The following is a 44,105-nucleotide window of genomic DNA, read 5'->3' on the forward strand; positions in this document are numbered from 1 at the left end:
TCACTGCGTAGCATTCGCCGTATCCGGCGCGGCACCCGGCGCCACCTGCCCTTGGCTAGCCGCCAAAAACGCCATCATTTGCACCAAGAACAAGCCCGGATCAGCACGCTTAGCATCGTGCTTTTTAGCCACAGTGGCGGCTGCCGTCTTGGCCTCGGGCAGTTTTACCCGCGACAGTTGCAGCGATTGGTCGCTGGCCAACGCCACAGGGCTAGCGAGAGCGAGTGAAAGAACACCAGCAAGAAAGGTACGCATTAGAAGACTCCGCAAACAAAAGTGACTGCGCGGCATCCATGGTGCGCGTGGGTCTGCTTTTGGATACAAGAGCCGCGCCAAAGTTCCGTGCACGCCTCTAAACTAGGCAACCTGCGCTTTGACAGTTTGGCAATGCGGCGCTGTTTAGCCACCTGCGGTAACAACAGTGCGCAAAAACTGCACAGCGCGGCAAGCGGATGCCAGCGCACTGTGCAGCCTTTTGAGTGCTGCCGGGTATCAAGCCTCCGGCGCTTGTAGGGCGAGAATCAGCGCTTTAAGAAAACGCGCTGCCTCGCCGCCGGTGACAGCGCGATGGTCGAAGGTTAGCGACAGCGGCAAAATCGGGTGCACCTCGACCTTGCCATTGACCGCCACGGGCTCTTGGCGAATGCCGCCGGCGCCGATGATGCACACCTGCGGCGGCACCACCACGGGGTTGGCGTAGCGCCCGAACAAGGTGCCGAAGTTCGACAAGGTAATCGTGGCGCCGAGCAGCTCATGCGGTGGAATCGAGCGCGCTTTCACCGCCGCGCGCAAGTTGCCTAAGCCTTCGCGTAGCTCATCCCCACTGCGTGCAGTGATGTTGCGCAGCACCGGTACAAACAAGCCGTCAGGCGTGTCCACGGCAATGCCTAGGTCGACATGCGCGTGCTCTTTGAGCGACGGCCCTTTACCGTCGAACCAGCTGTTTAGCAGCGGCTCGGCTTGGCAGGCTACGCCAATGGCTTGCGCAAGGCGAATCATCGGGTCGCGGGCTTCGCCCCACTGATGCAAGTCGGCGTCTTCAACAATCACCACTGGCACCACTTCGGCATGCGCGCGGGCCATGTTTTTGGCCATAGTGCGGCGCACGCCACGTAAGCGTTCGCCGCCAAATTTGGCCAAGCTTTGCTCGGCAGCAGCCTCGACATCTTGGCGGGTAATCAGCCCTTCCGGGCCGCTACCGCTGAGCTGCGCCAAGTCCACATCCAGTCGTCTTGCCAGCTGACGCACCGCCGGTGAGGCTTTCGGCGCTTGGTGCTCCAAGCTCGACGGCGCCGCGCCAACAAAGAAAGTGTCGCTGCTGCCGGCTGCGCCGCCGGCATCCAGCCGGCCCACCACAGTGCCGGCGTCGTCTTCGCCGCCTTCGAAGGTGACTAAGGTTTCCCCCACATGCAGGATGTCGCCTTCGCCACCGTGGCATTTGCCGATCACCCCATCGCATGGCGAGGGAATTTCGACGATGGCTTTGGCGGTTTCCACCGAGACAATCAGCTGGTCCGCTTTCACGGTTTCGCCAGCGCTAACGTGCCATTCAACGATCTCGGCTTCTTGTAACCCTTCGCCCAAGTCGGGCAATTTAAATGTTTTCATCGCGGCCCCCCTTAGGCGTAATTAAGTGCGTCGTCACAGGCTTGCAGAATGTCCGCCACTTGCGGCAGGTAGTGCTGCTCCATGCGGAACAACGGCGGCGGAATATCCGGCGCGGTGACGCGCTGGATCGGCGCCTGCAAGTCGAGCCACAGGCGCTCGTACAAGCTAGTGGCGATTTCCGCACCGACCGCGCACGAACGCGGTGCCTCGTGGACGATCACGCAGCGCCCGGTTTTGCGCACCGAGGCTTCGAGGGTGTCCATGTCGATGGGGCTGACACAGGCGACGTCGATCACCTCGACGCTGACGCCGTGTTCCTCCAGCTGCGCGGCGGCTTGCAGGCTTTCGTGTACCGAGGCGCCCCAGCTGATCAGGGTTAAATCGCTGCCTTCACGTAGGGTGAAGCAGGTATCCAGCGGTAGGCGCTGGCCGTGGTCCTCTAGGGGTTGTGGGTTCATCCGATAGAGCCGCGTGGGCTCGAGGAAAATCACCGGATCGGGGTCATCAATCGCCGCCAGCAGCAAGCCATAAGCCCGCGCTGGTGAGGAAGGAATCACCACGCGCACACCGGGGATATGCGCAAACATGGCCTCCACCGCCTCGCCATGGTGCTCCGGCGCGCGGATGCCGGCACCCATCGGCGAGCGGATCACCATAGGGCAGCTCAGGCGGCCACGGGTGCGGTTACGCAAGCGCGCGGCGTGGCTGACCAGGTGTTCCATGGCGGCGTAGATAAAGCCTAAGAACTGAATCTCCGCCACCGGCTTTAAGCCTTGTGCGGCCATGCCGACGCTGAGGCCGCCGATCATGGTTTCCGCCAGCGGGGTATCGAGCACGCGCTTAAAGCCGAACTCTTCACGCAGGCCCAAGGTGGCGCGGAACACGCCGCCGTTGGCGCCGACGTCTTCACCGAGCACGATGACGTTGTCGTCTTCGCGCATAGCGCGTTTCATCGCCAAGTTAACCGCTTCCAAGAGGGTGACTTTGCTGTATTTCTCGCCCATGACTCAGCCCTCCCCGTTGCCGCGACTAACGCGCTCTAGCCACATCGCCCGCTGGTCTGCCTTGGCGGCGGGCCACTGGGCATAGACGTAATCCAAGGCATCGCCGGGTTGTTGCGGCACGCTGGTTTCGTATGCTTCGACGGCGGCCTGCACGCGCTTTTGCGCCTCGGCCAGCCAGTCTTGCTCGCGCTGTTCGTCCCACAGGCGGTGCTCAACGAGGAAGTTCTGCAAACGCTTGAGCGGCTCTTCGGCCCAGGCTTGTTTCACTTCGTCTTCACCGCGATAGCGGCTGGCATCGTCGGCGGTGGTGTGGTCGCTCAGGCGATAGCTCATGCACTCCAGCAGGGTCGGACCTTTGCCACGCCGAGCACGTTCTAGCGCCTCTTGCAGGCGGTCGTAGACGGCAAACACATCGTTGCCATCCACTTGCTCACCAGCGATGCCCGCGCCTGCGGCCTTCTGCGCCAGCGTGGGTGCGGCGCATTGCAGTTTGCGCGGCACCGAGATGGCCCACTGGTTGTTGTTGACCACAAACACCACCGGCAGCTGCCAAGCGCCAGCCACATTCAGCGCCTCTAAAAAGTCGCCCTTGCTGGTGGCGCCATCGCCACAGGTAGTCACCGCCACGCGATGCTCGCCGCGAATTTTGAAGGCGCTGGCCACGCCACAGGCATGCAGCGCTTGGGTAGCAATCGGCACGCAGGGCGGGAAGTCTTGCGCCACGGCGGGGTCAACAAAGGCGCAACCGCGCTCGTCGCCGCCCCAATATAAGAGGATTTCTTCCATCTTCACCCCACGACGCAGCTGCGCGGCGGTGTCGCGGTAATACGGCACCAGCACATCGTCGCCGTGCATCAGCTCGCCAATCACCACGCCGATGGCCTCTTGGCCGAGGGTCGAGGCGTAGGTGCCGATGCGGCCGGTGCGCTGCAGGGCAATGGCCTTCTGGTCAAACAAGCGCGTGAGGCGCATTTGCTTGTACAGCCGGCAGAGTAAATCGGGGTCGTCGGCCCAGGCCGGCAGGCTGCTTTGCAGCTGACCGTCGGGGGCTAAATAACGGGTATACGGGACCTTTATTGTTAACGGCATGGTGGCTCCTCCAGCGCCAGGGTGGCGCGGTGACTGTTCCCTCGCTTGTGGCGAAGGCGTTAACGCAACGAGCACGGGATACGTGCCGGTTACGCGAGCCGCGCCAAGGGTGATGGCGCGGGTACAGCATGCAGACGCGTCTGGGTAAGACTAGTCGGCAAAAACCAAGCGTTCCGCCAAGCTGTCGGCCACGCGCGCGGGTGAGCGTTTATGGGCTTGAGCTTCGGCGTAAATTTCTGTCAGGCGCTGGCTGATATGGCTCAGCTGCGCGGTGATCTCACCACTATTACGGCCTTGATGAGTGAGCGCCACATAGATCAGACCACCGGCATTGATGACGTAATCCGGCGCATAAAGAATGCCGCGCGCATCCAGCTCATCGCCCATTTCAGGGTTAGCCAACTGGTTATTCGCAGCACCGGCAATGGCGCCGCAGCGCAACTTAGCGACGGTGCTGCGATCCAGCACACCGCCCAAGCCGCACGGCGCGAGGATGTCGCACGGGGTGCTTAACAAGGCTTCCGAGGCCACCGCGCGGGCGCCCAGTTGCTCAACCGCTAACTGCACTTTGCCGGCGTCGATATCGCTGACGAACAACTCAGCGCCGGCGGCTTGCAGATGCTCGGCCAAGGCGTAACCGACATGCCCAAGGCCTTGAATGGCCACGCGCAGGCCGTCTAAGTCATCGCTACCAAAGCGCGCGGCGGCGGTGGCACGCAAACCGGCAAACACGCCCAGCGCGGTGTGCGGCGAAGGGTCGCCGGCGCGGGTGGTGGAGGTCACGTGTTGGGTGTATTGGGCAATGCAGTCCATGTCTTCGGAGCTAGTGCCGCTGTCCATGGCGGTGATGTAGCGGCCATCGAGGCTATCGATAAAACGGCCAAAGGCTTCAAACAAGGCCGCGCGGTCGTCGACATGCGCGGGGCGCAAAATCACCGACTTGCCGCCACCCAGCTCAAGCCCGGCCAGTGCGGCTTTGTAGCTCATGCCTTGCGCTAGACGAATGGCATCCTGCAGGGCCGCCTGCTCGTTGGGATAACTGAGAAAACGGCAACCGCCGAGGGCCGGGCCACGGCGGGTGCTGTGAATGGCAATAATGCCGCGCAGGCCGGTTTTTTCATCCTGCGCGATATGCAGGCTTTCTAGCCGTGCGGCTTCCATCTGCTTGAACATGGCGCCCCCTTGCTACTGATAAGGTCGAATAACTAACCCATCGGCTCGACGTTATCAGCAGTATAGGCAAGCCGGTGCAGCACACGCGGCGTTTGCAGTCAGGAAGGCGTCACGCTTATTTAGCCAACAGGCCAACAATGCGCTCGTTATAACGATTGACCAGCAGCGGCACGGCTTTTTCGCGGTAGTTCATCAGTGGTTTTTCGATAAAGCGCCAGGTCACTTCCACGCTGTCTAGGCGTTGGCTGACTTCGGCCGAGTCACTGAATTGGTTATCCAGCTTGATCAGGTCTTGCGAGAAGGCCGAGGCCAGCTGATCGACAGCCTTTTCTAAGTCTTGTGCCGAGTCATAGATGGACGAGCCGCCATCCACTGCCGCCGACGAGCGCACATATTCTGCGGTGATGCGCTGCATCAGCACGGCTTGCTCAAGCAAGGGGTCAACGTGGCTATCGGGCTGGCCGGCTTGAGTCACCTGCTGCGCCTCGAGGTGGGCAATCAGTTCATGGCCGCTGATGGCTAAGTCATTGATGGTGTGAAAATCGAGGTAGCCATCTTCGGCAATCCGATTGGCTTCAGCCAACTGCTGAAAGCGCGGCGCCAGTTGTTGCAGCTGCGCGGACCAATCGTTTTGCCCTTGCGCATTGGCCAGGGCGACGAGGCTTTTGGTGTTCTCGGTAAACTCGGCCGAGGCTTTCTGCATCGCGGCTTTAGAGCTGGGCGAGCCTTCTTCCAAGGTCATGCGATGGAACTGCGTCATCAAGCGGTAAGCGGTTAGGCGCTCACGCTGCAGCGACTCCAGTAACGCTTGATCGGCAAAGGCGCTGGGTAGCGCTAAGCTCAAAGCACAGCCAAGCAGTACAGGGCGGAAACGGCGCATGGCAGGACTCCTTTCTTGTTGTTTTGTGCACCATGACAGGCTGGCCGGCGCATGGCAACCATCCCTAGGTTCTGTGAACTACGCCACAAAGCTACGCCTTATCGGTGAACCGTCCATGACGCCCAAAGCCTGCGGCAAAGCGCTGCGCGCCGGCTTGGCTTTCGCCGCTGTCAATGACCGCCACACCACCAGCAAATTCTTGGGCTAACGCGTCTTCTAACGGTAAATCCCACTGCGCATACACACTGGCTCGATCGGCGAGCAGGCAGCGCTGCGGAAAAGCGGCCAGCTGCTCAGCCAATACCAATGCATGAGCCAGCGCCTCGCCCGGCGCACAGGTGCGATTAACCAAGCCCATCTGCAGCGCCTCGTCGGCAGCCACGGCGCGCCCGGTGAGGATTAAATCCAGCGCGCGGCTTTGACCAATTAAGCGCGGTAAGCGCACGCTGCCGCCATCAATCAAGGGCACGCCAAAACGCCGGCAAAACACCCCGAGCGTGGCATCGCTGGCCATCACGCGCAGGTCGGCCAGCAAGGCAAGCTCCAAACCACCGGCCACCGCGTGGCCTTCAATGGCGGCAATTAACGGCTTACTGAGCTGCAAGCGGCTGGGCCCGAGCGGCGCTTCGCCGGGCCAAGCGAGACGATTGCGCCGCTCGCCACCCTCGGCCACCGCCGCAAGGTCTGCCCCGGCGCAGAAGGTATTGCCGGCACCATGCAGCACCGCCACGCGCAGACTGTCGTCCGCGGCAAAATCCTCCAACACGGCTAACAAAGCCTGTGCGGTAGGACGATCTACCGCGTTGCGCACTTCTGGTCGATTAAGGGTAATTTGCAGCACCGCTGCGTGCTGCGTGACATCCACCAAGGCCATGGTAACCCCCATGAAAAAGGTAACTCCCATTAAAAAAGCCACCGTGAAGGCTCACGGTGGCTTGATTGGCAGATGTCAGCAAGCGTTATGGCGCAGACAGCCGCGCCTGTGGCGACTCAGGCCTGCTTTTGCAGGTGGGCGACCAGTTTGCCGATGGCTTCCATGTTGTCTTTCGGGTGAGTGGCGCCGCTGAAGTCATTAATCGCGCCCCACTGCGCGGCCAGTTCTTCCACGCTAAAACCTTGCGGGTTGAAGCAAGCGCCTTGGCTCTGCTCCCAACGGGTGCGCCCTACCCAGCCGCCACCGACTTCATACAGGCCAGAAGAGTCTTCACAGGCAGGACTACCGAGGTACACCACCAGTGGGCTAACCAGCTCAGGCTTGAGGGCTTCAAACAGTTGCGGCGGGATCAGCCCTTCGGTCATCCGCGTGCCGCCGGTCGGGGCGATGGCGTTGACCTTGATATTGAACTTGGCGCCTTCGATGGCCAAGGTGCGGGTCAGGCCGTACAGGCCAAGCTTGGCCATGCCGTAGTTGCTCTGGCCAAAGTTGCCATAGATGCCGGACGTTGACGCGGTGAAAATCACCCGGCCAAAACCTTGTTCGCGCATCAGCGGCCAAGCGGCGCGGGTCACCTTGTAAGCGCCTTCCACGTGCACCTTGTAAACCAAATCCCAGTCGGCATCGGTCATCTTGTGGAAGGTGGTGTCGCGCAAAATGCCGGCGTTATTCACCACCACATCGACGCGGCCAAAAGCGTCAACGGCGGTCTTGACGATGGCATCGCCGTCAGTCACCGAGTTGTAGTTGGCCACCGCGGTGCCGCCAGCGGCTTGAATCTCAGCCACTACTTTATCGGCGGCGGCGCTGCTGGCACCCTCGCCCTGTGTGGTGCCACCCAAGTCATTCACCACCACCTTAGCGCCATGCTGGGCAAACAGCAGCGCATGCGCACGGCCTAGGCCGCCACCAGCCCCGGTAACGATTACAACACGGTCTTTGAGGTCGATCATGAGAGGGTCTCCGACACAGGGTTAAAAAACCCAGTGTTGGCTGCCTGTAGTGGCATGACAAGCATCGACCACCGGCTGAATGCGCCCCGATAACTACAGCCAATTCAAAGCAGAGAAAAATATTGATCTAACCAATAGCAAAAAGCGCAGCCTAAGCTGCGCCTTTGCAAAACATCGTCAATACAGGCGGCGTTTAGTACTGCGCGCCCGGAAGCGGAGCTAGCTTGATCTCGACACGGCGGTTTTGCGCCCGACCGGCATCGCTGTTGTTATCCGCAATCGGCTGACTAGGGCCAACGCCACGGGCGGTCAAACGGTTATACGCCACGCCCTGGCTGGCCAGATAATTGACCACGCTTTGTGCACGACGCTGGGACAAATCCATGTTGTATTGGTAGCTACCAACGCTATCGGTATGCCCCGTCACTTCGATAATGCTTTTGTCGTACTGGCGCAGCGAATTAGCCACGTTATTCAGCGTGGTGTAAAAACCGCCGCTGATATCGGCCGAGTTAGTAGCAAAGGTGATATTACCCGGCATCACCAAGCTCAACTGATCGCCTTGACGCTGTACATCAACGCCAGTGCCTTGCATCGACTGGCGCAGTTGCGCTTCTTGCTTATCCACGTAGTAGCCGTAGCCAGCACCGGCCGCGCCGCCGATTGCAGCGCCAATCAAGGCACCTTTACCGCGATCGTCTTTATTCGCCAGCGCACCAACAGCAGCCCCCGCCAATGCGCCTAGGCCGCCATAGGTTGCGGTCTTGCCGGCTTCACGTTCACCGGTTTGCGGGTTGGTAGCACAACCGGCCACTAACAGCGCGGCGCAGCTCAGGGCAATCAGGTTACGAGTCTGGTACATAACATTTCCTTAACACTGTGGCGGAACATCCGCCGCTGTTAGAAAGCCTAGTCGCGCAGGAGTTCCTTGCACAGCTGCTGGCTGAGCACGCGATCACAGGCTGACAAACGGGTTCTCACGCATCTCATCGCCCAGATTGGTGTCTGGGCCATGGCCGGTGACCACAGTGGCGTCCTCATCCAAGGTGTAGAGGCGGGTTTTGATCGACTTCTCGATCGTCGGGAAATCACCACCCCACAAGTCGGTACGACCAATACTGCGGCGGAATAACGTATCGCCAGCGATTAACAGCTTGGCCTCTGGAAACCAGAAGCTCATCGAGCCAGGCGTATGTCCGGGCGTGTGCAGCGCCACACCGCAACCGCAGTCTAAGGCCTGATCATCGCTCAACCACTGATCCGGTGCTGGCACCGGGGTATATGGCACACCAAACATGCGGCACTGCACTTCCAGCGCATCCCAAAGGAACTGGTCTTCTTTATGCAAATGCAAGGTGGCGCCGGTCTTCTCTTTCATCTGCCCAGAGGCAAGAAAGTGATCGAGATGCGCGTGAGTATGAATGATGCTGACCACCTTGAGCCCTAGCGCATCCAAACGCGCCAAGATCAATTCGTGATCGCCACCGGGATCAATCACGATGGCTTTCTTGGTGACCGGATCACCAATGATGGTGCAGTTGCACTGCAACGGCCCGACAGGGAAGGTTTCGCGAATTAACGCAGGCTTGGCATCGGCCATAACATCCTCGACAGCAAATCAGTGCCCCAAGGTTACGCCAAGCCAGCAAAAAGCTGAACGCAGAAACGCCAAACCCCGGCACAAGACCGGGGTTTGGTGAACATCAAGTCGAGACTTAATGCTTATTCGGCAGCAGCTTCTACCGAGCCAGCGACCGGACGGTCAACCAGCTCTACGTAAGCCATCGGTGCTTTGTCGCCAGGACGGAAACCGCACTTCAGGATACGCACGTAGCCACCCGGGCGGCCAGCGTAACGCTTGCCCAGATCGTTGAACAGCTTACCAACCGCTTCCTTAGAGCGGGTACGGTCGAAAGCCAGACGACGGTTAGCTACAGAGTCAACCTTGGCCAGAGTGATCAGCGGCTCGGCAACGCGGCGCAGTTCTTTGGCTTTCGGCAGGGTGGTTTTGATCAGCTCATGCTCGAACAGCGACACGGCCATGTTCTGGAACATAGCTTTGCGGTGCGCGCTGGTACGGCTCAGATGACGACCACTTTTACGATGACGCATGGTTCATTTCCTCACCGAACATCTCGTTCGGTTATAAAGGACGATCAGGCCGTGGCCTTATCGTCTTTCTTCAGACTAGACGGCGGCCAGTTGTCCAGGCGCATGCCGAGCGACAGACCACGCGAGGCCAGAACGTCTTTGATCTCAGTCAGAGACTTCTTGCCTAGGTTCGGGGTCTTCAACAGCTCGACTTCGGTGCGCTGAATCAGGTCGCCAATGTAGTAGATGTTTTCAGCCTTCAAGCAGTTAGCCGAACGAACGGTCAGCTCAAGGTCATCAACCGGACGTAGCAGGATCGGGTCGATCTCGTCTTCGGCTTCCTCTTCTACCGGAGCAATGTCACCCTTCAGATCAACGAAGGCTGCCAGCTGCTGCTGCAGAATGGTCGCGGCGCGACGGATGGCCTCTTCCGGGTCCAGAGTACCGTTGGTCTCCAGATCCAGAACCAGCTTGTCCAGGTTAGTACGCTGCTCAACACGCGCACTCTCAACCACGTACGCAACACGGCGCACAGGGCTGAAGGAGGCGTCTAATTGCAGACGACCAATGCTGCGGCTTTCGTCTTCGTCAGTTTGACGAGCGTCAGCCGGCTCGTAGCCACGGCCACGAGCAACAGTCAATTTCATGTTCAGCGAGCCATTGGCAGCCAAGTTGGCAATGACGTGATCGGGGTTAACGATCTCAACATCGTGATCCAACTGGATGTCTGCTGCGGTCACAGCGCCCGCGCCCTTTTTAGTCAGGGACAGGGTCACTTCATCGCGACCGTGCAGCTTAATGGCCAGCCCTTTGAGGTTCAGCAGGATCTCGATGACATCCTCCTGTACGCCCTCAAGGGTGCTGTATTCGTGCAGCACGCCGTCGATTTCTGCCTCAACCACGGCACAGCCGGGCATAGAAGACAGAAGAATGCGGCGCAGTGCGTTACCCAGGGTGTGTCCAAAACCACGCTCGAGAGGCTCGAGGGTGATCTTGGCGCGGGTTGCACTGACCTCTTGTACGTCAATATGACGGGGGGTCAGGAACTCGTTTACCGAACTCTGCATGAAGGCACCTTTGGTTAGCTCTTACTTAGAGTAGAGCTCGACGATCAGGTTTTCGTTGATGTCAGCGGACAGGTCGCTGCGAACCGGAACACTTTTGAAAGTGCCGGACTTCTTATCAGCATCGACTTCAACCCACTCGACGCGACCACGCTGAGCACACAGCTCCAGCGCTTGCACGATGCGCAGTTGGTTCTTGGACTTCTCGCGAACAGCAACCACGTCACCAGCTTTCACTTGGTAAGACGGGATGTTCACGGTCTGGCCATTCACCTGGATAGCCTTGTGGGAAACCAGCTGACGTGCTTCAGAGCGAGTAGCGCCGAAACCCATGCGGTAAACCACGTTATCCAGACGGCACTCCAGCAGCTGCAGCAGGTTTTCGCCAGTGGCGCCCTTACGGCGAGCAGCTTCTTTGTAGTAGTTACCGAACTGACGCTCCAGCACACCGTAGATACGACGCACTTTCTGCTTTTCACGCAGCTGGGTGCCGTATTCAGACTGGCGGCCGCGACGCTGACCATGCTGGCCAGGAGCGGTTTCAATGTTGCACTTTGACTCCAGCGCGCGGGCACCACTCTTCAGGAAGAGATCAGTACCTTCACGACGGGACAGTTTGCACTTAGGACCAATATAACGAGCCATCTAACTGTCTCCTGTTTACACGCGGCGCTTCTTCGAAGGACGGCACCCGTTGTGCGGGATCGGCGTCACATCGGTGATGCTGGCAATCTTATAACCACAGGCGTTCAGTGCACGCACAGCGGACTCACGACCCGGACCCGGGCCTTTGACGTTTACGTCCAGGTTCTTCAGACCGTATTCCAAAGCGGCCTGACCGGCGCGCTCTGCGGCAACCTGAGCAGCAAACGGCGTGCTCTTACGCGAACCACGGAAACCGGAGCCACCTGAGGTAGCCCAAGACAGGGCGTTACCCTGACGGTCAGTGATGGTTACGATGGTGTTGTTGAATGAGGCGTGGATATGGGCGATGCCATCCACTACCGTCTTTTTAATTTTCTTACGAGGACGAGCTGCGGGCTTTGCCATCTCAGTATTCCTGTTTCAGCAAATGCAATTACTTGCGGATCGGCTTACGCGGGCCCTTACGGGTGCGAGCATTGGTCTTAGTACGCTGACCACGCACCGGAAGGCCGCGACGATGACGCAGACCACGGTAGCAGCCCAGATCCATCAGACGCTTGATATTCATGTTGGTCTCACGACGCAGATCACCTTCAGTGATCAGCTTGCCGACTTCGCCACGCAGAACATCAATCTGTTCTTCTGTGAGATCTTTGATCTTAGCAACCGGGTCAATACCAGCAGCAGCACAGATGTTGTAGGCAGTCGGACGACCAACGCCGAAAATGTAGGTCAACGAGATAACAGTATGTTTGTTATCTGGAATGTTGACGCCAGCAATACGGGCCATTCAGTTAACTCCAAGTGACAGCAATCCCAGACCCAAAAGCCAAGGAAAAGGGCGCGGGATCTTAACGCTGTAAAAACAAAAATTCAACCCGGCAGCACACTAGCTGCCGGGCTATTTAACACGCGAACAATCAGCCTTGGCGCTGCTTGTGACGCGGCTCAGTGCTGCAAATAACGCGCACGGTGCCGTTACGACGGATCACCTTGCAGTTACGGCACATTTTCTTGACCGAAGCACGAACTTTCACGATCAACTCCTCAACCAGAAGGCGTTATCAGCGCATGCCAGCGCCGTAACCCTTGAGGTTAGATTTCTTTAAAATGGATTCGTACTGGTGCGAAACGAGGTGCGATTGTACTTGAGACATAAAGTCCATCACAACCACCACCACGATCAGCAGCGAAGTACCACCCAGATAGAAAGGCACGTTTGCCGAGACAATCAGAAACTCTGGCAGCAAGCACACACCCGTCATGTACAGGGCACCGACCAAAGTCAGTCGCGTCAGAACACCGTCGATGTACTTGGCAGACTGCTCACCCGGGCGGATACCCGGAATAAACGCACCAGACTTCTTCAGGTTTTCAGCCACTTCCTTCGGGTTGAACATCAAGGCTGTATAGAAGAAGCAGAAGAAAATAATCCCCGCACTAAACAGCAAAATGTTCAACGGCTGCCCCGGCGCAATGGCCTGGGAAATATCTTGCAACCACCCCATACCCTCACCCTGACCAAACCACTGACCCAGCGAAGCCGGGAACAGCAGCAAGCTGCTGGCGAAAATAGCCGGGATAACACCCGCCATGTTCACCTTCAGCGGCAGATGACTGGTTTGTGCGGCGAACACCTTACGACCTTGCTGACGCTTGGCGTAATTCACAGTGATACGACGCTGACCACGCTCCATGAAGACCACAAAGCCCACAATCGCGATAGCCACCAACCCTACTACCAACAGAGCAAAAATATTAATGTCACCCTGACGCGCCGACTCGATCGACTGCCCAAGAGCAGACGGCAAGCCTGCAACAATACCGGCAAAAATCAGCATCGAAATGCCGTTACCAATACCGCGCTCGGTGATCTGCTCACCCAACCACATCATGAACATTGCGCCAGTCACAAAGGTTGTGATCGCCACAAAGTAGAAGCTGAAGTCAGTTGAGAAGGCCACGCCCTGACTAGCCAGACCAACGGACATGCCGAACGCCTGAACCAATGCAAGACCCAAAGTGCCATAACGGGTGTACTGACTGATCTTACGACGACCAGCCTCACCTTCTTTCTTCAACGCCTCCAGCTGCGGGCTAACAGCGGTGAGCAGCTGCATGATGATCGACGCCGAAATGTACGGCATGATCCCCAAGGCAAAAATACTCATCCGCTCTAGCGCGCCGCCAGAGAACATGTTGAATAGACTAAGGATGGTACCCTCGTTCTGGCGAAACAGAGCAGCCAACTGATCCGGATTGATGCCCGGCACGGGGATATGCGCCCCGATTCGGTAAACAACAATCGCCAGGAGCAGGAATCGCAGACGAGCGAAAAGCTCGGTCATACCGCCACCACTGAGTGCCGAGAGAGCGCCTTGCTTAGCCATTTATTCCTCGATTTTTCCGCCAGCTGCTTCAATAGCCGCACGAGCACCCTTAGTGGCACGCAGGCCCTTCAGAGTGACCGCCTTGGTCACGTCGCCAGACAGGACAACCTTGGCACGCTGAATGTTGTTGGTCAGCACATTGGCTGCCTTCAGCGCTTCCAGGGTGATCACGTCAGCGCCAACCTTGGCCAGTTCAGAAGTACGTACTTCAGCAGTCACTAAAGCCTGCAGAGATACGAAACCGAACTTAGGCAGGCGACGGTGCAGCGGCTGCTGGCCGCCTTCGAAGCCCGGAGCAACCTTACCGCCGGAGCGAGAGGTCAGACCTTTGTGACCACGGCCACCAGTCTTACCCAGACCGCTACCGATACCACGACCGGGACGGTGCTTTTCGCGACGCGCGCCAGGAGCGGAACGCAGATCGTTCAATTTCATCGATTAACCCTCCACACGGACCATGTAGGAGACCTTATTGATCATCCCACGAGTGGCCGGAGTGTCTTCAACTTCAACGGTGTGACCGATGCGACGCAGGCCCAGACCTTTAACACAGGCCTGGTGCGACTTGATGCGGCCAATGACACTCTTAAACAGAGTGACCTTGATCTTTGCATTAGCCATGGTTAGACGATCTCCTCGACGCTCTTGCCACGCTTGGCTGCGATCGACTCAGGAGAGCGCATGTCACGCAGACCATTGAAGGTTGCCTGAACCACGTTCACCGGATTGGTCGAGCCATAGCACTTAGCCAGTACGTTGTGTACGCCAGCCACTTCCAGCACAGCACGCATCGCACCACCAGCAATTACACCAGTACCTTCAGATGCCGGCTGCATGTACACCTTAGAGGCGCCATGGGCAGCACGGATCGGGTACTGCAGCGTAGTGCCATCCAGGTCAACCTGGATCATGTTGCGGCGAGCAGCTTCCATCGCCTTCTGGATAGCAGCAGGCACTTCACGCGCCTTACCACGACCGAAGCCGATACGACCTTTACCATCACCCACCACAGTCAGGGCGGTGAAAGCGAAAATACGACCACCTTTTACGGTTTTGGCAACACGATTAACTTCGATCAGTTTCTCGATGTAGCCTTCGTCGCGCTTTTGTTCGTTATTAGCCATAACCTACCCCTTAGAACTCCAGGCCGTTTTCACGGGCAGCGTCGGCCAGAGCCTTCACACGACCGTGGTACTTGAAGCCCGAGCGGTCGAAGGATACGCGCGAGATGCCAGCGGCTTTCGCGCGCTCAGCAATCAGTACACCTACCTTCTGGGCGGCTTCGACATTACCGGTAGAACCCTGACGCAGTTCTTTATCCAGCGTAGAGGCGCTAGCCAGCACCTTGCCGCCGTCAGCAGAAATCACCTGGGCATAGATATGTTGAGAAGAACGGTTCACGCACAGGCGCACCGCTCCAAGCTCACGCAGCTTAAGGCGAACCTTAACCGCGCGACGCAGACGGGATACTTTCTTGTCCATGTGCTTAGACCTTACTTCTTCTTAGCTTCTTTACGACGGACAACTTCATCCGCATAACGCACGCCCTTGCCTTTGTACGGCTCTGGACGACGGAAATCGCGAATTTCAGCAGCCACCTGACCAACCAGCTGCTTGTCGATACCCTTAATCAGGATGTCGGTCTGGCTGGGAGTCTCAGCAGTAATACCTGCCGGAAGCTCATAGTCGATCGGATGAGAGAAGCCCAGCGACAGGGACAATACTTGACCCTTGGCCTGAGCCTTGTAACCAACACCCACCAGCTGCAGCTTGCGCTCAAAGCCCTGGCTTACGCCAGTAACCATGTTGTTCACCAGTGCGCGGGTAGTACCGGACATCGCACGAGCCAGCTGGTCGCCGTTGCGCGCCTTAACGCGAACTTCGCCATCAGCCTGCTCGATCTCGATGGACGAGTGCAGGTTTAATTCGAGTGCACCCTTGGCACCCTTCACGCTCAGCAACTGACCAGCGATTTTAATTTCAACGCCAGACGGAAGCTTTACGGGGTTCTTCGCTACGCGAGACATTATTCCACCCCCTTAGAACACGGTGCAGAGCACTTCACCGCCAACACCGGCAGCGCGTGCGGCGCGATCAGTCATCACGCCTTTGTTGGTGGAAACGATGGAAACGCCCAGGCCACCACGAACTTTCGGCAGGGCATCGGCAGAGCGGTAGTTACGCAGACCAGGACGGCTTACGCGCTTCAGCTCTTCAATAACCGGCTTACCTTCGAAGTACTTCAGCTCTACAACGAGAACTGGCTTCACATCACCTTCGACACGGAAATCGGCTACAAAGCCTTCTTCCTTCAGTACAGACGCAACCGCCACCTTAAGCTTGGAAGATGGCAGGCTTACGCTGCTCTTCTCAGCCGACTGGGCATTACGGATGCGGGTTAGCATGTCTGCTAACGGGTCCTGCATACTCATAGGCTTAAATGCTCCAAAAACTAATAAAGACCTTTCGGCCATGACTTTCGCCCAAGCGGGCGGATTAACCCCATACCCGGGCGAGCCGGGTATTCTAGGGATACCCCAGAAACGAATCAAGCCCCAAAAGGGGCTTGATTCGCATACGGTCACCGCCGAAGCGGTTAACGCATTACCAGCTGGCCTTAACCAGACCCGGCACGTCACCACGCATTGCTGCTTCACGCAGCATGATGCGCGACAGACCGAACTTACGGTATACACCGTGCGGACGGCCAGTCAGACGGCAGCGGTTACGCAGGCGGCTAGCGCTAGCGTCACGCGGCTGCTTCTGCAGGGCGATCTGGGCTTCCCAGCGCTCTTCCGGAGACAGCGACTGGTTAGCGATGACGGCCTTCAGCGCAGCGCGCTTCTCGGCGAACTTGGCAACCGTCAGCTGACGCTTCAGCTCACGGTTCTTCATGCTCTTCTTAGCCATGGATCAGTCTCCCTCAGTTACGGAACGGGAAGCTGAAAGCACGCAGCAGAGCGCGGCCTTCATCATCGTTACGAGCAGTGGTGGTCAGAGTGATGTCCATACCGCGCAGGGCATCGATCTTGTCGTAATCGATTTCCGGGAAGATGATCTGCTCTTTAACACCCATGCTGTAGTTGCCACGGCCGTCGAAGGCTTTGGCATTCAGACCACGGAAGTCACGAACGCGCGGCAGCGCGATCGACAACAGACGATCCAGGAATTCGTACATACGATCGCCACGCAGAGTGACCTTCACACCAATCGGCCAGCCGTCACGGATTTTGAAACCCGCGATTGACTTGCGTGCATAGGTGACGATCGCTTTCTGACCGGCAATTTTTTCCATATCAGCGACAGCTGCTTCGATGACTTTCTTGTCACCAACAGCTTCGCCCAAACCCATATTCAGGGTGATTTTGCTAATACGCGGCACCGCCATCGCATTCAGACCCAGCTGCTCTTTGAGCTTGGGAGCGATTTCGTTCCGGTATTGATCTTTCAATCGGGCCATGATGGTTACCTAATCGTTAACTCAGGCGTCAACCGGCTTTTGGGTCGACTTGAATACACGGATTTTCTTACCGTCTTCAACCTTGAAACCAACGCGATCTGCTTTGCTGGTTTCGCTGTTGAAAATGGCAATGTTCGAAACGTGCAGGGGCGCTTCCTTCTCAACGATACCGCCAGCCTGACCCAGCATAGGGTTAGCTTTGGTATGACGCTTGATCAGGTTGACACCGCCAACCACCAGACGATCATCGGCCAGCACTTTCAGGACCTTACCGCGCTTGCCCTTGTCTTTGCCGGCGATGACGATCACCTCGTCGTCACGACGAATTTTTTTCATGATCGAACTCCTTACAGCACTTCAGGGGCAAGCGAGACGATCTTCATGAACTTCTCAGAGCGAAGTTCACGAGTCACGGGCCCGAAAATACGGGTGCCGATCGGCTCGAGCTTGTTGTTAAGCAGTACAGCTGCGTTACCGTCGAAACGGATCAGCGAGCCATCCTGACGACGCACGCCGTGGCGAGTACGCACAACGACAGCGTTCATTACTTGGCCTTTTTTGACCTTACCGCGCGGAATTGCTTCCTTCACGGTTACTTTGATGATGTCGCCAATACCGGCGTAACGGCGGTGTGAACCACCCAGCACCTTGATACACATCACGCGACGTGCACCGCTGTTGTCAGCGACATCAAGCATGGATTGAGTTTGAATCATAACTTTCTCCGACTCCCACCGCGCTAAACCGGCGGGAGTTGCTGGGTTCCTTAAACTTCCGCGCTACGCTCTACAACTTCAACCAGAGCCCAGTTCTTGGTCTTAGCAACCGGACGCGTTTCGCGAATGGTTACTACGTCGCCGATACGGCACTGGTTGGTTTCGTCGTGGGCGTGGAGCTTAGTGGAACGCTTCACATACTTGCCGTAGATCGGGTGCTTAACGCGACGCTCGATCAACACGGTGATGGTCTTGTCCATTTTGTCGCTGATCACTTTACCGGTCAGCGTACGGACGGTCTTCTGAGTCTCAGCCATGGTTAGTTACCTGCCTTCTGGTTGAGCACAGTTTTCACACGTGCGATATCGCGCTTCACCTGACTCATCAGGTGAGTTTGCCCCAATTGGCCAGTGGCCTTCTGCATGCGATAGTTGAACTGATCGCGCAGCAGAGTCAGCAGCTGCTCATTGAGCTGCTCAACAGATTTTTCACGCAGTTCGTTGACTTTCATCACATCACCGTCCGCTTAACAAAGGTGGTGGCGACTGGCAGCTTGGCAGCGGCCAGGGCAAAAGCCTCACGCGCCAATTGCTCAGAAACACCTTCGATTTCGTAGAGCACCTTGCCCGGTTGAATCAGGCACACCCAGTACTCGACGTTACCCTTACCCTTACCCTGACGAACTTCCAGGGGCTTCTCGGTGATTGGCTTGTCGGGGAAGACACGAATCCAGATCTTACCGCCACGCTTAACGTGACGAGTAAGAGCACGACGAGCAGCTTCGATTTGACGCGCAGTGATACGACCACGACCGGTCGCTTTCAGTGCGAATTCGCCAAAGCTAACTTTGCTCCCACGATTTGCCAGACCGCGGTTGCGGCCTTTGTGAAGCTTGCGGAACTTCGTACGCTTAGGTTGCAGCATTTGCGTACCCCTTACTTAGCAGCTTTTTTCTTGGGTGCCGGTTGCGCCTTCAGTTCTTCCTGACGGCCACCGATAACTTCACCCTTGAAGATCCAGACCTTCACACCAATCACACCGTAAGTGGTGTGAGCTTCGTAGGTGTTGTAGTCAATGTCAGCGCGCAGTGTGTGCAGCGGCACACGACCTTCGCGATACCATTCGGTACGCGCGATTTCCGCACCACCCAGACGACCACTGACCTGGATCTTGATGCCCTTGGCACCAATACGCATGGCGTTCTGTACCGCGCGCTTCATAGCGCGACGGAACATCACACGACGCTCCAGCTGCTGAGCAACGCTTTGCGCTACCAGCATGGCATCGAGTTCCGGCTTGCGGATCTCTTCGATGTTGATGTGCACAGGCACACCCATCTTGTTGGTCAGGTCCTGACGCAGCTTCTCAACATCTTCACCTTTCTTGCCGATCACGATGCCGGGACGAGCGGTGTGGATGGTGATGCGTGCAGTCTGAGCCGGACGAGCGATGTCGATACGGCTTACGGACGCGCTTTTTAATTTGTCTTGTAGGTATTCACGAACCTGCAGGTCGGCCAGCAGATAGTCGGCGTACTTCTTGCCTTCTGCGTACCAAACGGAGGTGTGCTCCTTGACGATACCCAGGCGAATGCCATTGGGATGTACTTTCTGACCCATCTAAATCGACTCCGTTACTTGTCGGCGACCTTGACCGTGATATGGCACGAACGCTTGGTAATGCGATCGGCACGGCCTTTGGCGCGCGGCATGATGCGCTTGAGCGAACGCCCTTCGTTGACGAAGACAGTAGAGACTTTCAGGTCATCTACGTCAGCGCCTTCGTTGTGCTCGGCGTTGGCAATTGCCGACTCAAGTACCTTCTTAACAATGGCGGCAGCTTTTTTATTGCTAAACGCCAGCAGGTTGAGAGCCTCGCCTACTTTCTTGCCACGAACCTGGTCAGCGACCAAGCGGGCTTTTTGAGCAGACAGACGAGCGCCCTTTAGGGTTGCAGCTACTTCCATCTTCATTACCCCTTAACGCTTGGCCTTCTTGTCTGCTACGTGACCGCGATAAGTGCGGGTTGCAGCAAACTCACCCAGTTTGTGGCCAACCATGTCCTCGTTAACCAGCACAGGTACGTGCTGCTTACCGTTGTGGACGGCGATGGTCAGACCAACCATTTGCGGCAGAATCATCGAACGACGCGACCAAGTTTTAATTGGCTTACGGTCATTCTTTTCTGCTGCCACTTCGATCTTCTTCAATAGGTGAAGATCGATAAACGGACCTTTCTTAAGAGAACGCGGCACTATCGTTTCCTCACTCTATTACTTGCGACGACGAACAATCATCTTGTCGGTGCGCTTATTAACGCGAGTCTTCGCACCCTTGGTCGGGAAGCCCCACGGCGAAACCGGGTGACGACCACCAGAAGTACGACCCTCACCACCACCATGCGGGTGATCAACCGGGTTCATGGCAACACCACGAACGGTCGGGCGAATACCACGCCAGCGCTTGGCACCAGCTTTACCCAGCGAACGCAGGCTGTGCTCGCCATTGGACACTTCGCCCAAGGTGGCGCGGCACTCGGCCAGCACTTTACGCATTTCACCGGAACGCAGACGTACGGTTACGTAAGCGCCTTCACGAGCAACCAGCTGTACAGAAGCACCGGCAGAACGTGCGATTTGCGCGCCTTTGCCCGGCTTCAGCTCGATGGCGTGAATGGTGCTACCCACCGGAATGTTGCGCAGCGGCAGGGTGTTGCCCACCTTGATCGGAGCTTCTTGACCGGAGATCACTTGATCGCCAGCAGAAACACCTTTCGGCGCGATGATGTAACGACGCTCACCGTCGGCATACTTCAACAGAGCGATATGCGCAGTACGGTTTGGATCGTATTCGATGCGCTCAACAACGGCAGGGATGCCGTCCTTGTTGCGACGAAAATCGACCATACGGTAATGCTGCTTGTGACCACCACCCACATGACGGGTAGTGATGCGGCCGTTGTTGTTACGACCGCCCGACTTGGACTTCTTCTCGACCAGCGGAGCGTAAGGAGCACCCTTGTGCAGGTCGGCATTGACCACTTTGACCACGAAACGGCGGCCAGCAGAAGTCGGTTTACATTTAACGATTGCCATAATGCACCCCTTGCTTATTCAGCGCTGGCGAAATCGATGTCCTGGCCCGGCTGCAGGGAAACGTACGCTTTTTTCCAGTCGTTACGCTTACCTAAACCGCGTGCGGTGCGCTTGGTCTTGCCCTTAACATTCAGGACAGCAACCTCGGCAACCTTCACCTCGAACAGTTGTTCGACGGCCTTCTTGATTTCCAGCTTGGTTGCATCAGTAGCAACCTTAAAGACGAACTGCTTTTTGCTGTCTGCGAGAATGCTCGCCTTCTCGGAGATATGCGGACCTAGCAGTACCTTGAAAACGCGTTCCTGGTTCATGCCAGCAGCTCCTCGAACTTCTTGACAGCCGACACGGTCATTACAACCTTGTCATAAGCAATCAGACTGACCGGATCAGTAGCCTGCACATCGCGTACGTCAACGTGCGGCAGGTTACGAGCAGCCAGATACAGGTTGGTATCAACAGCCTCGGTCACGATCAGCGCATCAGTCAGACCCATGCCGCCGAGCTTGCTCAGCAGGGCTTTGGTCTTCGGAGCTTCAACAGCGAAGCTATCTACCACTACCAGACGATCCTGACGCACCAGCTCAGAAAGGATGGAACGCACAGCAGCGCGATACATCTTCTTGTTCAGCTTTTGCGAGTGATCCTGCGGCTTAGCAGCGAAAGTAGTACCGCCCGAACGCCAGATGGGGCTACGGATGGTACCAGCGCGAGCACGACCAGTGCCCTTTTGACGCCAAGGCTTCTTGCCGCCACCAGAGACTTCAGAACGAGTCTTCTGGGCGCGGGTGCCCTGACGGCCGCCAGCCATGTAGGCGACGACTGCCTGGTGAACCAGGGTTTCATTAAATTCGGCACCGAAAGTGCGATCGTTTACGTCGATCGCGCTGGCACCGGCAACATTCAATTGCATCTCAGGACTCCCCTATTAACCGCGGGCCTTAACAGCCGGACGCACGACAACATCCGAACCGGTGGCGCCGGGCACTGCGCCCTTGACCAGGATCAGGTTGCGTTCAGCATCCACGCGAACCACTTCCAGAGACTGGACGGTTACGCGCTCAGCACCCATGTGACCGGACATTTTCTTGCCTTTGAAGACACGACCGGGGGTCTGACACTGACCAATAGAACCAGGAGCACGGTGGGAAACAGAGTTGCCGTGAGTGTTGTCCTGACCGCGGAAATTCCAGCGCTTGATAGTACCGGCGTAGCCCTTACCTTTGGACTGACCGGTAACATCAACCAGCTGGCCAGCTTGGAAGATTTCCACAGTAACTTGTTCGCCGGACTGGTATTCACCTTCTTCCAGACGGAACTCACAGCTCGTGCGACCTGCCGCCACGCCAGCTTTCGCCAGGTGACCTGCCTGAGCTTTGGATACTCGGGAAGCGCGACGCTCACCGACTACCACTTGGATTGCCTTGTAACCGTCAGTTTCAGCGCTACGCACTTGACTGATACGGTTCGGCTCGACTTCGATCACGGTAACCGGGATCGACGCGCCGCTTTCGGCAAAAATGCGGGTCATACCGCACTTACGACCGATAACACCAATTGTCATTTTTTAAAACCTCATAAGTGTACGGGGCTTTTACCCGCTATGGCCGCCCATTCCAGAGCGTTACACGGCCACAGCCCCAACTAAGGCTGTTAACCGAGGCTGATTTGCACTTCGACGCCTGCAGCCAGATCGAGCTTCATCAAAGCATCGACGGTCTTGTCAGTCGGCTGGACAATATCAACCACGCGCTTATGAGTACGAATTTCGTACTGGTCACGCGCATCTTTGTTCACGTGCGGAGAAATCAGCACAGTGAAGCGTTCTTTGCGAGTCGGAAGAGGAATCGGACCACGCACTTGAGCGCCAGTACGTTTCGCAGTTTCTACAATTTCCTGCGTCGACTGATCGATCAAACGGTGATCAAAAGCCTTCAACCGAATGCGAATTTGCTGGTTTTGCATTTGATCTTGAACTCCAAGCTGGTTCCTTTGGGCAGAACATGCCCATGAAAAGGAGGCGCAATTCTACAGATCGCATTTTTTAGTGTCAACCAATGCAAAAGGGCCCCGAAGGGCCCTTTTGTCGGATGCGATTATTGATTACTCAACAATCTTGGCCACAACGCCAGCACCCACGGTACGACCACCTTCACGGATAGCGAAGCGCAGGCCTTCGTCCATCGCGATCGGAGCGATCAGGGTAACAACCATCTTGATGTTGTCGCCCGGCATTACCATTTCAACGCCTTCCGGCAGCTCACAGTTGCCAGTTACGTCGGTGGTACGGAAGTAGAACTGCGGACGATAGCCCTTGAAGAACGGAGTGTGACGACCACCTTCTTCTTTGGACAGAACGTACACCTCGCCTTCGAACTTGGTGTGCGGCTTGATGCTGCCCGGCTTAGCCAGAACCTGACCACGCTCTACGTCATCACGCTTAGTACCACGCAGCAGGGCACCAACGTTCTCACCAGCACGACCTTCGTCGAGCAGCTTGCGGAACATTTCCACACCAGTACAGGTGGTTTTGGTGGTCGGACGGATACCAACGATTTCGATTTCCTCGCCCACTTTCACGATGCCGCGCTCAAAAAAAAAAACAGTCACTACAGTACCGCGACCAGAGATGGAGAATACGTCTTCGATCGGCATCAGGAACGGCATGTCGATAGCGCGAACCGGCTCAGGAATGTACGAGTCCAGAGTTTCTACCAGCTTCTTAACAGCGGTAGTACCCAGCTCGTTGTCGTCTTGACCGTTCAGAGCCATCAGAGCAGAGCCCACGATGATCGGAGTGTCGTCGCCCGGGAAGTCATAGGTAGACAGCAGGTCGCGAACTTCCATTTCTACCAGCTCGAGCAGCTCAGCGTCGTCAACCATGTCGGCCTTGTTCAGGAACACGACAATGTATGGTACGCCTACCTGACGGGACAGCAGGATGTGCTCACGCGTCTGCGGCATCGGGCCGTCAGCAGCGGAACAAACCAGGATAGCGCCGTCCATCTGCGCAGCACCGGTGATCATGTTCTTCACGTAGTCGGCGTGGCCCGGGCAGTCAACGTGCGCGTAGTGACGAATGTTGGAATCGTACTCTACGTGTGCAGTGTTGATGGTGATACCACGAGCTTTTTCTTCCGGCGCAGAGTCGATCTTGTCGAAGTCGACCTTGGCAGAACCGAATACTTCGGAACATACGCGGGTCAGCGCAGCAGTCAGAGTGGTCTTGCCATGGTCAACGTGACCGATGGTGCCAACGTTTACGTGCGGTTTGTTACGTTCAAATTTTTCTTTAGCCACGGTAATAGCCTCTTAAATTCAAATTAGCTGTCTTATTTCTTGCTGACAGATTCGACAATGTTGTTCGGCGCTTCAGCGTACTTGGCGAACTCCATGGAGTAGCTGGCACGGCCCTGCGACATCGAGCGGACGTCGGTAGCGTAACCAAACATTTCGCCCAGCGGTACTTCGGCACGGATAACCTTGCCGGAAGGACCATCTTCCATACCCTGGATCAGACCACGACGACGGTTCAGGTCACCCATCACGTCACCCATGTAGTCCTCAGGCGTTACCACTTCGACCTTCATGATCGGCTCAAGCAGTACAGCACCGCCCTTCTGGGCCAGCTGCTTGGTCGCCATAGAAGCGGCGATTTTAAACGCCATTTCGTTGGAGTCGACATCATGGTAGGAACCATCGAACACAGCTGCCTTCAGGCCGATCAGCGGGAAGCCGGCGATAACACCGTTCTTCATCTGCTCTTCGATACCCTTCTGCACTGCCGGGATGTATTCCTTAGGAATCACACCGCCCACAACTTCGTTAACGAACTCCAGACCTTCCTGACCTTCGTCAGACGGGGAGAAGCGAATCCAGCAGTGACCGAACTGACCACGACCACCGGACTGGCGAACGAACTTACCTTCGATTTCGCACGACTTGGTGATCTTTTCACGGTAAGAAACCTGCGGCTTACCGATGTTGGCTTCTACGCCAAACTCACGCTTCATACGGTCAACCAAGATGTCCAGGTGCAGTTCACCCATACCGGAAATAATGGTCTGACCTGTTTCTTCGTCAGTCTTAACGCGGAACGACGGGTCTTCCTGAGCCAGCTTGCCCAGTGCAATACCCATCTTCTCTTGGTCAGCCTTGGTCTTCGGCTCAACGGCAACAGAAATCACCGGCTCCGGGAAGTCCATACGCTCAAGAATGATCGGCTTCTCGATCGAGCACAGGGTGTCACCAGTGGTCACATCCTTCATACCGATCAGAGCAGCGATGTCACCAGCGCGTACTTCTTTGATCTCTTCACGGGTATTGGCATGCATCTGAACCATACGGCCCACACGCTCTTTCTTGCCCTTGACCGAGTTGATCACCGAGTCGCCAGAGTTCAGAACGCCGGAGTAAACGCGTGCGAAGGTCAGAGTACCTACGAACGGGTCAGTGGCGATCTTGAATGCCAGCGCAGAGAACGGCGCTTCGTCAGAAGCCTCACGCTCGTCTTCGAGCTCTTCGTTGTCCGGATTAACACCCTTAATGGCCGGCACTTCAGTCGGTGCAGGCAGGTAGTCAATCACAGCGTCCAGAACCAGCGGCACGCCCTTGTTCTTGAACGAAGAACCACATACAGCCACAACGATTTCACAAGCCAGCACGCGCTGACGCAGACCGGCCTTGATCTCGGCTTCGGTCAGCTCACCTTCTTCAAGGTACTTGTTCATCAGCTCTTCGCTGGCTTCAGCAGCAGCTTCAACCATGTTCGAGCGATATTCTTCAGCCAGCTCTTGCAGCTCAGCCGGAATATCTTCTTCGCGGTAGGTCAAACCCTGGTCATCTTCGTTCCAGTAGATGGCCTTCATCTTCAGCAGGTCAATTTGACCCTCGAAGTTTTCTTCCGCACCGATAGCTAGCTGCACAGGCACAGGAGTGTGGCCCAGACGCTGCTTGATCTGACCGATCACGCGCAGGAAGTTAGCACCGGCGCGGTCCATCTTGTTCACGTAAACAATACGCGGAACGCCGTACTTGTTGGCTTGACGCCATACGGTTTCGGACTGCGGCTCAACGCCTGAAGTACCACAGAACACCACAACCGCACCGTCGAGTACGCGCAGCGAGCGCTCTACTTCAATGGTGAAGTCAACGTGACCGGGGGTATCAATGATGTTTACGCGGTGCTTGTCATACTGCTTGGTAGAACCCTGCCAGAAAGCAGTGGTTGCCGCCGAAGTAATGGTAATACCGCGCTCTTGCTCCTGCACCATCCAGTCCATGGTGGCTGCACCATCGTGCACCTCACCCATTTTGTGGTTGACGCCTGTGTAGAACAGGATACGTTCCGTCGTGGTGGTCTTGCCCGCGTCTACGTGGGCACAGATACCAATGTTACGGTACAGGTTAATAGGGGTTGTACGAGCCACAATACTGTCCTCGTTGGATTAGAAGCGGTAATGCGAGAAGGCCTTGTTGGCCTCCGCCATGCGATGCACGTCTTCACGCTTCTTAACAGCAGCGCCTTTGCCTTCAGCGGCATCCAGCAGCTCACCAGCAAGACGCAGAGCCATGGACTTCTCGCCGCGCTTGCGGGAATAGTCCACTAACCAGCGCATGGCCAGAGCGTTACGACGGGAGGGGCGCACTTCAACCGGCACCTGGTAGGTAGCACCGCCAACACGGCGGGACTTCACTTCGACCAGCGGAGCGATGGCGTCGAGAGCTTTTTCGAAGATTTCCAGGGGCTCGCCTTTAGTGCGCTCAGCAACCTTAGCCAGAGCACCGTAAACGATACGCTCGGCTACGGCTTTTTTGCCGCTCTCCATTACATGGTTCATAAACTTTGCCAGCAGCTGGCTTCCGTACTTCGGATCGGCCAGAACTTCACGCTTGGCAGCTACACGTCTTCTTGGCATGGATAAGTCCTCAAACGGTCTTCAGGTTAGTCTGGAACGGAGAGTTAACTACGTCGCCCAGCCTTACTCTTATCGACTCTATAAAATTCAAATTACTTCGGACGCTTGGCGCCGTACTTAGAACGACCCTGCTTACGGTCTTTAACGCCGGAGGTATCCAGCGAACCGCGCACGGTGTGGTAACGCACACCCGGAAGGTCTTTTACACGACCGCCGCGGATCAGCACTACGCTGTGCTCTTGCAGGTTGTGGCCTTCACCGCCGATGTAGGAGGTGACTTCATAGCCGTTGGTCAGACGTACACGGCACACCTTACGCAGAGCCGAGTTCGGCTTCTTCGGGGTGGTGGTGTACACACGGGTGCACACGCCGCGACGCTGGGGGCAGTTCTGCAGCGCAGGCACGTCGCTTTTCTCGACCATGCGCTTGCGCGGCTGGCGAACCAGCTGGTTAATCGTTGCCATCTAATAGCTCCACTGTTGTCTCTCGACATATAAACAAAAAGGCAGGTGCACGAATGCCCCGCCAATTTTGGGGTGTGAAATTCTAAGGAGAGTCCCGCACCCCGTCAAGAAAGCCCCGACGACCAATGGTCGCCGGGATTTCCTCGAAAGGTTTTACTCGCTAGCGTTCAGCGCGTCAGTCAGAGCCTGTTCGGCTTCGCTGGCACTGATGCTGGCGGGCTTGTCAGTCATACGCTGACGCTTACGCTCACTGTGGTACGCCAAGCCAGTACCGGCCGGAATCAGGCGACCCACCACCACGTTTTCTTTCAGACCGCGCAGGTAATCACGCTTGCCGGTGACGGCCGCTTCGGTCAGTACGCGGGTAGTTTCCTGGAAGGAAGCCGCGGAAATGAACGATTCGGTCGACAACGAGGCCTTGGTGATACCCAGCAGTACGCGCTGGAACTTGGCCGGGAAGCGATCGTTAGCGATCAGCACTTCGTTTTCTTCCAGCACCTGAGTCAGCTCAGCTTGGTCGCCTTTGATGAAGGACGAATCGCCCGAATCACCCAGTTCAACCTTACGCAGCATCTGACGCAGGATTACTTCGATGTGCTTATCGTTAATCTTCACGCCCTGCAGACGGTAAACGTCTTGGATCTCGTTAACGATGTACTTGGCCAGTGCGCTCACACCCAGCAGACGCAGGATGTCATGCGGATCGCTCGGGCCGTCGGAGATCACTTCACCCTTAGTAACCTGTTCACCTTCGAACACGTTCAGGTGGCGCCACTTCGGAATCAGCTCTTCGTAAGCATCGCTACCATCGGTCGGCGTGATCACCAGACGACGCTTGCCCTTGGTTTCTTTACCGAAGGACACAGTACCGCTGATTTCCGCGAGGATTGACGCTTCCTTCGGACGACGCGCTTCGAACAAGTCGGCAACGCGCGGCAGACCACCGGTGATGTCGCGAGTCTTGGAGGTTTCCTGCGGGATACGTGCAACCACGTCACCCACCTGAACCTGCTTACCGTCGGTCAGGTTGACCAGCGCGTTAGCCGGCAGGAAGTACACGGCCGGTACGTCGGTACCCGGCAGCAACAAGTCCTTACCATCGGCACCAACCAGCTTCACCGCAGGACGAATGTCCTTGCCGGCCGCTGGGCGCTCTTTGGCGTCCATCACCTCGATGTTGGTCAGACCGGTCAGTTCGTCAGTCTGACGCTTGATGGTGATGCCTTCTTCCATGCCCACGAAGGACACGGTACCGGCCAATTCGGTGACGATCGGGTGAGTGTGCGGGTCCCACTTGGCGACGATAGCGCCAGCGTCCACCTTGTCACCTTCTTTAACCGACAATACGGCACCGTACGGCAGCTTGTAGCGCTCGCGCTCACGACCGAACTCGTCAGTCACCGCCAGCTCACCAGAACGCGATACCGCGACCAGCTTGCCATCGGCACGCTCAACGAACTTCAGGTTATGCAGGCGTGCGGTACCGCCGTTCTTCACTTGTACGCTGTCAGCCGCCGAAGTCCGGCTGGCCGCACCACCGATGTGGAACGTACGCATGGTCAGCTGAGTACCCGGCTCACCGATCGACTGGGCGGCGATAACACCGATCGCTTCACCAATGTTGACCTGATGACCACGGGCCAGATCACGGCCGTAGCACTTCGAACAGATACCGTAGCGGGTCTCACAGGAGATCGCCGAGCGCACGACCACTTCGTCGACGCTGTTTTCTTCCAGGAAGGCAACCCACTTCTCGTCGATCAAAGTACCGGCCGGCACGATGACTTCGTCAGTACCCGGCTTGGGCACATCACGCGCCACCACACGACCCAGTACGCGCTCGCCCAGACCTTCAACCACGTCGCCGCCTTCAATGTGCGGAGTCATGATCAGGCCTTCTTCGGTGCCGCAATCGACTTCGGTAACTACCAAGTCTTGCGCCACGTCGACCAGACGGCGAGTCAGGTAACCGGAGTTGGCGGTTTTCAACGCGGTATCGGCCAGACCTTTACGCGCACCGTGAGTAGAGATGAAGTACTGCAGTACGTTCAGACCTTCACGGAAGTTCGCGGTGATCGGCGTTTCAATAATGGAGCCGTCCGGCTTGGCCATCAGGCCACGCATACCAGCCAGCTGACGAATCTGTGCCGCGCTACCACGAGCACCAGAGTCGGCCATCATGTACATGGAGTTGAACGACTCTTGCTCAACTTCTTTGCCTTCGCGGTTAACCACAGGCTCTTTCGACAGGTTGGCCATCATCGCCTTAGAAACGGCGTCGTTAGCCTTCGACCACAAGTCGATAACCTTGTTGTACTTCTCGCCTTGGGTCACCAGACCGGAAGCGTACTGCTCCTCGATCTCTTTCACTTCGTCGGTGGCCTTGCTGATGATCTCGGCTTTTTCGTCCGGGATCACAAAGTCATTTACACCGATCGAGCAACCGGAAATAGTCGAGAAAGCGAAACCGGTGTACATCAGCTGGTCAGCGAAGATCACGGTTTCTTTCAGGCCTACGGCGCGGTAGCAGAAGTTGATCAGCTTAGAGATCGCCTTCTTCTTCATCGGCTGGTTAACCAGCTCGTAGGGCATACCGGCAGGCATGATGTTGAACAGCAGCGCACGACCAACGGTGGTGTCAACGATGCGACGGTTAACCTGCAGGTTACCCTCTTCGTCTTTCACCTTCTCGATGATGCGCACTTTCACTTTAGCGTGCAGTGAAGCCTTGCCGCTGCGGTAAGCGCGGTCAACTTCTTGAATGTCCGCGAAGGCACGGCCTTCACCTTGGGCATTCACGGCTTCACGGGTCATGTAGTACAGACCCAAGACCACGTCCTGCGACGGCACGATGATCGGCTCGCCGTTGGCCGGGGACAGAATGTTGTTGGTGGACATCATCAGCGCACGCGCTTCGAGCTGGGCTTCCAGCGTCAGCGGTACGTGCACAGCCATCTGGTCACCGTCGAAGTCAGCGTTATAGGCCGCACACACCAACGGGTGCAGCTGAATCGCTTTACCTTCAATCAGCACTGGCTCGAACGCCTGAATGCCCAGACGGTGCAGGGTCGGTGCACGGTTCAGCAGCACAGGATGTTCGCGGATCACGTCGGCGAGCACGTCCCACACTTCCGGCAGCTCGCGCTCAACCATCTTCTTCGCAGCTTTGATGGTGGTGGCCAGGCCACGCGCTTCCAGCTTGCCGAAAATGAACGGCTTGAACAGTTCCAGAGCCATCTTCTTCGGCAGACCGCACTGGTGCAGACGCAGGGTCGGGCCTACGGTAATGACCGAACGACCGGAGTAGTCCACACGCTTACCGAGCAGGTTCTGACGGAAGCGACCTTGCTTACCCTTGATCATGTCAGCCAAGGATTTCAGCGGGCGCTTGTTGCTGCCAGTGATGGCACGGCCACGACGACCGTTATCCAGCAGGGCGTCAACCGACTCTTGCAGCATGCGCTTTTCGTTACGCACGATGATGTCCGGCGCAGCCAGCTCAAGCAGGCGCTTCAGACGGTTGTTACGGTTGATTACGCGGCGGTACAGATCGTTCAGATCGGAGGTCGCGAAACGGCCGCCATCCAGCGGTACCAGCGGACGCAGATCTGGCGGCAGAACCGGCAGAACGGTCATCACCATCCACTCCGGCTTGTTGCCAGAGTCGTTGAAGGCTTCCATCAGCTTCAGGCGCTTGGACAGCTTCTTGATCTTGGTTTCCGAGTTGGTCTGCGGAATTTCTTCACGCAGACGAGAAATCTCGTGCGGCAGATCAATAGCACTGAGCAGCTCAAAGACCGCCTCGGCACCCATGCGGGCGTCGAAGTCGTCACCGAACTCTTCCAGTGCTTCGAAGTACTGCTCGTCATTCAGCAGCTGACCCTTTTCCAGGGTAGTCATGCCCGGCTCGATCACCACGTAGCTCTCGAAGTAGAGCACGCGTTCGATGTCACGCAGGGTCATGTCCAGCAGCAGGCCGATACGCGACGGCAGCGACTTGAGGAACCAAATATGGGCTACCGGCGAAGCCAGCTCGATGTGCGCCATGCGCTCACGGCGCACTTTGGCCAGTGCGACTTCAACGCCACACTTCTCACAGATCACACCGCGGTGCTTTAAGCGCTTGTACTTACCGCACAGGCACTCGTAGTCCTTCACTGGGCCAAAGATTTTGGCGCAGAACAGGCCGTCACGCTCCGGCTTGAAGGTACGGTAGTTGATGGTCTCCGGCTTTTTAACTTCGCCGTAGGACCAAGAGCGGATCATTTCCGGCGACGCCAGGGCAATGCGGATGGCGTCAAACTCTTCGTTTTGTCCCTGGGACTTCAGAAGATTGAGCAAGTCTTTCAAGGCCTTTTCCTCTTAATGCGGTGGCTGCGGCACCCTGTGGGCTACCGCCAACCACCGGCTGGCGTTTACTCGGATTCCAGTTCGATATCGATGCCCAACGAGCGGATCTCTTTGATCAGCACGTTGAAGGATTCGGGCATGCCCGGCTCCATGCGGTGGTCGCCATCAACGATATTCTTGTACATCTTGGTACGGCCGTTCACGTCGTCAGACTTCACGGTGAGCATTTCCTGCAGGGTGTAGGCGGCACCGTATGCCTCCAACGCCCAGACCTCCATCTCACCGAAGCGCTGACCACCGAACTGCGCTTTACCACCCAGCGGCTGCTGAGTCACCAAGCTGTAAGAACCGGTAGAACGCGCGTGCATCTTGTCGTCGACCAAGTGGTTGAGCTTGAGCATGTACATGTAGCCCACAGTCACCGGACGCTCGAACTGGTTGCCAGTACGGCCGTCGAACAGGGTCATCTGACCGCTCTCCGGCAGGTCTGCCAGCTTCAGCATCTTCTTGATTTCGACTTCTTCGGCGCCGTCGAACACTGGGGTGGCCATCGGCACGCCCTTCTTCAGGTTGTTCGCTAGCTCGAGTACTTCTTTGTCGCTCAGGGTATCCAGCGGCTCACTGCGGCCACCGACTTCGTTGTACACCTGACCCAAGAACTTACGCAGATCGGCGATCTTGCGCTGCTCTTCGAGCATGCGGTTGATCTTCTCACCCAAACCTTTAGCCGCGAGGCCCAGGTGGGTTTCAAGGATCTGACCGACGTTCATACGCGACGGTACGCCCAGCGGGTTCAAGACGATGTCGACCGGCACACCGCTTTCATCGTGCGGCATGTCTTCAACCGGCATGATCACCGAGACCACACCCTTGTTACCGTGACGACCGGCCATCTTGTCGCCCGGCTGGATGCGGCGCTTGATAGCCAAGTAGACCTTAACGATCTTCAGCACGCCCGGAGCCAGGTCATCGCCTTGCTGCAACTTGCGCTTCTTGTCTTCGAACTTGTCTTCAAGCATTTGCTGGCGGTCAGACAGGTACGCCTGGGCCTTTTCCAGCTGCTCGTTGAGTGCGTCTTCAGCCAATACCAACTTGAACCACTGACCGTGCTCGAGGCCGTCCAGGTATTCGTTAGTGATCTCAGCACCTTTCTTCAGGCCCGGGCCGGAAGACACTTTCTGACCGACCAGCGCACTGCGCAGACGCTCAAACTGGGCGCCTTCAACGATGCGGAACTCTTCGTTCAAGTCCTTACGGATTTGGTCCAGCTGCATCTTCTCGATGGACAGCGCGCGGCTATCACGCTCAACGCCGTCACGGGTGAACACCTGCACGTCGATCACGGTGCCCTTGGTGCCAGTCGGCACACGCAGGGAGGTGTCTTTAACGTCCGAGGCCTTCTCACCGAAGATGGCGCGCAGCAGCTTCTCTTCTGGGGTCAGCTGGGTTTCACCTTTCGGGGTCACCTTACCGACCAGAATGTCGCCCGCCATGACTTCCGCACCGACATACACGATGCCGGCTTCGTCGAGCTTAGCCAGCGCCGCTTCACCCACGTTGGGGATATCGGCGGTGATTTCTTCGCTGCCGAGCTTAGTATCACGCGATACGCAGGTCAGCTCTTGGATATGGATAGTGGTGAAGCGGTCTTCCTGAACCACGCGCTCCGATAGACAGATGGAGTCTTCGAAGTTGAAGCCGTTCCACGGCATGAACGCCACGCGCATGTTCTGACCCAACGCCAGTTCACCCATGTCGGTGGACGGGCCGTCAGCCATGATGTCGCCACGCGAAACCAGATCGCCCTTCTGCACCAGCGGACGCTGGTTGATACAGGTGTTCTGGTTAGAACGGGTGTACTTGGTCAGGTTGTAGATGTCGACACCGGCTTCGCCAGTCTCAACTTCGTCATCGGCTACGCGAACCACGATACGGCTGGCGTCCACAGAGTCGATCACACCGCCACGACGCGCCACCACACACACGCCGGAGTCGCGCGCTACGTTGCGCTCCATGCCGGTACCTACCAGCGGCTTATCAGCACGCAGAGTCGGTACAGCCTGACGCTGCATGTTCGAACCCATCAAGGCACGGTTGGCGTCATCGTGTTCGAGGAACGGAATCAACGAAGCAGCAACAGACACCACCTGACGCGGTGAAACGTCCATCATGGTGACGCTTTCCGGCGCCATCACGGTGAATTCGTTCATGTGACGCACTTCGACCAGCTCGTCGACTAGACGGTTTTTCTCGTCCAGCACGGCGTTAGCCTGGGCAATCACGTGGTTGGCTTCTTCGATGGCCGACAGGTAGTGAATCTCGTCACTGACCACGCCATCTTTCACCACACGGTACGGACTCTCAAGGAAGCCGTAAGCGTTGGTGCGGGCATAGGTAGCCAGCGAGTTGATCAGACCAATGTTCGGACCTTCAGGGGTCTCAATCGGACAAACGCGACCGTAGTGAGTCGGGTGCACGTCGCGGACTTCGAAGCCTGCGCGCTCACGGGTCAGGCCACCGGGGCCAAGCGCAGAAATACGACGCTTGTGGGTGATTTCCGACAGCGGGTTGTTCTGGTCCATGAACTGCGACAGCTGGCTGGAACCGAAGAACTCTTTCACGGCCGCCGCAACCGGCTTGGCATTGATCAAGTCTTGCGGCATCAGGCCTTCGCTTTCAGCCATCGACAGACGGTCTTTAACGGCACGCTCAACACGCACCAGACCGACGCGGAACTGATTTTCGGCCATTTCGCCGACACAACGCACGCGACGGTTACCCAAGTGGTCGATGTCATCCACAACGCCTTTGCCGTTACGGATATCCACCAAGGTACGCAGTACGTCGAGGATGTCTTCTTTGGCCAGTACGCCTTCGCCGGTGTCTTCAGTGCGACCGATACGACGGTTGAACTTCATGCGGCCAACAGCCGACAGGTCGTAACGCTCGGAGGTGAAGAACAGGTTACCAAACAGGCCTTCGGCGGCTTCTTTGGTTGGCGGCTCGCCCGGACGCATCATGCGGTAGATTTCGACCAGCGCTTCCAGTTGGTTCTGGGTGCCGTCGATCTTCAGCGTGTCAGAAATGAACGGGCCGCAGTCGATGTCGTTGGTGTAAATGGTTTCGAAACGCACCACGTTGGCTTTAACCAGCTTAGCCAGCAGGTCCGTGGTGATTTCATCATTGCAGTTAGCAATGATTTCGCCAGTCACCGGATTAACGATGCTCTTGGCCAGCGTACGGCCCAGCACGTAATCAGCCGGTGCTTCCAGCTTAGTGATACCGGCCTTTTCCAGCTGGTTGATGTGGCGCGCAGTAATACGGCGGCTCTGCTCAACCAGTACCTTGCCCTTGTCGTCCTTAATATCGAACGCAGCGACTTCACCACGCAGACGCGCAGGCACCAGCTCAAGGCTCAGTGACTCGCCTTCCAAGTGGAATACGTTGGTTTCGTAGAAGATTTCCAGCACTTCTTCAGTGCTGTAACCCAAGGCGCGCAGCAGCACAGTAGCCGGCAGCTTACGGCGACGGTCAATACGCACGAACACGGCGTCTTTGGCGTCGAACTCGAAGTCCAGCCACGAACCACGGTAAGGAATGATACGCGCGGAGTACAGCAGCTTGCCCGAAGAGTGGGTCTTGCCACGGTCGTGATCGAAGAACACACCCGGGGAGCGGTGCAGCTGAGAAACGATCACACGCTCAGTACCGTTGATGACGAAGGTACCGTTCTCAGTCATGAGCGGAATTTCGCCCATGTACACTTCTTGCTCTTTGATGTCCTTGATCGCTTTATTGGATGATTCGCGATCAAAGATGATCAGGCGCACTTTTACGCGCAGCGGTGCAGCGTAGGTTACGCCACGCAGCACACACTCTTTAACGTCAAATGCCGGCTCACCCAGACGATAGCCAACGTACTCCAGGGCGGCATTGCCCGAGTAGCTGCTGATGGGGAAAACCGATTTGAAAGCGGCATGCAGACCAACGTCACGGAGCAGGTCTTTGCTCATGCCTTCCTGAAGAAACTCGCGATAGGAATCGAGCTGGATGGCCAACAAATAAGGCACATCCATGACATGTGGCAATTTGCCAAAGTCCTTACGGATACGTTTTTTCTCAGTGAACGAGTAAGCCATCAGCATTCCCCAGCGTGGTCACTTGCTTGTAGGGCGTCTCCACAAAAGAGCCGCCTGAAAAATCTGCCAGTCTCTCTGGCGCGCTGCGTTAGGCAGCGGTGCGTTCGGGCGTTACAACCCAGAACGGAAAAAGGCCGGTGGCTTTAGGCCACCAGCCATCAGTCCGACGCAAAGCGCCGGACTGTCGACGCGAGCAGAGCGATTACTTAAGCTCAACCTTGGCGCCGGCTTCTTCCAGAGCTTTCTTAGCTGCTTCGGCTTCTTCTTTCGAAGCGCCTTCTTTAACAACGCCAGGAGCGCCGTCAACAACAGCTTTAGCTTCTTTCAGACCCAGGCCGGTCAGTTCGCGAACGGCTTTAATCACGTTCACTTTCTTGTCGCCAGCTTCGACCAGAACGATGTCGAACTCGGTCTTCTCTTCTTCAGCAGCAGCGCCGCCGGCAGCCGGGCCAGCAACAACAGCAGCAGCAGCAGTAACGCCGAACTTTTCTTCCATAGCCTTGATCAGCTCAACGATCTGCATAACAGACATTTCGCCTACGGCATTGATGATATCTTCGTTGGTAAGAGCCATGACTCTATTCCTATATTGGGGGACCGCCCTAAGCGATCAATTAAACAAAAAAGGTTAGTTGAAAGAGGCGCGCCTATTAAGCAGCCGCTTCTTTCTGATCGCGTACAGCAGCCAGAGTACGAACGAACTTGCTGGTAGCGCCCTGCAGGACACTCATCAGCTGTGCAACAGCTTCGTCGTAAGTCGGCAAGCTGGCCAGAACGTCGATCTGGTTCGCTGCGAGGAACTGACCATCATAGGCAGCCGCTTTGATCTCGAACTTGTCGTTACCCTTAGCGAAATCTTTGAAGATGCGGGCAGCAGCGCCAGCATGCTCCTGAGAGAACGCGATCAGGGTTGGACCCTTAAAGCTGTCAGCCAAGCACTCAAAGTTGGTGCCTTCGACAGCGCGACGAGCCAGGGTGTTACGTACAACACGTACGTATACGCCAGCTTCGCGGGCCTCTTTACGGAGTCCAGTCATAGCGTTAGATGTCACGCCGCGAGCATCAGCTACGACAGCAGACAGAGCGCCTTGGGCAGCCTCGTTGACTTCAGCGACAATGGCCTTCTTGTCTTCGAGTTTAATTGCCACGGGATTACTCCTGGATTTTTACCATTTGACCGGCGAACCGGCCGTGTTTTGGTGTCTGATCCAGTAAACATGACTGAATCGGGAGCACCATCTGCGTAGGCATTTCTATTAAGGCTTGCGCCACCTACGGTCTTGGATAGCCCCCGCCAGGCAGGGACCCCAAAAACCGGCGAGCCGCAAGCGACTCGCCTTAATCACTTAGGCTTCCAGAGAAGCCTGGTCGATGTGCAAACCTGGGCCCATAGTGGTGCTCAGGGTTACGCGCTTCAGGTATACGCCCTTAGCAGAAGCCGGCTTGATCTTTTTCAGATCGGCCAACAGCGCTTCAACGTTTTCCTTCAGCTTCACCGGCTCAAAACCAACCTTGCCAACGGAGCAATGGATGATACCGTTCTTGTCAGTGCGGTAACGCACCTGACCAGCCTTGGCATTCTTCACAGCGGTAGCAACGTCAGGGGTAACAGTGCCAACTTTCGGGTTCGGCATCAGGCCACGCGGACCCAGTACCTGGCCCAGCTGACCTACAACGCGCATGGCATCCGGAGATGCGATTACTACGTCGTAGTTCAGGTCGCCGGCTTTCATTTCGGCAGCCAGTTCGTCCATACCCACTTTGTCGGCGCCGGCAGCCAGAGCAGCTTCAGCAGCCGGACCCTGAGTGAACACAGCAACACGAACAGTCTTACCAGTGCCGTGCGGCAGCACAGTCGCGCTACGTACAACCTGGTCAGATTTACGCGGGTCAACACCCAAGTTCACTGCAACGTCTACAGACTCAGAGAACTTAACGGTGGACAGTTCGGCCAGCAGAGCAGCGGCTTCTTCAAAAGCATACGCCTTGCCTGCAACAACCTTTTCAGCGATCGCCTTTTGGCGTTTAGTCAGCTTAGCCATTTACACACCCTCCACGTTCAGGCCCATGCTGCGCGCGGAGCCAGCGATGGTACGTACAGCAGCATCCATATCGGCAGCGGTCAGATCAGCCTGTTTGGCCTTAACGATCTCTTCCAGCTGAGCACGAGTTACGGTGCCTACTTTCTGGGTGTTCGGGCGCGGCGAACCACTCTTCAGGCCAGCGGCCTTCTTCAGCAGTACGGAAGCCGGAGTACTCTTGGTTTCAAAAGTAAAGCTACGGTCGCTGTATACAGTGATGATCACAGGCGTCGGCAGGCCCGGCTCAAGACCCTGGGTCTTGGCGTTGAAAGCCTTACAGAATTCCATGATGTTCACACCGTGCTGACCCAGAGCCGGACCAACGGGCGGACTTGGGTTGGCTTGACCAGCCTTAACCTGCAGCTTGATATAAGCCTGAATTTTCTTGGCCATAAATCACCTCAATCTAGGGTTCAAACGCCTAACGGCTCCCCTGGTTTAGATCACCACTTTCGCAGTGACGACAAAGCCCCGCAGCGCGTAGCTGCAGGGCATTGAATTATTTTCTACCGATCAGACCTTCTCGACCTGACCAAACTCCAGCTCAACCGGGGTTGATCGACCGAAGATCAACACCGCGACCTGAATTCGACTCTTCTCGTAGTTAACTTCTTCGACCACGCCGTTGAAGTCAGCAAACGGGCCATCGGTAACACGCACAGTCTCACCGGGCTCAAACAGGGTTTTCGGCTTGGGCTTATCAGTACCATCCTGCACACGACGCAGAATAGCCTCAGCCTCACGCTCGGTAATCGGCGCTGGCTTATCCGCCGTACCACCGATAAAGCCCATCACGCGGTTAGTGTTTTTAACCAAGTGCCAGCTCTCATCATTGAGCTCCATCTGCACCAACACATAACCGGGGAAGAACTTACGCTCACTCTTGCGCTTTTGGCCGTTACGCATTTCGACCACTTCTTCGGTCGGCACCAAAATCTCGCCAAACAGGTCTTCCATGCCGGCCAACTTGACACGCTCAATCAGCGAGCGCATGACATACTTCTCGTAACCCGAGAACGCATGCACGACATACCAACGCTTACTCACAGTGCACCTATTAGCCGATGATCAGGGAAATTACCCAACCCAGCAGGGAATCCATACCCCACAGGATCAAAGCCATCACCACCACAACCCCCAACACCACCAGCGTGGTCTGTTGAGTCTCTTGACGGGTTGGCCAAACAACCTTGCGCATCTCGACACGCGCATCTTTCACCATTTGCGCAAAAGCAGCACCTTTAACGGTCTGCAAGGCAACCAGCAACGCAACCACAGCAAGCGCAACAACACCCAGAACACGATACAAAACCGGCTCTTGAACAAAATAGTGGTTACCTACAACTGCGGCAGCAACCAACAGGGCAACAACAATCCACTTGGCAATATCCAGTGTGGCGTTGCCGTTTTCAGCGTTGGCACTCATGAAAGGACCTTATCGAGAATTGCCAGATCGTTAAATCTGGCAGGCAAGGAGGGAATCGAACCCCCAACCTGCGGTTTTGGAGACCGCTGCTCTGCCAATTGAGCTACTTGCCTGTGGTTAAATTGGGCCGGGCATTATGCCGGCCCAATCAAGCAAGATCAACGAATTTTATTATTCGACGATCTTAGCAACTACGCCAGCACCTACGGTGCGGCCGCCTTCACGGATAGCGAAGCGCAGGCCTTCGTCCATCGCGATCGGAGCGATCAGGGTAACAACCATCTTGATGTTGTCGCCCGGCATTACCATTTCAACGCCTTCCGGCAGCTCACAGTTGCCAGTTACGTCAGTGGTACGGAAGTAGAACTGCGGACGATAGCCTTTGAAGAACGGAGTGTGACGACCACCTTCTTCTTTGGACAGAACGTACACCTCGCCTTCGAACTTGGTGTGCGGCTTGATGCTGCCCGGCTTAGCCAGAACCTGACCACGCTCTACGTCATCACGCTTAGTACCACGCAGCAGGGCGCCAACGTTCTCACCAGCACGACCTTCGTCGAGCAGCTTGCGGAACATTTCCACACCAGTACAGGTGGTTTTAGTGGTCGGACGGATACCAACGATTTCGATTTCCTCGCCCACTTTCACGATGCCGCGCTCTACACGACCAGTCACTACAGTACCGCGACCAGAGATGGAGAATACGTCTTCGATCGGCATCAGGAACGGCATGTCGATAGCACGAACCGGCTCAGGAATGTACGAATCCAGAGTTTCTACCAGCTTCTTAACAGCGGTAGTACCCAGCTCGTTGTCGTCTTGACCGTTCAGAGCCATCAGAGCAGAGCCCACGATGATCGGAGTGTCGTCGCCCGGAAAGTCATAGGTAGACAGCAGGTCGCGAACTTCCATTTCTACCAGCTCGAGCAGCTCAGCGTCGTCAACCATGTCGGCCTTGTTCAGGAACACGACAATGTAAGGTACGCCTACCTGACGGGACAGCAGGATGTGCTCACGCGTCTGCGGCATCGGGCCGTCAGCAGCGGAACAAACCAGGATAGCGCCGTCCATCTGAGCAGCACCGGTGATCATGTTCTTCACGTAGTCGGCGTGACCCGGGCAGTCAACGTGCGCGTAGTGACGAATATTGGAGTCGTACTCTACGTGCGCAGTGTTGATGGTGATACCACGAGCTTTTTCTTCTGGTGCGGAGTCGATCTTGTCGAAGTCGACCTTGGCAGAACCGAATACTTCGGAACATACGCGGGTCAGCGCAGCAGTCAGAGTGGTCTTGCCATGGTCAACGTGACCGATGGTGCCAACGTTTACGTGCGGCTTATTCCGCTCGAACTTTTCCTTAGCCATATCAACCTCATCATGATCGACGACAAGCGCCTGATGCCATTAGAACAAAGGCAGATATATGCGATATCTGCCTTTGAAAATGGAGCTCTTGACCGGATTTGAACCGGTGACCTCACCCTTACCAAGGGTGTGCTCTACCAACTGAGCTACAAGAGCCAAATCCGCAGAGCAGACACTGGAGCGGGTAGCGGGAATCGAACCCGCATCATCAGCTTGGAAGGCTGAGGTTCTACCACTGAACTATACCCGCGAAGCTATCTGCTCTCGCTAAATCTGGTGGAGGGAGAAGGATTCGAACCTTCGAAGGCTAAGCCGTCAGATTTACAGTCTGATCCCTTTGACCGCTCGGGAACCCCTCCAGAAGAGGCGTGCATTCTCTATGCAACCTCACTGCCTGTCAACACTTTTTTGATTAAAAACCAACACTTGCGTGACATTCAGCACTTCACTTCAAGCTTAGCCAATGGCCGCTCTAGCGAAGCGGGGCGCAGTCTACTCAATCACCTGAAACAGTGCAAGCCATAAACTGATGGCGCATCGCCGGAAAATCACCCTTCAGCCCAGCCAGCAAGGAATCATCCAGCAAACGCCGCCCAGCAGCCTTAACTTCCACCCAAAACTCACGCTGGGCACGGGTAATTTCTTCAATCACTGGATAGTAGCCAGCCTGCCGTAAGCGCTGCGCAATCGCATCCGCAGACTCGCGCCGCGGAAAGATACCCAACGATAAGCCATTGGTATTTGGCCCCTGAGTAATCAGGTAGCTATCAATTTTACGCGCCTGCAACTCGCGCAACTGACGTATTGCCGCAGAGCGTGACGCCAATGGCGAGAGATACACAGCGAAATCCGCGCCGGCATCACTTTCTTTTTCTACCACCTGCGAAGCGATATCCAAGCTCAACAAACGCTGACGTAAGTTAGCCGCCACCTCATCACGCTCAAAGGGCCCAAACAGTAGGCAGGCTCCGTCATGACTACCGCTTGACGCTTGACGCGCGACACCACCCTCTTCGCTGAGCAGACGAATCGAACCGCCACTTTCACGATAAGCCTGCACAGGCGGCAATTCTTTACCCTTTAACGGCACTTGCTGCTGGTGCCAGACAAAATAAACCGCATTCAGCATCAACAAAAAAAGAAACACCCAGCGCATCAATCCTCCTTAATTGGGCAGGCCAGGGCTAAGCCGGCAAACACCAAATCCGCATCAAACACAGCTTCAGGCAATAACGGCGCGACGAGCTCCGCATCGCCGCCGGTGAGGTAGACAACAAAATCCTCACCCAGATAGCGCCGCCCTTCAGACATCAAATAAAACACAAAGCCTTGCAGCATTTGCATGCAGCCGCGCTCGACCGCATCACGCGTATTGTCCCCAGGCGCGTGCGCTGTGGGCACCATCTCACTTCCTTGATAGCGAATTCTGCGCGTGTGCAGCTTTAGCTGACTACGCATTAGCTGTAAGCCCGGCGCGATAAAGCCGCCCAAATGGCGACCATCGGCGGCCACATAATCAACCGTGACCGCCGTACCCAAATCGAGCACCAGGCACGCCTTACCGCAATCAACATATCCCGCCACCGCCGTTAACCACCGATCTAGCCCCAGCTGCGTATGGTCCGCATAACCATTCGCCACACCGGCGAGCGATAAAGCAGGCTCAGCCCGCAGAACCCGCTCAATACCGGCTTGCTGCAACCGCTCAATAAGTAGCCGCGTTTCCGCATCCGCGCGCACACTGACTAAACGCAGCACAGTGGGCTGCAGCTCCGCCTCCTGCAAGACAACAACCAGCAACTCAACATCGGCGACTGAACCACCCGCAACGCGCTCACCAGTAGACAACACTCGCCACTTAATCAGCGAATTACCGCAATCCAGCTCAAGAATCATGCTCACTCCGCCGCAAGCTCACCTCACCACCTGCAAACACACGCTCACCTTCTTGCGTTGCTAGCAACAAGGCGCCACGCTCATCGACCCCGACCAGGCGTCCAGAAGCCCCCTGCAGACCAGAGACTTCCACCGCTTCGCCCAACCATGCAGCCATCTCGTGCCATTCTTGACGAAACGCCGCAAAGCCATCGCGCGCAAACAGCTCGAGTGTCGCAGCCAATTCACGCAGCAAATCAACGGCAAACGCCGTGCGCTCTACACGCACGCCTAATTCGCGATAACAAGAGGTCCACGGCTGATCAATCGCCTGCGCCTGCTGTTTATTGATATTCACCCCGATGCCAATGACTAAACGGCAACTATCCGCCAAATCACCACTGAGCTCGATAAGAATCCCCGCCAGCTTGCGCCCTGCAACCAACACATCGTTCGGCCACTTCAGCTGCGCGCGCAAAATCCCGTGCGCGCGCAAAACACGCACCAAAGCCACGCCCACAGCCAAACTGGCCCCCTCAATGCGCGCCGCGCCGCCATGGATTTCGTGCACATAGGTCAAATACAGATTTTCACCAAATCCGCCCTCCCAGCTGCGCCCGCGGCGACCACGCCCTGCGCTCTGCTGCTCGGCAAGAATGGCAAAGGGCGCCGCGCGTTTTTCTTCTAGTGCCTGCAATGCTAAGGAGTTAGTCGACGAGGCTGACCACAACAGATCGACAGGCACGCCCGCAGCCGCAAGCTTGTCCGCATCAAGCAGTGCCAGCGGAGCAGCCAGGCGATAGCCCTTGCCGGGAACCCGCTGCAAGTCTAAGGAATAAGCCCCACTCAGCTGCTGAAGCTGCTTCCAAACAGCCGCACGACTTACCCCCAGCACGCGCCCCAAGATCTCGCCAGAATGAAACTGCCCGTCTGCCAAAAGGCGCAATAACGCAACCTGCATGCCCGCACCCGAATGATCGAAAGGCGCGATGATACCGGCATCGCCCGGCCAGGCCAATTTTGCTTTTCTCCCGCGCAAAGACAAAGCCCCTGAGCTTTTGCTCAGGGGCTTTGGTTTTAGGTGCTTGACGATGACCTACTCTCACATGGGGAGACCCCACACTACCATCGGCGATGCACCGTTTCACTGCTGAGTTCGGAAAGGGATCAGGTGGTTCCAGTGCTCTATGGTCGTCAAGCAATTCGGTTGGATATCCGTATTGCGTACGTCTATCCGAATTGGGTATGTGATTGGTATTACGAGTTCAACAAGCTTTCGGCTTTGTTTCGTTTACCACTGCAATCTCAGATTGCTTGGGTGTTATATGGTCAAGCCTCACGGGCAATTAGTACTGGTTAGCTCAACGCCTCACAACGCTTACACACCCA

54 protein-coding genes, 4 tRNA genes and 1 rRNA gene are annotated in these 44,105 nt (G+C 56.6%); all 59 read right to left on the bottom strand.

Features of this window, described 5'->3' with window-relative positions; translation table 11 throughout:
• On the bottom strand, positions 1–255 hold the full coding sequence (locus BMX80_RS12925; protein WP_074869201.1) for a hypothetical protein: 255 nt from the start codon (positions 253–255) through the stop codon (positions 1–3).
• A gap of 237 nt (positions 256–492) precedes the next feature.
• Complete coding sequence (locus BMX80_RS12930; protein ID WP_074869204.1) at positions 493–1,608, bottom strand: dihydrolipoamide acetyltransferase family protein; 1,116 nt, start codon at positions 1,606–1,608, stop codon at positions 493–495.
• Positions 1,609–1,619: 11 nt separating this feature from the next.
• Positions 1,620–2,612, bottom strand: a complete 993-nt coding sequence (locus tag BMX80_RS12935) for an alpha-ketoacid dehydrogenase subunit beta (RefSeq protein WP_074869206.1) — start codon at positions 2,610–2,612, stop codon at positions 1,620–1,622.
• Between the two features lie 3 nt (positions 2,613–2,615).
• Positions 2,616–3,701: a pyruvate dehydrogenase (acetyl-transferring) E1 component subunit alpha gene (gene pdhA, locus BMX80_RS12940; protein WP_074869209.1), complete on the bottom strand. Its 1,086-nt coding sequence runs from the start codon at positions 3,699–3,701 to the stop codon at positions 2,616–2,618.
• Between the two features lie 150 nt (positions 3,702–3,851).
• A complete protein-coding gene (locus BMX80_RS12945; RefSeq protein ID WP_074869212.1) occupies positions 3,852–4,874 on the bottom strand; it encodes a Leu/Phe/Val dehydrogenase in 1,023 nt (340 codons plus the stop codon).
• 115 nt (positions 4,875–4,989) lie between these two features.
• Positions 4,990–5,754 (bottom strand): hypothetical protein, encoded by a 765-nt coding sequence (locus tag BMX80_RS12950; RefSeq protein ID WP_071872902.1) that lies wholly within the window; start codon positions 5,752–5,754, stop codon positions 4,990–4,992.
• 91 nt (positions 5,755–5,845) lie between these two features.
• Complete coding sequence (locus BMX80_RS12955) at positions 5,846–6,628, bottom strand: crotonase/enoyl-CoA hydratase family protein (RefSeq protein WP_074869215.1); 783 nt, start codon at positions 6,626–6,628, stop codon at positions 5,846–5,848.
• A 116-nt stretch (positions 6,629–6,744) separates the two neighbouring features.
• On the bottom strand, positions 6,745–7,641 hold the full coding sequence (locus BMX80_RS12960; RefSeq protein WP_074869217.1) for an SDR family oxidoreductase: 897 nt from the start codon (positions 7,639–7,641) through the stop codon (positions 6,745–6,747).
• Positions 7,642–7,834: 193 nt separating this feature from the next.
• Positions 7,835–8,503: a YiaD family glycine zipper/OmpA-like lipoprotein gene (locus BMX80_RS12965; protein WP_071872899.1), complete on the bottom strand. Its 669-nt coding sequence runs from the start codon at positions 8,501–8,503 to the stop codon at positions 7,835–7,837.
• Positions 8,504–8,596: 93 nt separating this feature from the next.
• Positions 8,597–9,241, bottom strand: a complete 645-nt coding sequence (locus tag BMX80_RS12970) for an MBL fold metallo-hydrolase (protein ID WP_074869219.1) — start codon at positions 9,239–9,241, stop codon at positions 8,597–8,599.
• 122 nt (positions 9,242–9,363) lie between these two features.
• Positions 9,364–9,753 carry a 50S ribosomal protein L17 gene (gene rplQ, locus BMX80_RS12975; RefSeq protein WP_071872897.1) on the bottom strand — a complete coding sequence of 130 codons (390 nt, stop codon included), beginning with the start codon at positions 9,751–9,753 and terminating at the stop codon, positions 9,364–9,366.
• 44 nt (positions 9,754–9,797) lie between these two features.
• Positions 9,798–10,799 (bottom strand): DNA-directed RNA polymerase subunit alpha, encoded by a 1,002-nt coding sequence (locus BMX80_RS12980; protein WP_074869222.1) that lies wholly within the window; start codon positions 10,797–10,799, stop codon positions 9,798–9,800.
• Positions 10,800–10,820: 21 nt separating this feature from the next.
• Positions 10,821–11,441 (bottom strand): 30S ribosomal protein S4, encoded by a 621-nt coding sequence (gene rpsD / locus BMX80_RS12985; RefSeq protein WP_071872895.1) that lies wholly within the window; start codon positions 11,439–11,441, stop codon positions 10,821–10,823.
• Between the two features lie 15 nt (positions 11,442–11,456).
• The gene (rpsK, locus tag BMX80_RS12990) at positions 11,457–11,846 is read right to left on the bottom strand and encodes a 30S ribosomal protein S11 (RefSeq protein ID WP_071872894.1); all 390 of its coding nucleotides are present in this window, start codon (positions 11,844–11,846) and stop codon (positions 11,457–11,459) included.
• 28 nt (positions 11,847–11,874) lie between these two features.
• Positions 11,875–12,231 (bottom strand): 30S ribosomal protein S13, encoded by a 357-nt coding sequence (gene rpsM, locus BMX80_RS12995; protein ID WP_071872893.1) that lies wholly within the window; start codon positions 12,229–12,231, stop codon positions 11,875–11,877.
• A gap of 130 nt (positions 12,232–12,361) precedes the next feature.
• A complete protein-coding gene (gene rpmJ, locus BMX80_RS13000) occupies positions 12,362–12,478 on the bottom strand; it encodes a 50S ribosomal protein L36 (RefSeq protein WP_071872892.1) in 117 nt (38 codons plus the stop codon).
• Positions 12,479–12,505: 27 nt separating this feature from the next.
• On the bottom strand, positions 12,506–13,831 hold the full coding sequence (gene secY, locus BMX80_RS13005; RefSeq protein WP_071872891.1) for a preprotein translocase subunit SecY: 1,326 nt from the start codon (positions 13,829–13,831) through the stop codon (positions 12,506–12,508).
• Complete coding sequence (gene rplO / locus BMX80_RS13010; protein ID WP_074869225.1) at positions 13,832–14,266, bottom strand: 50S ribosomal protein L15; 435 nt, start codon at positions 14,264–14,266, stop codon at positions 13,832–13,834.
• 3 nt (positions 14,267–14,269) lie between these two features.
• Positions 14,270–14,452: a 50S ribosomal protein L30 gene (gene rpmD, locus BMX80_RS13015; protein WP_071872889.1), complete on the bottom strand. Its 183-nt coding sequence runs from the start codon at positions 14,450–14,452 to the stop codon at positions 14,270–14,272.
• A gap of 2 nt (positions 14,453–14,454) precedes the next feature.
• Positions 14,455–14,955, bottom strand: coding sequence for a 30S ribosomal protein S5 (gene rpsE, locus BMX80_RS13020; RefSeq protein ID WP_074869227.1), 501 nt, complete (start codon positions 14,953–14,955; stop codon positions 14,455–14,457).
• Between the two features lie 10 nt (positions 14,956–14,965).
• Complete coding sequence (gene rplR, locus BMX80_RS13025) at positions 14,966–15,313, bottom strand: 50S ribosomal protein L18 (RefSeq protein ID WP_074869231.1); 348 nt, start codon at positions 15,311–15,313, stop codon at positions 14,966–14,968.
• 11 nt (positions 15,314–15,324) lie between these two features.
• Positions 15,325–15,858: a 50S ribosomal protein L6 gene (rplF, locus tag BMX80_RS13030; protein ID WP_074869232.1), complete on the bottom strand. Its 534-nt coding sequence runs from the start codon at positions 15,856–15,858 to the stop codon at positions 15,325–15,327.
• 12 nt (positions 15,859–15,870) lie between these two features.
• The gene (rpsH, locus tag BMX80_RS13035) at positions 15,871–16,263 is read right to left on the bottom strand and encodes a 30S ribosomal protein S8 (protein WP_071872885.1); all 393 of its coding nucleotides are present in this window, start codon (positions 16,261–16,263) and stop codon (positions 15,871–15,873) included.
• Between the two features lie 172 nt (positions 16,264–16,435).
• Entirely contained in the window at positions 16,436–16,741 is a 306-nt protein-coding gene (gene rpsN / locus BMX80_RS13040; RefSeq protein ID WP_074869235.1) for a 30S ribosomal protein S14, read from the bottom strand.
• A 13-nt stretch (positions 16,742–16,754) separates the two neighbouring features.
• Positions 16,755–17,291, bottom strand: coding sequence for a 50S ribosomal protein L5 (gene rplE, locus BMX80_RS13045; protein ID WP_071872883.1), 537 nt, complete (start codon positions 17,289–17,291; stop codon positions 16,755–16,757).
• A gap of 21 nt (positions 17,292–17,312) precedes the next feature.
• Positions 17,313–17,627 carry a 50S ribosomal protein L24 gene (gene rplX / locus BMX80_RS13050; protein ID WP_074869238.1) on the bottom strand — a complete coding sequence of 105 codons (315 nt, stop codon included), beginning with the start codon at positions 17,625–17,627 and terminating at the stop codon, positions 17,313–17,315.
• An 11-nt stretch (positions 17,628–17,638) separates the two neighbouring features.
• Positions 17,639–18,007 carry a 50S ribosomal protein L14 gene (gene rplN / locus BMX80_RS13055; protein WP_071872881.1) on the bottom strand — a complete coding sequence of 123 codons (369 nt, stop codon included), beginning with the start codon at positions 18,005–18,007 and terminating at the stop codon, positions 17,639–17,641.
• 50 nt (positions 18,008–18,057) lie between these two features.
• Positions 18,058–18,324, bottom strand: a complete 267-nt coding sequence (rpsQ, locus tag BMX80_RS13060; protein ID WP_071872880.1) for a 30S ribosomal protein S17 — start codon at positions 18,322–18,324, stop codon at positions 18,058–18,060.
• A gap of 2 nt (positions 18,325–18,326) precedes the next feature.
• Positions 18,327–18,518: a 50S ribosomal protein L29 gene (gene rpmC, locus BMX80_RS13065; RefSeq protein ID WP_071872879.1), complete on the bottom strand. Its 192-nt coding sequence runs from the start codon at positions 18,516–18,518 to the stop codon at positions 18,327–18,329.
• Positions 18,518–18,931 (bottom strand): 50S ribosomal protein L16, encoded by a 414-nt coding sequence (gene rplP / locus BMX80_RS13070; protein ID WP_071872878.1) that lies wholly within the window; start codon positions 18,929–18,931, stop codon positions 18,518–18,520. Before rplP ends, rpmC begins: the two co-directional genes overlap by 1 nt.
• An 11-nt stretch (positions 18,932–18,942) precedes the next feature.
• A complete protein-coding gene (rpsC, locus tag BMX80_RS13075) occupies positions 18,943–19,626 on the bottom strand; it encodes a 30S ribosomal protein S3 (protein WP_071872877.1) in 684 nt (227 codons plus the stop codon).
• Between the two features lie 14 nt (positions 19,627–19,640).
• Positions 19,641–19,973 carry a 50S ribosomal protein L22 gene (rplV, locus tag BMX80_RS13080; RefSeq protein ID WP_071873001.1) on the bottom strand — a complete coding sequence of 111 codons (333 nt, stop codon included), beginning with the start codon at positions 19,971–19,973 and terminating at the stop codon, positions 19,641–19,643.
• 12 nt (positions 19,974–19,985) lie between these two features.
• Complete coding sequence (rpsS, locus tag BMX80_RS13085; protein ID WP_071872876.1) at positions 19,986–20,261, bottom strand: 30S ribosomal protein S19; 276 nt, start codon at positions 20,259–20,261, stop codon at positions 19,986–19,988.
• 18 nt (positions 20,262–20,279) lie between these two features.
• Positions 20,280–21,101: a 50S ribosomal protein L2 gene (gene rplB, locus BMX80_RS13090; protein ID WP_071872875.1), complete on the bottom strand. Its 822-nt coding sequence runs from the start codon at positions 21,099–21,101 to the stop codon at positions 20,280–20,282.
• A gap of 14 nt (positions 21,102–21,115) precedes the next feature.
• Positions 21,116–21,412, bottom strand: coding sequence for a 50S ribosomal protein L23 (gene rplW / locus BMX80_RS13095; RefSeq protein WP_071872874.1), 297 nt, complete (start codon positions 21,410–21,412; stop codon positions 21,116–21,118).
• Positions 21,409–22,011 (bottom strand): 50S ribosomal protein L4, encoded by a 603-nt coding sequence (gene rplD / locus BMX80_RS13100; protein WP_071872873.1) that lies wholly within the window; start codon positions 22,009–22,011, stop codon positions 21,409–21,411. The genes rplW and rplD overlap by 4 nt, the downstream gene beginning before the upstream one ends.
• Positions 22,012–22,026: 15 nt before the next feature.
• A complete protein-coding gene (rplC, locus tag BMX80_RS13105) occupies positions 22,027–22,662 on the bottom strand; it encodes a 50S ribosomal protein L3 (protein ID WP_071872872.1) in 636 nt (211 codons plus the stop codon).
• Positions 22,663–22,751: 89 nt separating this feature from the next.
• The gene (gene rpsJ / locus BMX80_RS13110) at positions 22,752–23,063 is read right to left on the bottom strand and encodes a 30S ribosomal protein S10 (RefSeq protein ID WP_071872871.1); all 312 of its coding nucleotides are present in this window, start codon (positions 23,061–23,063) and stop codon (positions 22,752–22,754) included.
• Positions 23,064–23,201: 138 nt separating this feature from the next.
• Positions 23,202–24,398: an elongation factor Tu gene (gene tuf, locus BMX80_RS13115; RefSeq protein ID WP_074869241.1), complete on the bottom strand. Its 1,197-nt coding sequence runs from the start codon at positions 24,396–24,398 to the stop codon at positions 23,202–23,204.
• Positions 24,399–24,430: 32 nt separating this feature from the next.
• The gene (gene fusA, locus BMX80_RS13120; RefSeq protein ID WP_074869244.1) at positions 24,431–26,527 is read right to left on the bottom strand and encodes an elongation factor G; all 2,097 of its coding nucleotides are present in this window, start codon (positions 26,525–26,527) and stop codon (positions 24,431–24,433) included.
• 18 nt (positions 26,528–26,545) lie between these two features.
• Positions 26,546–27,016, bottom strand: coding sequence for a 30S ribosomal protein S7 (gene rpsG, locus BMX80_RS13125; RefSeq protein ID WP_074869246.1), 471 nt, complete (start codon positions 27,014–27,016; stop codon positions 26,546–26,548).
• Between the two features lie 92 nt (positions 27,017–27,108).
• The gene (rpsL, locus tag BMX80_RS13130; protein ID WP_071873522.1) at positions 27,109–27,480 is read right to left on the bottom strand and encodes a 30S ribosomal protein S12; all 372 of its coding nucleotides are present in this window, start codon (positions 27,478–27,480) and stop codon (positions 27,109–27,111) included.
• A gap of 153 nt (positions 27,481–27,633) precedes the next feature.
• Entirely contained in the window at positions 27,634–31,830 is a 4,197-nt protein-coding gene (gene rpoC / locus BMX80_RS13135) for a DNA-directed RNA polymerase subunit beta' (RefSeq protein ID WP_074869248.1), read from the bottom strand.
• Between the two features lie 65 nt (positions 31,831–31,895).
• Complete coding sequence (rpoB, locus tag BMX80_RS13140; RefSeq protein ID WP_074869269.1) at positions 31,896–35,969, bottom strand: DNA-directed RNA polymerase subunit beta; 4,074 nt, start codon at positions 35,967–35,969, stop codon at positions 31,896–31,898.
• 202 nt (positions 35,970–36,171) lie between these two features.
• Positions 36,172–36,543: a 50S ribosomal protein L7/L12 gene (rplL, locus tag BMX80_RS13145; RefSeq protein WP_071873524.1), complete on the bottom strand. Its 372-nt coding sequence runs from the start codon at positions 36,541–36,543 to the stop codon at positions 36,172–36,174.
• Positions 36,544–36,619: 76 nt separating this feature from the next.
• Positions 36,620–37,117, bottom strand: a complete 498-nt coding sequence (rplJ, locus tag BMX80_RS13150; RefSeq protein ID WP_071873525.1) for a 50S ribosomal protein L10 — start codon at positions 37,115–37,117, stop codon at positions 36,620–36,622.
• Between the two features lie 198 nt (positions 37,118–37,315).
• Positions 37,316–38,011 (bottom strand): 50S ribosomal protein L1, encoded by a 696-nt coding sequence (gene rplA, locus BMX80_RS13155; RefSeq protein ID WP_071873526.1) that lies wholly within the window; start codon positions 38,009–38,011, stop codon positions 37,316–37,318.
• A complete protein-coding gene (gene rplK, locus BMX80_RS13160) occupies positions 38,012–38,443 on the bottom strand; it encodes a 50S ribosomal protein L11 (RefSeq protein ID WP_071873527.1) in 432 nt (143 codons plus the stop codon).
• 120 nt (positions 38,444–38,563) lie between these two features.
• Positions 38,564–39,097: a transcription termination/antitermination protein NusG gene (gene nusG / locus BMX80_RS13165; protein ID WP_071873528.1), complete on the bottom strand. Its 534-nt coding sequence runs from the start codon at positions 39,095–39,097 to the stop codon at positions 38,564–38,566.
• A 10-nt stretch (positions 39,098–39,107) separates the two neighbouring features.
• Positions 39,108–39,476: a preprotein translocase subunit SecE gene (secE, locus tag BMX80_RS13170; protein ID WP_074869251.1), complete on the bottom strand. Its 369-nt coding sequence runs from the start codon at positions 39,474–39,476 to the stop codon at positions 39,108–39,110.
• Between the two features lie 37 nt (positions 39,477–39,513).
• Positions 39,514–39,589: transfer RNA gene (locus BMX80_RS13175), tRNA-Trp, on the bottom strand.
• A gap of 58 nt (positions 39,590–39,647) precedes the next feature.
• On the bottom strand, positions 39,648–40,841 hold the full coding sequence (gene tuf, locus BMX80_RS13180) for an elongation factor Tu (protein WP_074869254.1): 1,194 nt from the start codon (positions 40,839–40,841) through the stop codon (positions 39,648–39,650).
• An 80-nt stretch (positions 40,842–40,921) separates the two neighbouring features.
• Positions 40,922–40,997: transfer RNA gene (locus tag BMX80_RS13185), tRNA-Thr, on the bottom strand.
• Between the two features lie 20 nt (positions 40,998–41,017).
• A tRNA-Gly gene (locus tag BMX80_RS13190) sits at positions 41,018–41,091 on the bottom strand.
• Positions 41,092–41,115: 24 nt separating this feature from the next.
• A tRNA-Tyr gene (locus BMX80_RS13195) sits at positions 41,116–41,200 on the bottom strand.
• A 137-nt stretch (positions 41,201–41,337) separates the two neighbouring features.
• Complete coding sequence (locus BMX80_RS13200; RefSeq protein ID WP_074869255.1) at positions 41,338–41,997, bottom strand: SPOR domain-containing protein; 660 nt, start codon at positions 41,995–41,997, stop codon at positions 41,338–41,340.
• Positions 41,997–42,737 (bottom strand): type III pantothenate kinase, encoded by a 741-nt coding sequence (locus tag BMX80_RS13205; protein WP_074869258.1) that lies wholly within the window; start codon positions 42,735–42,737, stop codon positions 41,997–41,999. Before BMX80_RS13205 ends, BMX80_RS13200 begins: the two co-directional genes overlap by 1 nt.
• Entirely contained in the window at positions 42,727–43,677 is a 951-nt protein-coding gene (birA, locus tag BMX80_RS13210) for a bifunctional biotin--[acetyl-CoA-carboxylase] ligase/biotin operon repressor BirA (protein WP_074869272.1), read from the bottom strand. The genes BMX80_RS13205 and birA overlap by 11 nt, the downstream gene beginning before the upstream one ends.
• Positions 43,678–43,799: 122 nt before the next feature.
• A 5S ribosomal RNA gene (gene rrf, locus BMX80_RS13215) occupies positions 43,800–43,915 on the bottom strand.
• Positions 43,916–44,105: the final 190 nt, after the last annotated feature.

Origin of the sequence: Atopomonas hussainii, assembly GCF_900109735.1 — a bacterium.
Lineage (GTDB): Bacteria > Pseudomonadota > Gammaproteobacteria > Pseudomonadales > Pseudomonadaceae > Atopomonas > Atopomonas hussainii.

Coding starts and splice junctions, on each gene's coding strand:
- BMX80_RS12925 (WP_074869201.1), bottom strand. CDS start 255: ATGCGTACCTTTCTTGCTGGTGTTCTTTCACTCGCTCTCGCTAGCCCT.
- BMX80_RS12930 (WP_074869204.1), bottom strand. CDS start 1,608: ATGAAAACATTTAAATTGCCCGACTTGGGCGAAGGGTTACAAGAAGCC.
- BMX80_RS12935 (WP_074869206.1), bottom strand. CDS start 2,612: ATGGGCGAGAAATACAGCAAAGTCACCCTCTTGGAAGCGGTTAACTTG.
- pdhA (WP_074869209.1), bottom strand. CDS start 3,701: ATGCCGTTAACAATAAAGGTCCCGTATACCCGTTATTTAGCCCCCGAC.
- BMX80_RS12945 (WP_074869212.1), bottom strand. CDS start 4,874: ATGTTCAAGCAGATGGAAGCCGCACGGCTAGAAAGCCTGCATATCGCG.
- BMX80_RS12950 (WP_071872902.1), bottom strand. CDS start 5,754: ATGCGCCGTTTCCGCCCTGTACTGCTTGGCTGTGCTTTGAGCTTAGCG.
- BMX80_RS12955 (WP_074869215.1), bottom strand. CDS start 6,628: ATGGCCTTGGTGGATGTCACGCAGCACGCAGCGGTGCTGCAAATTACC.
- BMX80_RS12960 (WP_074869217.1), bottom strand. CDS start 7,641: ATGATCGACCTCAAAGACCGTGTTGTAATCGTTACCGGGGCTGGTGGC.
- BMX80_RS12965 (WP_071872899.1), bottom strand. CDS start 8,503: ATGTACCAGACTCGTAACCTGATTGCCCTGAGCTGCGCCGCGCTGTTA.
- BMX80_RS12970 (WP_074869219.1), bottom strand. CDS start 9,241: ATGGCCGATGCCAAGCCTGCGTTAATTCGCGAAACCTTCCCTGTCGGG.
- rplQ (WP_071872897.1), bottom strand. CDS start 9,753: ATGCGTCATCGTAAAAGTGGTCGTCATCTGAGCCGTACCAGCGCGCAC.
- BMX80_RS12980 (WP_074869222.1), bottom strand. CDS start 10,799: ATGCAGAGTTCGGTAAACGAGTTCCTGACCCCCCGTCATATTGACGTA.
- rpsD (WP_071872895.1), bottom strand. CDS start 11,441: ATGGCTCGTTATATTGGTCCTAAGTGCAAACTGTCCCGTCGTGAAGGT.
- rpsK (WP_071872894.1), bottom strand. CDS start 11,846: ATGGCAAAGCCCGCAGCTCGTCCTCGTAAGAAAATTAAAAAGACGGTA.
- rpsM (WP_071872893.1), bottom strand. CDS start 12,231: ATGGCCCGTATTGCTGGCGTCAACATTCCAGATAACAAACATACTGTT.
- secY (WP_071872891.1), bottom strand. CDS start 13,831: ATGGCTAAGCAAGGCGCTCTCTCGGCACTCAGTGGTGGCGGTATGACC.
- rplO (WP_074869225.1), bottom strand. CDS start 14,266: ATGAAATTGAACGATCTGCGTTCCGCTCCTGGCGCGCGTCGCGAAAAG.
- rpmD (WP_071872889.1), bottom strand. CDS start 14,452: ATGGCTAATGCAAAGATCAAGGTCACTCTGTTTAAGAGTGTCATTGGC.
- rpsE (WP_074869227.1), bottom strand. CDS start 14,955: ATGGCTAATAACGAACAAAAGCGCGACGAAGGCTACATCGAGAAACTG.
- rplR (WP_074869231.1), bottom strand. CDS start 15,313: ATGGACAAGAAAGTATCCCGTCTGCGTCGCGCGGTTAAGGTTCGCCTT.
- rplF (WP_074869232.1), bottom strand. CDS start 15,858: ATGTCTCGCGTAGCGAAGAACCCCGTAAAGCTTCCGTCTGGCGTTGAA.
- rpsH (WP_071872885.1), bottom strand. CDS start 16,263: ATGAGTATGCAGGACCCGTTAGCAGACATGCTAACCCGCATCCGTAAT.
- rpsN (WP_074869235.1), bottom strand. CDS start 16,741: ATGGCTAAGAAGAGCATGAAGAACCGTGAGCTGAAGCGTCAGCTGACG.
- rplE (WP_071872883.1), bottom strand. CDS start 17,291: ATGGCCCGATTGAAAGATCAATACCGGAACGAAATCGCTCCCAAGCTC.
- rplX (WP_074869238.1), bottom strand. CDS start 17,627: ATGAAAAAAATTCGTCGTGACGACGAGGTGATCGTCATCGCCGGCAAA.
- rplN (WP_071872881.1), bottom strand. CDS start 18,007: ATGATTCAAACTCAATCCATGCTTGATGTCGCTGACAACAGCGGTGCA.
- rpsQ (WP_071872880.1), bottom strand. CDS start 18,324: ATGGCTGAGACTCAGAAGACCGTCCGTACGCTGACCGGTAAAGTGATC.
- rpmC (WP_071872879.1), bottom strand. CDS start 18,518: ATGAAAGTCAACGAACTGCGTGAAAAATCTGTTGAGCAGCTCAATGAG.
- rplP (WP_071872878.1), bottom strand. CDS start 18,931: ATGCTGCAACCTAAGCGTACGAAGTTCCGCAAGCTTCACAAAGGCCGC.
- rpsC (WP_071872877.1), bottom strand. CDS start 19,626: ATGGGTCAGAAAGTACATCCCAATGGCATTCGCCTGGGTATCGTCAAG.
- rplV (WP_071873001.1), bottom strand. CDS start 19,973: ATGGAAGTAGCTGCAACCCTAAAGGGCGCTCGTCTGTCTGCTCAAAAA.
- rplB (WP_071872875.1), bottom strand. CDS start 21,101: ATGGCAATCGTTAAATGTAAACCGACTTCTGCTGGCCGCCGTTTCGTG.
- rplW (WP_071872874.1), bottom strand. CDS start 21,412: ATGAACCAGGAACGCGTTTTCAAGGTACTGCTAGGTCCGCATATCTCC.
- rplD (WP_071872873.1), bottom strand. CDS start 22,011: ATGCAATTGAATGTTGCCGGTGCCAGCGCGATCGACGTAAACGATCGC.
- rplC (WP_071872872.1), bottom strand. CDS start 22,662: ATGACAATTGGTGTTATCGGTCGTAAGTGCGGTATGACCCGCATTTTT.
- rpsJ (WP_071872871.1), bottom strand. CDS start 23,063: ATGCAAAACCAGCAAATTCGCATTCGGTTGAAGGCTTTTGATCACCGT.
- rpsG (WP_074869246.1), bottom strand. CDS start 27,016: ATGCCAAGAAGACGTGTAGCTGCCAAGCGTGAAGTTCTGGCCGATCCG.
- rpsL (WP_071873522.1), bottom strand. CDS start 27,480: ATGGCAACGATTAACCAGCTGGTTCGCCAGCCGCGCAAGCGCATGGTC.
- rpoB (WP_074869269.1), bottom strand. CDS start 35,969: ATGGCTTACTCGTTCACTGAGAAAAAACGTATCCGTAAGGACTTTGGC.
- rplL (WP_071873524.1), bottom strand. CDS start 36,543: ATGGCTCTTACCAACGAAGATATCATCAATGCCGTAGGCGAAATGTCT.
- rplA (WP_071873526.1), bottom strand. CDS start 38,011: ATGGCTAAGCTGACTAAACGCCAAAAGGCGATCGCTGAAAAGGTTGTT.
- rplK (WP_071873527.1), bottom strand. CDS start 38,443: ATGGCCAAGAAAATTCAGGCTTATATCAAGCTGCAGGTTAAGGCTGGT.
- secE (WP_074869251.1), bottom strand. CDS start 39,476: ATGAGTGCCAACGCTGAAAACGGCAACGCCACACTGGATATTGCCAAG.
- tuf (WP_074869254.1), bottom strand. CDS start 40,841: ATGGCTAAGGAAAAGTTCGAGCGGAATAAGCCGCACGTAAACGTTGGC.
- BMX80_RS13200 (WP_074869255.1), bottom strand. CDS start 41,997: ATGCGCTGGGTGTTTCTTTTTTTGTTGATGCTGAATGCGGTTTATTTT.
- BMX80_RS13205 (WP_074869258.1), bottom strand. CDS start 42,737: ATGATTCTTGAGCTGGATTGCGGTAATTCGCTGATTAAGTGGCGAGTG.
- birA (WP_074869272.1), bottom strand. CDS start 43,677: ATGCAGGTTGCGTTATTGCGCCTTTTGGCAGACGGGCAGTTTCATTCT.